This is a genomic window from Pseudomonas sp. LBUM1640 (assembly GCF_059716225.1).
The window spans coordinates 4,131,362-4,189,032 of the sequence record NZ_CP166816.1 but is presented as its reverse complement, the minus strand read 5'-3'; the positions used below and the strand labels follow the sequence as shown (position 1 = coordinate 4,189,032).

47 protein-coding genes (2 of these 47 running past the window's edge) are annotated in these 57,671 nt (G+C 60.9%); 21 read left to right on the top strand and 26 right to left on the bottom strand.

The genetic code is table 11. The features are described from left to right. From nuoM to ACA065_RS18320, 12 genes are all read right to left on the bottom strand, one after another. A protein-coding gene (gene nuoM / locus ACA065_RS18375; protein WP_053256845.1) for an NADH-quinone oxidoreductase subunit M crosses the window boundary here: on the bottom strand, positions 1–1,437 show its 5' portion. Its footprint begins 96 nt before the window's first position; only the first 1,437 of its 1,533 coding nucleotides appear in the window; its start codon is at positions 1,435–1,437; the stop codon falls past the left edge of the window. Between the two features lie 46 nt (positions 1,438–1,483). Then, positions 1,484–3,337 (bottom strand): NADH-quinone oxidoreductase subunit L, encoded by a 1,854-nt coding sequence (gene nuoL, locus ACA065_RS18370; RefSeq protein ID WP_497690917.1) that lies wholly within the window; start codon positions 3,335–3,337, stop codon positions 1,484–1,486. After that, positions 3,334–3,642 carry an NADH-quinone oxidoreductase subunit NuoK gene (gene nuoK, locus ACA065_RS18365; protein WP_017137520.1) on the bottom strand — a complete coding sequence of 103 codons (309 nt, stop codon included), beginning with the start codon at positions 3,640–3,642 and terminating at the stop codon, positions 3,334–3,336. Before nuoK ends, nuoL begins: the two co-directional genes overlap by 4 nt. 2 nt (positions 3,643–3,644) lie before the next feature. Further along, positions 3,645–4,148: an NADH-quinone oxidoreductase subunit J gene (gene nuoJ / locus ACA065_RS18360; RefSeq protein ID WP_003219561.1), complete on the bottom strand. Its 504-nt coding sequence runs from the start codon at positions 4,146–4,148 to the stop codon at positions 3,645–3,647. Between the two features lie 9 nt (positions 4,149–4,157). Beyond that, the gene (nuoI, locus tag ACA065_RS18355; RefSeq protein WP_003174725.1) at positions 4,158–4,706 is read right to left on the bottom strand and encodes an NADH-quinone oxidoreductase subunit NuoI; all 549 of its coding nucleotides are present in this window, start codon (positions 4,704–4,706) and stop codon (positions 4,158–4,160) included. A gap of 11 nt (positions 4,707–4,717) precedes the next feature. After that, positions 4,718–5,725 (bottom strand): NADH-quinone oxidoreductase subunit NuoH, encoded by a 1,008-nt coding sequence (nuoH, locus tag ACA065_RS18350; protein WP_083357964.1) that lies wholly within the window; start codon positions 5,723–5,725, stop codon positions 4,718–4,720. Further along, positions 5,722–8,436 carry an NADH-quinone oxidoreductase subunit NuoG gene (nuoG, locus tag ACA065_RS18345; protein WP_497690916.1) on the bottom strand — a complete coding sequence of 905 codons (2,715 nt, stop codon included), beginning with the start codon at positions 8,434–8,436 and terminating at the stop codon, positions 5,722–5,724. Before nuoG ends, nuoH begins: the two co-directional genes overlap by 4 nt. Before the next feature lie 135 nt (positions 8,437–8,571). Beyond that, positions 8,572–9,930: an NADH-quinone oxidoreductase subunit NuoF gene (nuoF, locus tag ACA065_RS18340; protein WP_424490021.1), complete on the bottom strand. Its 1,359-nt coding sequence runs from the start codon at positions 9,928–9,930 to the stop codon at positions 8,572–8,574. Then, on the bottom strand, positions 9,927–10,424 hold the full coding sequence (gene nuoE / locus ACA065_RS18335) for an NADH-quinone oxidoreductase subunit NuoE (RefSeq protein WP_003174721.1): 498 nt from the start codon (positions 10,422–10,424) through the stop codon (positions 9,927–9,929). The genes nuoF and nuoE overlap by 4 nt, the downstream gene beginning before the upstream one ends. 2 nt (positions 10,425–10,426) lie before the next feature. Then, on the bottom strand, positions 10,427–12,211 hold the full coding sequence (gene nuoC, locus ACA065_RS18330; protein ID WP_497690915.1) for an NADH-quinone oxidoreductase subunit C/D: 1,785 nt from the start codon (positions 12,209–12,211) through the stop codon (positions 10,427–10,429). Between the two features lie 72 nt (positions 12,212–12,283). Continuing rightward, the gene (locus ACA065_RS18325) at positions 12,284–12,958 is read right to left on the bottom strand and encodes a NuoB/complex I 20 kDa subunit family protein (RefSeq protein WP_003174719.1); all 675 of its coding nucleotides are present in this window, start codon (positions 12,956–12,958) and stop codon (positions 12,284–12,286) included. 10 nt (positions 12,959–12,968) lie between these two features. Then, positions 12,969–13,382 (bottom strand): NADH-quinone oxidoreductase subunit A, encoded by a 414-nt coding sequence (locus ACA065_RS18320; protein ID WP_003219575.1) that lies wholly within the window; start codon positions 13,380–13,382, stop codon positions 12,969–12,971. Between the two features lie 501 nt (positions 13,383–13,883). Here ACA065_RS18320 and lexA point away from each other — a divergent pair. The 6 genes from lexA to uvrA all read left to right on the top strand — a co-directional run bounded on the left by lexA (position 13,884) and on the right by uvrA (position 23,961). Continuing rightward, entirely contained in the window at positions 13,884–14,501 is a 618-nt protein-coding gene (lexA, locus tag ACA065_RS18315) for a transcriptional repressor LexA (RefSeq protein WP_094952635.1), read from the top strand. Beyond that, on the top strand, positions 14,501–15,115 hold the full coding sequence (gene imuA, locus ACA065_RS18310) for a translesion DNA synthesis-associated protein ImuA (protein WP_497690914.1): 615 nt from the start codon (positions 14,501–14,503) through the stop codon (positions 15,113–15,115). The genes lexA and imuA overlap by 1 nt, the downstream gene beginning before the upstream one ends. A gap of 7 nt (positions 15,116–15,122) precedes the next feature. Beyond that, positions 15,123–16,538, top strand: a complete 1,416-nt coding sequence (locus tag ACA065_RS18305) for a Y-family DNA polymerase (protein ID WP_497690913.1) — start codon at positions 15,123–15,125, stop codon at positions 16,536–16,538. Continuing rightward, positions 16,514–19,606 (top strand): error-prone DNA polymerase, encoded by a 3,093-nt coding sequence (locus ACA065_RS18300; protein ID WP_497690912.1) that lies wholly within the window; start codon positions 16,514–16,516, stop codon positions 19,604–19,606. Before ACA065_RS18305 ends, ACA065_RS18300 begins: the two co-directional genes overlap by 25 nt. A 126-nt stretch (positions 19,607–19,732) precedes the next feature. Beyond that, complete coding sequence (locus ACA065_RS18295; RefSeq protein WP_497690911.1) at positions 19,733–21,433, top strand: ATP-binding protein; 1,701 nt, start codon at positions 19,733–19,735, stop codon at positions 21,431–21,433. A gap of 8 nt (positions 21,434–21,441) precedes the next feature. Continuing rightward, positions 21,442–23,961: an excinuclease ABC subunit UvrA gene (uvrA, locus tag ACA065_RS18290; protein WP_497690910.1), complete on the top strand. Its 2,520-nt coding sequence runs from the start codon at positions 21,442–21,444 to the stop codon at positions 23,959–23,961. A gap of 1,708 nt (positions 23,962–25,669) precedes the next feature. Here uvrA and tkt read toward each other — a convergent pair. Then, positions 25,670–27,730 (bottom strand): transketolase, encoded by a 2,061-nt coding sequence (tkt, locus tag ACA065_RS18285; RefSeq protein WP_497690909.1) that lies wholly within the window; start codon positions 27,728–27,730, stop codon positions 25,670–25,672. A gap of 175 nt (positions 27,731–27,905) precedes the next feature. Between tkt and ACA065_RS18280 the strand changes: the two genes are divergently transcribed. Continuing rightward, complete coding sequence (locus tag ACA065_RS18280) at positions 27,906–28,130, top strand: HP1242/YdcH family protein (protein WP_497690908.1); 225 nt, start codon at positions 27,906–27,908, stop codon at positions 28,128–28,130. A 157-nt stretch (positions 28,131–28,287) separates the two neighbouring features. Here ACA065_RS18280 and hglS read toward each other — a convergent pair whose 3' ends face one another. Beyond that, positions 28,288–29,661, bottom strand: coding sequence for a 2-oxoadipate dioxygenase/decarboxylase HglS (hglS, locus tag ACA065_RS18275; RefSeq protein WP_497690907.1), 1,374 nt, complete (start codon positions 29,659–29,661; stop codon positions 28,288–28,290). Positions 29,662–29,950: 289 nt separating this feature from the next. Here hglS and ACA065_RS18270 point away from each other — a divergent pair, with 289 nt between their 5' ends. Next, complete coding sequence (locus ACA065_RS18270; protein ID WP_497690906.1) at positions 29,951–31,360, top strand: OprD family outer membrane porin; 1,410 nt, start codon at positions 29,951–29,953, stop codon at positions 31,358–31,360. 135 nt (positions 31,361–31,495) lie between these two features. After that, a complete protein-coding gene (locus ACA065_RS18265) occupies positions 31,496–34,132 on the top strand; it encodes an MGH1-like glycoside hydrolase domain-containing protein (RefSeq protein ID WP_497690905.1) in 2,637 nt (878 codons plus the stop codon). Between the two features lie 1,202 nt (positions 34,133–35,334). Here the strand turns inward: ACA065_RS18265 and ACA065_RS18260 are convergent. Next, positions 35,335–35,649: an SCP2 sterol-binding domain-containing protein gene (locus tag ACA065_RS18260; protein WP_214498926.1), complete on the bottom strand. Its 315-nt coding sequence runs from the start codon at positions 35,647–35,649 to the stop codon at positions 35,335–35,337. 56 nt (positions 35,650–35,705) lie between these two features. After that, a complete protein-coding gene (locus ACA065_RS18255; RefSeq protein WP_497690904.1) occupies positions 35,706–36,416 on the bottom strand; it encodes a histidine phosphatase family protein in 711 nt (236 codons plus the stop codon). Between the two features lie 195 nt (positions 36,417–36,611). Here ACA065_RS18255 and sohB point away from each other — a divergent pair, with 195 nt between their 5' ends. Beyond that, positions 36,612–37,637, top strand: coding sequence for a protease SohB (gene sohB, locus ACA065_RS18250; RefSeq protein WP_497690903.1), 1,026 nt, complete (start codon positions 36,612–36,614; stop codon positions 37,635–37,637). Positions 37,638–37,793: 156 nt separating this feature from the next. On the opposite strand, the gene ACA065_RS18245 is transcribed toward sohB, so the two are convergent. Next, complete coding sequence (locus tag ACA065_RS18245) at positions 37,794–39,329, bottom strand: MFS transporter (RefSeq protein WP_497690902.1); 1,536 nt, start codon at positions 39,327–39,329, stop codon at positions 37,794–37,796. Between the two features lie 150 nt (positions 39,330–39,479). On the opposite strand from ACA065_RS18245, the gene ACA065_RS18240 reads away from it, so the two are divergent. Beyond that, positions 39,480–40,361 (top strand): LysR family transcriptional regulator, encoded by an 882-nt coding sequence (locus tag ACA065_RS18240; RefSeq protein WP_497690901.1) that lies wholly within the window; start codon positions 39,480–39,482, stop codon positions 40,359–40,361. A 136-nt stretch (positions 40,362–40,497) separates the two neighbouring features. On the opposite strand, the gene dhaL is transcribed toward ACA065_RS18240, so the two are convergent. The 7 genes from dhaL to ACA065_RS18205 all read right to left on the bottom strand — a co-directional run bounded on the left by dhaL (position 40,498) and on the right by ACA065_RS18205 (position 47,795). Then, on the bottom strand, positions 40,498–41,142 hold the full coding sequence (dhaL, locus tag ACA065_RS18235; RefSeq protein WP_497690900.1) for a dihydroxyacetone kinase subunit DhaL: 645 nt from the start codon (positions 41,140–41,142) through the stop codon (positions 40,498–40,500). 3 nt (positions 41,143–41,145) lie between these two features. After that, positions 41,146–42,147, bottom strand: a complete 1,002-nt coding sequence (locus ACA065_RS18230) for a dihydroxyacetone kinase subunit DhaK (protein ID WP_497690899.1) — start codon at positions 42,145–42,147, stop codon at positions 41,146–41,148. Positions 42,148–42,240: 93 nt separating this feature from the next. Then, positions 42,241–43,356, bottom strand: coding sequence for an MDR/zinc-dependent alcohol dehydrogenase-like family protein (locus ACA065_RS18225; protein ID WP_497690898.1), 1,116 nt, complete (start codon positions 43,354–43,356; stop codon positions 42,241–42,243). 26 nt (positions 43,357–43,382) lie between these two features. Beyond that, positions 43,383–44,138, bottom strand: a complete 756-nt coding sequence (locus ACA065_RS18220) for an SDR family oxidoreductase (protein WP_497690897.1) — start codon at positions 44,136–44,138, stop codon at positions 43,383–43,385. 129 nt (positions 44,139–44,267) lie between these two features. Next, a complete protein-coding gene (locus ACA065_RS18215; protein WP_497690896.1) occupies positions 44,268–45,275 on the bottom strand; it encodes a substrate-binding domain-containing protein in 1,008 nt (335 codons plus the stop codon). Between the two features lie 58 nt (positions 45,276–45,333). Further along, positions 45,334–46,311 (bottom strand): ABC transporter permease, encoded by a 978-nt coding sequence (locus ACA065_RS18210; protein WP_497690895.1) that lies wholly within the window; start codon positions 46,309–46,311, stop codon positions 45,334–45,336. Beyond that, entirely contained in the window at positions 46,308–47,795 is a 1,488-nt protein-coding gene (locus ACA065_RS18205; protein ID WP_497690894.1) for a sugar ABC transporter ATP-binding protein, read from the bottom strand. Before ACA065_RS18205 ends, ACA065_RS18210 begins: the two co-directional genes overlap by 4 nt. A gap of 283 nt (positions 47,796–48,078) precedes the next feature. Between ACA065_RS18205 and rpiB the strand changes: the two genes are divergently transcribed. The 3 genes from rpiB to ACA065_RS18190 all read left to right on the top strand — a co-directional run bounded on the left by rpiB (position 48,079) and on the right by ACA065_RS18190 (position 51,536). After that, positions 48,079–48,540: a ribose 5-phosphate isomerase B gene (gene rpiB / locus ACA065_RS18200; protein WP_497690893.1), complete on the top strand. Its 462-nt coding sequence runs from the start codon at positions 48,079–48,081 to the stop codon at positions 48,538–48,540. A 63-nt stretch (positions 48,541–48,603) separates the two neighbouring features. Continuing rightward, positions 48,604–49,584 carry a sugar-binding transcriptional regulator gene (locus ACA065_RS18195; RefSeq protein WP_028616426.1) on the top strand — a complete coding sequence of 327 codons (981 nt, stop codon included), beginning with the start codon at positions 48,604–48,606 and terminating at the stop codon, positions 49,582–49,584. Between the two features lie 386 nt (positions 49,585–49,970). Beyond that, a complete protein-coding gene (locus ACA065_RS18190) occupies positions 49,971–51,536 on the top strand; it encodes a TerC family protein (protein ID WP_497690892.1) in 1,566 nt (521 codons plus the stop codon). Positions 51,537–51,550: 14 nt separating this feature from the next. On the opposite strand, the gene ACA065_RS18185 is transcribed toward ACA065_RS18190, so the two are convergent. Then, the gene (locus ACA065_RS18185) at positions 51,551–51,922 is read right to left on the bottom strand and encodes a thioredoxin family protein (protein WP_497690891.1); all 372 of its coding nucleotides are present in this window, start codon (positions 51,920–51,922) and stop codon (positions 51,551–51,553) included. 96 nt (positions 51,923–52,018) lie between these two features. Further along, positions 52,019–52,267: a hypothetical protein gene (locus ACA065_RS18180; RefSeq protein WP_497690890.1), complete on the bottom strand. Its 249-nt coding sequence runs from the start codon at positions 52,265–52,267 to the stop codon at positions 52,019–52,021. Between the two features lie 458 nt (positions 52,268–52,725). Here ACA065_RS18180 and ACA065_RS18175 point away from each other — a divergent pair, with 458 nt between their 5' ends. From ACA065_RS18175 to ACA065_RS18145, 7 genes are all read left to right on the top strand, one after another. After that, positions 52,726–53,574: a transporter substrate-binding protein gene (locus ACA065_RS18175; RefSeq protein ID WP_497690889.1), complete on the top strand. Its 849-nt coding sequence runs from the start codon at positions 52,726–52,728 to the stop codon at positions 53,572–53,574. A 52-nt stretch (positions 53,575–53,626) separates the two neighbouring features. Beyond that, positions 53,627–54,289, top strand: coding sequence for an amino acid ABC transporter permease (locus ACA065_RS18170; protein WP_497690888.1), 663 nt, complete (start codon positions 53,627–53,629; stop codon positions 54,287–54,289). Positions 54,290–54,300: 11 nt separating this feature from the next. Further along, positions 54,301–54,963 (top strand): amino acid ABC transporter permease, encoded by a 663-nt coding sequence (locus ACA065_RS18165; RefSeq protein WP_497690887.1) that lies wholly within the window; start codon positions 54,301–54,303, stop codon positions 54,961–54,963. Beyond that, positions 54,960–55,742, top strand: coding sequence for an amino acid ABC transporter ATP-binding protein (locus ACA065_RS18160; RefSeq protein ID WP_497690886.1), 783 nt, complete (start codon positions 54,960–54,962; stop codon positions 55,740–55,742). Before ACA065_RS18165 ends, ACA065_RS18160 begins: the two co-directional genes overlap by 4 nt. 14 nt (positions 55,743–55,756) lie before the next feature. Further along, on the top strand, positions 55,757–56,146 hold the full coding sequence (locus ACA065_RS18155) for a RidA family protein (RefSeq protein ID WP_122541444.1): 390 nt from the start codon (positions 55,757–55,759) through the stop codon (positions 56,144–56,146). A gap of 170 nt (positions 56,147–56,316) precedes the next feature. Continuing rightward, positions 56,317–57,081: an IclR family transcriptional regulator gene (locus tag ACA065_RS18150; RefSeq protein ID WP_221294494.1), complete on the top strand. Its 765-nt coding sequence runs from the start codon at positions 56,317–56,319 to the stop codon at positions 57,079–57,081. A gap of 8 nt (positions 57,082–57,089) precedes the next feature. Further along, positions 57,090–57,671 carry the beginning of an amino acid deaminase gene (locus tag ACA065_RS18145; protein ID WP_497690885.1) on the top strand. Its footprint extends 627 nt past the window's final position, so 582 of the gene's 1,209 nt are visible here — the first part of the coding sequence; its start codon is at positions 57,090–57,092; its stop codon lies beyond the right edge, outside the window.

The window sequence follows — 57,671 nt, the reverse complement described above, 5'->3', positions numbered from 1 at the left end:
CACGCCGATGTAGATCAGCAGTACCGCAAGGCCGAGCACCATGATCAGTTCGCGAGCATCCATCCCTTGCAGGACGGTGTCGGACTTGGCCGGGCCGAAGTAGGCGCGGTGGATCATGATCAGCGAGTAAACCGAACCAAACACCAGGCCGGAGGTAGCGATGGCGCTGATCCACGGTGTGTGCACGAACGAACCCATCAGGATCAGGAACTCGCCGATGAAGTTACCGGTGCCCGGCAAGCCCAGGGACGCGGCGGCAAAGAACAGGCTGATCGCCGGCAGGTAAGCGATGCGCGACCACACGCCACCCATTTCACGCATGTCACGGGTGTGCAGGCGCTCGTACAGCTGACCACTCAGGATAAAGAGTGCAGCGGCCGAAACACCGTGGGCCAACATCTGGATCACCGCGCCTTGCAACGCCAGTTGGCTGCCGGAGTAGATGCCGATCAGTACGAAGCCCATGTGGGAAACGGACGAGAAGGCGATCAGACGCTTGATGTCGGTTTGCGCGAACGCCAGGAACGCACCGTAGAAGATCCCGATCAGACCCAGGGTCATGGCGATCGGCGCGAACTCGGCCGAGGCATTCGGGAACAGCGGCAGGGCAAAACGCAGCAGGCCGTAAGCAGCGGTCTTCAGCAGGATACCGGCCAAGTCCACGGAGCCCGCGGTCGGCGCCTGGGCGTGAGCATCCGGTAACCAGGAGTGGAACGGCACCACCGGCAGCTTCACCGCGAACGCGATGAAGAAGCCCAGCATCAGGATGTACTCGGTGGTCAGCGACATCTTGGTTTTCAACAGGTCGGCGTAATTGAAGGTAATCACGCCCGTGCTGTTGAAGTTGACCAGTACCAGACCCAGGATCGCCACCAACATGATCAGGCCGGAAGCCTGAGTGAAGATGAAGAACTTGGTCGCCGCGTAGATCCGGGTTTTCTTGCCGTCCGAAGAACTGTGACCCCAGAGCGCGATGAGGAAGTACATCGGCACCAGCATCATTTCCCAGAAGAAGAAGAACATGAACAGGTCCAGCGCCAGGAACACGCCGACAACACCGCCCAAAATCCACATCAGGTTCAGGTGGAAGAAGCCCACGTGACGCTGAATTTCTTTCCAGGAGCAGAGTACCGAGAGGATACCCAGCAAGCCGGTCAGCAGGATCATCAACAGCGACAGGCCGTCGAGGGCCAGGTGCACGTTGATGCCGAAGCGCTGGATCCACACGTGCTTGAATTCAAGCGCGAAGGTTGGATCGACACCCGGTGCCGGAGCGAATGAATAGTCACCATGGGCCCACAGCCAGAGGCCGAGCGCGAGTTCCAGGGACATGGTCAGCAACGCAATCCAGCGGGGGAGGGTGGCGCCGAAGCGTTCACCCATCCAGCAGAGCAGGCCGCCGATAAAGGGGATCAGGATTAGCCAGGGCAGAATCATGACGGGCTCGTTTCCTTTCGCAAGTTCGCAAAGTACATAGACATAGTCAGACCGCTACCACCACGATGGCGCCGATCACCAGCACGGCACCGGCCGCCATGGAAGCTGCATACCAGCGCAGTTGACCCGTCTCGCTGCGGCTCAGGGCGGTGTGACCGGCCTTGGCGGCACGCGGGATCAAACCGATGGTCTGGTCGAGCGGGTCTTTGCGCAGTACATGGCTGATGGCTAGGTAAGGCTTGACGAACAGTTTGTCGTAGATCCAATCGAAGCCCCAGGCGGCGAACCACCAGGCCGAAAGGAAGCGGCCGATGCCACTGTTGGCAACCGCAGTCACGAAGCGACGCTTGCCGAGGAACAGCAGGGCCGCCAGCAGGATACCGGCCAGGGCGATGGCGCCCGAGGCGATTTCCAGGCTGTGCTTGGCAGCGCCGCCGGCATGGCCAGCGCTTTCCGGCAGTACACCGGCCAGAGGCGGGGTGATCATGGCACCGACAAACGTCGACAGGACGATCAGCACCGACAGTGGCAGCCAGTGGGAAATGCCGTGGCCTGCATGGGCTTCAGTCTTGGTTTCACCGTGGAAGGTGATGAAGATCAGGCGGAAGGTGTACAGCGAGGTCATGAATGCACCCACCAGGCCGGCGTACAGCAGGCCGTGGTTACCGCTGGCAAAGGCTTCCCAGAGGATTTCGTCTTTCGAGTAGAAACCTGCGGTCACCAGTGGCAGGGCCGACAAGGCCGCGCCGCCGACGATGAAGCTGGCGTAGGCCAACGGCAGTTTCTTCCACAGGCCGCCCATCTTGAAGATGTTCTGCTCGTGGTGGCAGGCAACGATCACCGCACCGGAAGCAAGGAACAGCAGGGCCTTGAAGAAGGCGTGGGTCATCAGGTGGAAGATCGCGCCGTCCCAGGCGCCAACGCCCAGGGCCAGGAACATGTAGCCGATCTGGCTCATGGTCGAGTAGGCGAGGATACGCTTGATGTCGGTTTGCACCAACGCGGCAAAACCGGCCAGTACCAGGGTCACGCCACCCACCAGGCCAACCAGATGCAGAATCTCCGGTGCCAGGGTGAACAGGCCGTGGGTACGCGCGATCAGGTAGACACCGGCAGTGACCATGGTTGCCGCGTGGATCAGCGCCGATACCGGCGTAGGGCCGGCCATCGCATCCGCCAGCCAGGTTTGCAGCGGCAGTTGCGCGGATTTACCCACGGCACCGCCCAGCAGCATCAGGGTCGCCAGGGTGATCCAGAAGTCACCGACCTGGAATTTCTGTGGTGCCAGCACCAGCAGTTCCTGGATGTTCAGCGTGCCCACTTGTTGGAACAGGATGAACAGGCCGATGGCCATGAACACGTCGCCGATGCGGGTAACGATGAATGCCTTGAGTGCCGCGTTACCGTTGTTGCGGTTGCTGTAATAGAAACCGATCAACAGGTACGAGCACAGGCCCACGCCTTCCCAGCCGAAGTACAGGAACAACAGGTTATCGCCCAATACCAGGAACAGCATGCTGGCGATAAACAGGTTGGTGTAAGCGAAGAAGCGCGAGTAACCGGCTTCACCGCGCATGTACCAGGACGCGAACAGGTGGATCAGGAAGCCCACACCCACCACCACGCCGAGCATGGTGATCGACAGGCCGTCGACATAGAGGGCGAAGTCAGGCTTGAAGCCGTCCACCGACATCCACTGCCACAGCACCAGGGTGTAGTGGCCGCCTTCTGGCGGCGCCACGTTGAATTGCCAAATGACGTAGGCGGCAACAATCGCCGACAGGCCAATGGAACCCACGCCGATCAAGGCCGAGAGGTTTTCTGACCAGCGTCCACGGGAGAACGACAGCAGCAGGAAACCGATCAGGGGAAATACGAAAGTCAGAAAGATCATGTTCATCCGCGCATCTCACTGGCAGCGTCGATATCAAGCGTGTGGAAGCGACGATACAGTTGCAGCAGGATCGCCAGGCCAATACTGGCTTCGGCGGCTGCCAGGCTGATCACCAGGATGAACATGACTTGTCCATCCGGCTGCGCCCATCGGCTACCTGCCACAACAAACGCCAGTGCTGCAGCGTTCATCATGATTTCCAGGCTCATCAACACGAACAGAATGTTACGGCGAACCATCAGGCCGACCAGGCCAAGGCAGAACAGGATGCCGGCGACCGCCAGACCATGCTCCAAAGGGATAGCAGGCATCGTCATTGCTCCTTGGCTTCGTTGCGGCCCAAGTGGAAGGCGGTGATGGCTGCAGCGAGCAGCAGCATCGAAGCCAGTTCGACCACCAGCAGGTACGGGCCGAACAGGCTGATGCCCACGGCTTTGGCGTCTACGGTGGTGTGGCCGATGGCCTGGCCGCTCTGGTGAGCGAACAGCACATAGAGCAGTTCACCCAGCAGCAGCGCTGCCAGGATGACCGGGCCGAGCCAGATGCCGGGCTTGAGCCAGACGCGTTCCTGGGCGACCGAAGCCGGCCCCAGGTTGAGCATCATCACCACAAACACGAACAGCACCATGATGGCGCCGGCGTAGGCGATCACTTCCAGTACACCGGCGAACGGTGCGCCGAGGCTGAAGAAGGTCATGGCCACGGCGATCAGTGAAATGATCAGGTAGAGCAGGGCGTGCACGGGGTTGGTGTTGGTGATCACGCGAAGCGTGGACACCACTGCAATACCCGACGCGAAATAGAAAGCGAATTCCATCTTTCTTCCTTAAGGCAGCAAGCTCTTCACGTTGATCGGCTCGGCTTCGTTTTGTGCGGCGCCCTTGGGCTTACCGGCAACGGCCATACCTGCAACACGATAGAAGTTGTAATCAGGGTTTTTACCGGGACCAGAGATCAGCAGATCTTCTTTCTCGTACACCAGGTCCTGACGTTTGAACTCGGCCATCTCGAAATCCGGTGTCAGCTGGATCGCGGTGGTCGGGCAAGCTTCCTCGCAGAGGCCGCAGAAAATGCAGCGCGAGAAGTTGATGCGGAAGAAGTCCGGGTACCAGCGACCGTCTTCGGTTTCAGCTTTCTGCAGGGAGATGCAACCCACCGGGCACGCCACGGCGCACAGGTTGCAGGCTACGCAACGCTCTTCGCCGTCGGGGTCGCGGGTCAGCACGATGCGGCCGCGATAGCGCGGCGGCAGGTACACCGCTTCTTCCGGGTATTGCAGGGTGTCGCGTTTGCGAAAGCCATGGCCGAAAACCATCACCAGGCTTCGCAACTGGGTACCAGTACCCTTAACGATGTCGCCAATATATTTGAACATGGGTCAAATCCTCACTGAACCGCGCCGGCTGGCGTGTTCAACAACACAACAGCAGCCGTCACCAGCAAATTGATCAGGGTCAGCGGCAGGCAGAATCTCCAGCTGAAATCCATCACCTGGTCATAGCGTGGGCGCGGAATAGAGGCGCGCAGCAGGATGAACAGCATGATGAAGAACGCCGTCTTCAAGAAGAACCAGAAGAACGCCAGTTGCGGCAGGATGTTGAACGGACCGTGCCAGCCGCCGAAGAACAGCGTGACCAGCAGGGCCGAGATCAAGATGATGCCGATGTACTCACCGACGAAGAACATGCCCCATTTCATGCCGGCGTATTCAATGTGGTAACCGTCGGCCAGTTCCTGTTCCGCTTCCGGTTGGTCGAACGGGTGACGGTGAGTCACGGCGACGCCAGCGATGAAGAACGTACAGAAGCCAAAGAACTGCGGAATGATGAACCACAGGTTCTGCGCCTGGTACTCGACGATGTCGCGCATGTTGAACGAGCCAACCTGCACCACGATGCCCATCAGCGCCAGGCCCATGAACACTTCGTAGGACACGGTCTGGGCCGAGGCCCGCAAGCTGCCCAGCAGGGCGAACTTGTTGTTACTGGCCCAACCGGCGAACAGCACCGCATAGACCGACAGACCGGCCATGGCGAAGAAGAACAGCAAGCCGATGTTCAGGTCCGCGACGCCCCAGGTCGGGGTGATCGGGATAACGGCGAAGGCGATCAGCAAGGCGCTCATGGCCACGACGGGTGCCAGGGTGAAGATCACCTTGTCGGCAAACGGCGGGGTCCAGTCTTCCTTGAAGAACATTTTGAGCATGTCGGCAGCAATCTGGAACATGCCGAATGGGCCAACGCGGTTCGGACCATAACGGTCCTGCCACCAACCCAGCAGACGACGTTCGACGAAGCTGAGCAAGGCGCCCGCGACGACCACGGCCAACAGGATCACGATGGCCTTGACGACCGAGATGATCACGTCGATCACTTCAGGGGTGAACCAGGTCATTGCGCTGCCTCCTGCAGACCGTCAACGGTTTGGCCAAAGATCGCCGGTGGAATACCGGCGAGGCCTTTAGGCAGTGCAACCAGGCCGGCACCCAACTCGTCGTTGATGCGCAGCGGCAGACGCAGGGTCTTGCCACCGACGTTCAAGCTGAGCAGGGCACCGTCGTTGACGCCCAGGCGGTCGGCTTCGGACTTGGCCACAGACACGTAGGCTTGTGGAATGCGCTCTTGAACCGGCGCGGCTTTGGAAGAGGTCTCTTCGCTGCCGAACAGGTGGAAGAACGGCACAACCTGCCAGGTGCCCTGGGCCGGGTTGAACGGACGCGGTACGGCGGCGAACCAGTTCAGCGAGTCACCGGTGCTTTCGATCAGGCGGGTGCCCGGGTCGCCAGCGCGGATGTGACCACCGACTTCGTCCTGGAATTTGTTCCAGGCTTGCGGCGAGTTCCAGCCCGGCGACCAGGCAAATGGCACCTGCTGACGCGGTTCGACCGAACCCGAGTAACCTTCCATGGAGAAGGCGAACGCGGTGTCGATGTCTTGCGGCGTACGTGGTTCATGCACGCTGATATCAGCACGCATGGCGGTACGGCCGGAGTAACGCAGCGGCTCACGGGCCAGTTTCATGCCCTTGATGCGGAACGAGGCAGACGGAGCAGCGTCGACAATACGTGCCAGTTGCGGCGCGCTGGCGGCGGCCGCTGCGGTGACGTGGTCGAGCTGGGTCCAGTCAATCGGCTGGTTCAGCAAGGTGGCGCGCAGGGCATGCAGCCAGCGCCAGCCTTCGTGAACCAGGATGCTGGCGTCCATGTACTTCGGATCGAACACCTGGAAGAAGCGCTGGGCGCGGCCTTCCTGGCTGACCAGCGTACCGTCGCCTTCGGCGAAGGTGGCGGCTGGCAGCACCAGGTCGGCACGCTCGCTGGTGGCGGTCTTCTGGTGGTCGGCAACGATCAGCACGTTGGCGGCGTCCAGCGCGGCGTCGACCTTGGCCGAATCCGTGCGGGTGTACAGGTCGTTTTCGAGTACCACGATGGCGTCGGCGTTGCCGTCAGTCACGGCTTGCAGCGCTGCATCCAGCGATTCGCCACCGAGCATGGCAAGGCCCAGGCTGTTGGCTTCCGGCACGACCAGGCTGATGGAGCCGTTCTTGTCGCGCAGCTTCAAGGCTTTGGCGATGTTGGCAGCGGCTTCGATCAGTGCTTTGGAACCCAGTGAGGTGCCGGCAATGATCAATGGGCGCTTGGCGGCCAGCAGGGCGTCGGCGATGCGTTGGGCGAGTTCGACGGCTTCTGTGTCCAGGCCTTCGACGGCAGGTGCGCTGGCGTCCAGGGCGTGAGCCACGGCGAAACCGATGCGCGCCAGGTCGTCAGGTGCGGCGTGGACGCATTCTTCGGCGATGTCGTCGAGCTTGGTTTCAGCCAGGCTTGCGATAAACAGCGGGTTCAGCGCGTGCTGGCCGATGTTTTTCACCGCGGCGTCGAGCCAAGGCTGTACGCGCATGGCGTCGGCCATGTCTTCGGCCTTGCCTTTGACCGACTGACGCAGCGACAGCGCGATACGCGCGGCGGTCTGGGTCAGGTCTTCACCGAGCACGAAAATGGCGTCGTGGTCTTCGATGTCGCGCATGTTCGGAACCGGCAGCGGGCTGTCGTTCAGCACTTGCAGGACCAGGCGGATGCGCTCCAATTCACCGGCTTCGATGCCGCAGTAGAAGTGCTCGGCGCCGACCAGCTCGCGCAACGCGTAGTTGCTTTCGAGGCTGGCGCGTGGCGAACCGATACCGACGATGTTGCGACCGCGCAGCAGGTCGGCGGCTTTATCCAGCGCGTCGTCCAGGCTCAGCTTGGCACCATCGGCCAACAGTGGCTGGCGCGGGCGGTCTTCGCGGTTGACGTAGCCGTAGCCGAAACGGCCACGGTCGCACAGGAAGTACTGGTTGACCGAACCGTTGAAGCGGTTTTCGATGCGACGCAGTTCGCCGTAGCGCTCGCCCGGGGAGATGTTGCAACCGCTGGAGCAGCCATGGCAGATGCTCGGCGAGAACTGCATGTCCCACTTACGGTTGTAGCGCTCGGAGTGGGTTTTGTCGGTGAACACACCGGTCGGGCAGACCTCGGTGAGGTTGCCGGAGAACTCGCTTTCGAGCACGCCGTCTTCAACGCGACCGAAATACACGTTGTCGTGGGCGCCGAATACGCCGAGGTCGGTGCCGCCGGCGTAGTCTTTATAGAAGCGCACGCAACGGTAGCAGGCGATGCAGCGGTTCATTTCGTGGGAAATGAACGGGCCGAGGTCCTGGTTCTGGTGGGTACGCTTGGTGAAGCGATAACGGCGCTCGTTGTGGCCGGTCATCACCGTCATGTCTTGCAAGTGGCAGTGACCGCCTTCCTCACAGACCGGGCAGTCGTGCGGGTGGTTGGTCATCAGCCATTCGACGACACTGGCGCGGAACGCCTTGGATTCTTCATCTTCGATGGAGATCCAGGTGTTGTCGGTGGCTGGCGTCATGCAGGACATGACGATACGACCACGGGTGTCGTTTTCGTCGGTGTACTGCTTGACCGCACACTGGCGACAGGCACCGACGCTACCAAGCGCGGGGTGCCAGCAGAAATAAGGGATGTCGAGGCCTAATGAGAGACATGCCTGTAACAGGTTGTCTGCCCCATCGACTTCGAGCGCTTTGCCGTCTACGTGGATAGTGGCCATGGTTCAAAGTTCTTCGTTGGCCCGTTGTCAGCGGGCGTGGCTAATGGAATCTTGTTATTCATGTGCATCTACACAGCCATCAAGGCGTCAGCACATGAGAAAGCGAAGGGCACGGACCCTTCGCCTTTTTAAGCGTTACGCACCAACCATGGTTGGTGTGACCACCTGATTCAGGTCACCGGCGCGCGCAGGTGCGATGCCAGCCTCGAATTCAGAGCGGAAGTATTTGATTGCGCTGCCCAATGGTTCCACGGCGCCCGGTGCGTGAGCACAGAAAGTCTTGCCTGGGCCGAGGAAGCCGACCAGACCCAGCAAGGTCTCGATGTCACCTGGCTGGCCTTCGCCGTTCTCGATCGCCATCAAGAGCTTCACGCTCCATGGCAAACCGTCACGGCATGGGGTGCAGAAACCGCAGGATTCGCGGGAGAAGAACTGCTCCATGTTGCGCAGCAGCGAGACCATGTTCACGGTGTTGTCGACGGCCATCGCCAAGCCAGTGCCCATACGGGTGCCGACCTTGCCGATGCCGCCGGCATACATTTGTGCGTCCAGGTGCTCAGGCAGCAGGAAGCCGGTGCCGGCGCCGCCCGGTTGCCAGGCCTTGAGGGTGTAGCCGTCGCGCATGCCGCCCGCGTAGTCCTCGAACAGCTCGCGAGCGGTTACGCCGAACGGCAGTTCCCACAGGCCAGGGTTCTTGACCTTGCCGGAGAAGCCCATGAGCTTGGTGCCCATGTCTTCGCTGCCTTCGCGGGCCAACGATTTGTACCAGTCCACGCCGTCGGCGATGATCGCCGGCACGTTGCACAGGGTCTCGACGTTGTTCACGCAGGTCGGCTTGCCCCACACGCCCACGGCGGCAGGAAAGGGCGGCTTGGAGCGCGGGTTGGCGCGGCGGCCTTCGAGGGAGTTGATCAGTGCGGTTTCTTCACCGCAGATGTAACGCCCGGCGCCGGTGTGCACGAACAGTTCGAAGTCAAAACCGGAACCCAAGATGTTCTTGCCCAACAGGCCGGCTGCCTTGGCTTCTTCCACGGCACGGGTGAGGTGCTTGGCGGCGGTGGTGTACTCGCCACGCAGGAAGATGTAGCCACGGTAGGTTTTCAGCGCGCGGGCGCTGATCAGCATGCCTTCGATCAGCAGATGGGGCAGTTGCTCCATCAGCATGCGGTCTTTCCAGGTGTTCGGCTCCATCTCGTCCGCGTTGCACAGCAGGTAGCGGATGTTGATGGATTCGTCTTTGGGCATCAGGCCCCACTTAACACCCGTGGGGAAGCCGGCGCCGCCGCGACCTTTAAGACCGGCGTCTTTCACGGTCTGGACGATGTCGTCCTGGGCCATGTCGGCGAAGGCTTTGCGCGCAGCCGCGTAGCCGTTCTTGGCCTGGTACTCGTCGAGCCATACCGCCTCGCCGTCGTCACGCAGGCGCCAGGTCAGCGGGTGAGTCTCAGGCGAACGCTTGATCAGGTTGGCCGGGCCGAAAGATGTAAGGGTCATGGGTAGCCCTCGAGCAATTGGGTCACGCCAGCTGGCTGCACGTCACCGAATGTGTCGTCGTCGATCATCAACGCCGGCGCCTTGTCGCAGTTGCCCAGGCAGCACACCGGCAGCAGCGTGAAGCGGCCGTCCGGGGTGGTTTGGCCAAGGCCAATGCCCAGCTTGTTCTGGATCTCGCTGACCACCGATTCGTGGCCACCGATGTAGCAGACCATGCTGTCGCACACGCGAATAATGTGGCGACCCACCGGCTGGCGGAAGATCTGGCTGTAGAAAGTGGCCACACCTTCAACGTCGCTGGCCGGGATGCCGAGGATCTCGCCGATGGCGTAGAGGGCGCCGTCCGGCACCCAGCCACGTTCCTTCTGGACGATCTTCAAGGCTTCGATCGACGCCGCGCGCGGGTCTTCGTAGTGATGCAGCTCGTGCTCGATGGCCGAGCGCTCGGTTTCACTCAAGGTGAAACGGTCTGTCTGGATAAGCGTGCTGTTCATGCTTAGCGGTCCACGTCGGCCATAACGAAATCGATACTACCCAGGTACGCAATCAAGTCCGCGACCATTTCACCTTTGATCACCGAAGGGATCTGCTGCAGGTGCGGGAAGCTTGGAGTACGAATCCGGGTGCGGTAGCTCATGGTGCCGCCATCGCTCGTCAGGTAATAACTGTTGATACCCTTGGTCGCTTCAATCATCTGGAAGGATTCGTTGGCCGGCATTACCGGGCCCCACGAAACTTGCAGGAAGTGCGTGATCAGGGTTTCGATGTGCTGCAGCGTGCGCTCTTTAGGCGGCGGCGTGGTCAGCGGGTGATCCGCCTTGTACGGGCCTGCCGGCATGTTGCGCATGCACTGCTCGATGATCTTCAGGCTCTGGCGCATTTCTTCGACGCGCACGATGCAACGGTCGTAGGCATCGCCGTTGGCCGCCAGCGGTACTTCGAATTCGAAGTTCTCGTAGCCGGAGTACGGGCGTGCTTTACGCAGGTCGAAATCGCAGCCGGTCGAACGCAGGCCAGCACCGGTGACGCCCCATTCCAGGGCCTCTTTGGTGTTGTAGGCAGCGACGCCGATGGTCCGGCCCTTGAGGATGCTGTTGTCGAGTGCGGCTTTCTGGTATTCGTCCAGACGCTTGGGCATCCAGTCGATGAACTCTTTGACCAGGCGCTCCCAGCCGTTCGGCAGGTCGTGCGCCACACCGCCGATGCGATACCAGGCCGGGTGCAGGCGAAAGCCGGTGATGGCTTCGATCACCTTGTAGGCGCGCTGACGGTCGGTGAAGGTGAAGAACACCGGGGTCATGGCGCCGACGTCCTGGATGTAAGTACCCAGGAACAGCAGGTGGCTGGTGATCCGGAAGAACTCGGCCATCATGATGCGGATGGTGTCGACGCGGTCCGGCACCTTGATGCCGGCCAGCTTCTCGACCGAGAGCACGTACGGCAGGTTGTTCATCACGCCGCCGAGGTAGTCGATACGGTCGGTGTACGGGATGAAGCTGTGCCACGACTGGCGCTCGGCCATCTTCTCGGCACCACGGTGGTGGTAGCCGACGTCCGGCACACAGTCGACGATTTCTTCGCCGTCCAGTTGCAGGATGATACGGAAGGCACCGTGCGCCGATGGGTGGTTCGGGCCCAGGTTGAGGAACATGTAGTCCTCATTGGTGCCGGAGCGTTTCATGCCCCAGTCTTCCGGACGGAAGCGCGCAGCCTCTTCTTCAAGCTGCTGCTTGGCGAGGGTCAGGCTGAACGGGTCGAATTCGGTGGCGCGGGCAGGGTAGTCCTTGCGCAGCGGGTGACCTTCCCAGGTCGGCGGCATCATGATGCGCGTCAGGTGCGGGTGGCCCGGGAAGTCGATACCGAACATGTCCCAGACTTCGCGCTCGTACCAGCTGGCGTTCGGCCAGATACCGGTCACGGTCGGCACGCTCAGGTCGCTTTCCGGCAGCGCGACCTTGATCATCACGTCGCTGTTACGTTCGATCGACAGCAGGTGATAGAACACGGTGAAATCGGCGCCGCTCGGCAGCCCCTGGCGCTTGGTGCGCAGACGCTCGTCCACGCCATGCAGGTCATACAGCATGACGTACGGCTTGGGCAGGTTGCGCAGGAAGGTCAGGACTTCGACGAGCTTGGCGCGCGCCACCCACAACACCGGCATGCCGGTGCGTGTGGCCTGGGCGGTGAAGGCGTCAGGGCCAAAACGGTTATTGAGTTCGACAACCACATCCTGGTCGTCTGCCTTATAAGGCGGGATGCGTAGAGCACTGCCTGTAGTCATGGTTTTTTATCGCTTTCGGTCAACGTAAAGAATGAAGCCAGGTTTTCGTTCTATAAAAGAAGCGGGGCTGGATCAGACTTCGTCGGGGCTGCGCAGGTTGGTGACTGCGATTCGCTGTTCGCGGCGCTGTTCCTTTTGTGACGGCATCTCGGCGCGATAAACGCCTTGATCACCGACAACCCAGGACAGTGGGCGACGCTCCTTGCCAATCGATTCCTGCAGCAGCATCAAGCCTTGCAGAAATGCTTCAGGGCGGGGCGGGCAGCCAGGCACGTAGACGTCCACGGGCAGGAACTTGTCCACCCCTTGAACGACGGAGTAGATGTCGTACATGCCACCGGAGTTGGCGCACGAACCCATGGAGATAACCCACTTAGGCTCGAGCATTTGCTCGTAGAGACGCTGAATGATCGGCGCCATCTTGATAAAGCAGGTTCCGGCGATAACCATGAAATCCGCCTGGCGCGGTGATGCCCGGATAACTTCGGCGCCAAAGCGCGCGATGTCGTGGGGCGCCGTGAAGGCGGTGGTCATTTCCACGTAGCAGCACGAAAGACCGAAGTTGTACGGCCACAGGGAGTTTTTACGTCCCCAGTTGACCGCGCCACTCAGCACGTCTTCCAGCTTGCCCATGTAGATGTTTTTGTGGACTTGGTCTTCTAACGGGTCGGAAACGGTTTCGCGTTCGCCGATTGGGTACTGCTCGTTAGGAGCATCCGGGTCGATCCTGGTGAGATTGTATTGCATCGCCAAAGCCTCATTGTTTCAGCTTCGCTTGCCGCTTGCGACGAGCTTCCGGAGCCCAATCAAGGGCGCCCACTCGAAATAGGTAGACAAGGCCTGCCAACAGAATTGCTATGAAAACGAGGGCTTCGACGAATCCGGTCCAGCCGCTTTCGCGGACGGACACAGACCAGGCAAAGAGAAAGAGGGCTTCGATATCGAAGATCACGAACAGCATCGCGACCAGATAGAATTTGGCTGAGAGCCGCAAGCGGGCGCCACCTGTAGGCAGCATGCCGGACTCGAACGGTTCATTTTTGCTGCGGCCCCAGGCTTTTGACCCGAGGAGGCTGGAGACACCAAGCATGAAGGCGCAAAGGCCGACAACACCGAGGAGGAAAATGGCAAAGCCCCAGTTGTGGGCCATGAGTCCTGTCGCTTCGGTCATGCTGGAAATCCTTAACAGAGAGCAAAGGTCTCTGAGCTCGAAAAAGTAACGATGCAGTGACGATATGTCGCACTGCAATCAATCGCGGTGATTTTATGGCTAAACACCGGGCAAGTAAAATTCCGATAGCGAAATTATTCGATGGAATAAGCACATAGTGCACCTTCTTGGGGCTGCAGCCCTTGCGGGACGGGCATTAGCGGGCTTTTTATCAAATATGTTTTGTTTAATCAGTAACGAAGTTTTCATGCGCTAAATGATAATGAATATTGTTTGCGTGGGTGTTAAGCGGGTAAAGGCGGTGTCGCGGGGGAAGTTGCTGTTACTTGTTAGATTGCCGCTAGTTGCTTGAAGGGATCTTTTAATCGATTTGATCCAGGCAAATACCGCTCTGGATCAATGTTTTGCTCAAAACCGAGTGGCGGGGCAGAGGATTGTGCTCAATCGCCCTCTCAGCCCCCGACTGATGGCTATTGTCAGAAAATTCCCACAAGAGTACAAATGTACTCCATGACAACCCTGACTCCCCGCCGCACCGCCATCCTGACCTTTATCCGCGACCGCATCGCGCAGCAAGGCCAACCGCCCAGCCTCGCCGAGATCGCCGAGGCGTTCGGCTTTGCCTCGCGCAGTGTCGCCCGCAAACATGTAGTGGCCCTCACCGAAGCGGGCTTTATAGAGGTCAACCCCAACCAGGCGCGCGGTATTCGCCTGCTCAACCAACCAGCCCGCCCCGAATGGCTGGACGTGCCCGTGCTCGGCCGCGTTGCGGCTGGCTTGCCCATCGGCGCCGACGCCGAAGTGCACAACCGCCTGCAGCTCGACCCCGCCACCTTCGCGAAAACCCCGGACTACCTGCTGCGGGTCCAGGGCGATTCGATGATCGAAGACGGCATCCTCGACGGCGACCTGGTCGGCGTACGCCGCAGTGCCGAAGCCTTGAACGGGCAGATTGTGGTGGCGCGCCTGGACGGCGAAGTCACCATCAAGCGCTTCGAGCGCCACGGCGAGCATGTACGCCTGTTGCCGCGCAACCCCGCGTATCAACCCATCGTGGTAGGGCCCGACCAGGACCTGGCCATCGAAGGGGTGTTCTGCGGCCTGGTGAGGCAAGGCTGATGGGCGCCGTCGTTGCCCTGGACGCGCTGTTCAATGGTGGCCGCGTCTGGAAAGGCCGGCCCGCCGCGCCACCGGCCAGCATGCACCCCACCGGGCTTGCGGCGCTGGACGCGGTGCTGCCCACGGGCGGCTGGCCGGAGTCGGCGCTGAGCGAAATCCTGATGGCCAGGGAAGGTGTCGGCGAGCTGCAATTGGTATTGCCGACCCTGGCGCGGTTGTCGGCGGCGGGGGAGCGCATCGTACTGGTCGCGCCGCCTTATACGCCGTACCCGCACGCCTGGCAGAACGCCGGGGTGGACTTGCGCCAACTCTCGGTGATCCAGGCCGAGGCACGCGATACCTTGTGGGCGGTAGAACAATGCCTGCGTTCCGGCAGTTGCGGCGCGGTGCTGTGCTGGCCGCACAAGGCCGATGACCGTGCCTTGCGCCGCTTGCAGGTGGCGGCCGAAACCGGGCAGACCCTGGCGTTTGCCTGGCGCTCTTTAAATGAAGCGGTCAATGCCTCGCCCGCCGCCTTGCGCCTGGCAGTCGAGGCAAAGCCTGCGCAAGTGCGCGTGCTCAAGTGCCGTGGCGGGCTGGCCCATCCGGCGCCGATTGCGCTGGCGGGGCACTGAGGTTGCCATGCGCTGGGTGTGTATTGTGTTCCCGCAATTGGCGCTGGACGGGGTGCAGCGCCTGCACCCCGAGCCGGACCAACCCCTCGCACTGCTGGCCGGCACGCCGCAGCGCCGTGTGCTGCAAACCGTCAATGCGGCCGCCCGTGCCTTGGGCCTGCGCCCCGGGCAATCGCTGACGGCGGCGCATGCGCTGGCCAAGACTTTCGCCAGCGCCGAATACGACCCCGCGCAGATCGAGCGCTGGCAGCAGTTTCTTGCGGCCTGGGCCTACCGTTTCAGCTCCCAGGTCAGCCTGTATTACCCGCGTGCCTTGCTGTTCGAGATCGAATCAAGCCTGGGCCTGTTCGGGCCATGGCCGCAGTTCGAGGCGCGGTTGCGCAAGGAGTTGACCGAGCTGGGGTTTGGCCACCGTATCGTCGCCGCACCCAACCCGGCGGCGGCGCGCGTGCTGGCGAATATTTACGATGGCCTGGCCGTGGCCGATGACACGGCATTGATGCAAGCCCTGGCGCCACTGCCGATTGAGCGCGCCGGCCTTGACCCGCAAGCCGCCACCGCCTTGTCGCGCATGGGCTTGCGCAGCCTGGCCCAAGTGCAGGCGTTGCCCCGGCATACCCTGGCGCGCCGCTTTGACGCCAGCGTGCTTAAGCACCTGGATACGCTGACCGGGCAACGCCCGCTGGCCCTGGCGTTCTATCAGCCACCGGACCAGTTCGATGTGCGCATCGAGCTGAATTTCGACGTGCAATCCCACCAGGCGCTGTTGTTTCCGTTACGCCGCTTGACCGGTGACCTGTCCGCTTTCCTTTGCGGGCGCGACAGTGGCGTGCAGCGTTTCGACCTGCACCTGGAACACGCCCAGGCGCCCGACAGTGTGATCAAGGTCGGCCTGCTCAGCGCCGAGCGCGAACCGGCGATGCTGTTCGAGCTGGCCCGCGGCCGCCTCGAGCACGTGCAAGTCACCTCACCGGTACGCGGCTTTCGCCTGGTGGCCCAAGACCTGCCGGTATTCGTGCCGCAGCGCCAGGACCTGTTCGACGACCGCCCACAACAGACCTTGCCCTGGGAGCAACTGCGCGAACGCCTGCGCGCACGCCTTGGCGATGAGGCGGTGCAAGGCCTGCGCTTTCATGCCGACCACCGTCCCGAATGCGCCTGGCAAGCGGCCGCCGATAACCGTGCGTGCCCCACCTTGAACAAGGTGCAGCGCCCCGGCTGGTTGCTGCACGAACCGACCTTGCTGGCCGAACACGGCGTACAGATTCTGATGGGCCCGGAGCGCATCGAATCCGGCTGGTGGGATGGCGCGGATATCCGCCGCGACTATTACCTGATCCAAACCCGGGCCGGGCAGCAAGGCTGGGCCTATCGCAGCGTCGGGCAAAACGACGGGCTGTGGCTGCAAGGCTGGTTTGCATGAGCTACGCCGAGCTGCATTGCCTGTCCAATTTCAGTTTTCAGCGCGGCGCGTCCAGTGCGCTGGAATTGTTCGAGCGCGCCAAGCGCCAGGGCTATAGCGCCTTGGCGATCACCGACGAATGCACGTTGTCGGGCATCGTGCGTGCCTGGCAGGCGGCAAAGGCGGTGGATTTGCCGCTGATTATCGGCAGCGAGATGCGCATCGAGAACGGTCCCAAACTGGTGTTGCTGGTAGAAGACCTTACCGGCTACCAGCACCTGTGCCGCCTCATCACCGTGGCCCGACGCCGCGCCGAAAAAGGCCGCTATCGCCTGCTGCAAGAAGACTTCGACCAACCGTTGCCCGGTCTGCTGGCGCTGTGGGTAGCCGAAGACAGCGACACCCAAGCCTCGATCCAATGGCTGCGCCGCACGTTTGCCGAACGCCTGTGGCTGGCGGTGCACCTGCATTGCGGCCAGGATGATGCGCGTTATCTGGCGCAACGCCTGGCCCTGGCCGCCAGCCTGAACATTCCTGCGGTGGCCTGCGCTGATGTGCATATGCATGCGCGCGGCCGCCGCGCCCTGCAAGACACCATGACCGCCATCCGCCATCACGTCACGGTGGCCGACGCCGGCACGCGCCTGCACCCCAATGGCGAGCGGCACCTGCGCAGCCTCGACGCACTGGCCGCGCTGTACCCGCAAGCCTTGCTCGACGAAACCCTGGCCATCGCGCGGCGCTGCACCTTCGACTTGAGTCAGTTGCGTTACCACTACCCGCGCGAACTGGTGCCCGAAGGCCAGGATGCGAAATCCTGGTTGCGCCAGCTCACCGAAGAAGGCATCGCCCAGCGCTGGCCGCAGGGTGTCGACGCCAAGACCTTGCAGCAGATCAACCATGAACTGGCGCTGATCAGTGAACTGGGCTACGAAAGTTATTTCCTCACGGTGCACGACATCGTGCGCTTCGCTCGCAGCCGTTCGATCCTGTGCCAGGGGCGCGGCTCGGCGGCCAACTCGGCGGTGTGTTTTGCCTTGGGCATCACCGAGATCGACCCGAGCCTGACGAGCATGCTGTTCGAGCGCTTCCTGTCCAAGGAGCGCAACGAACCGCCGGATATCGACGTCGACTTCGAACACGAACGCCGCGAAGAAGTGCTGCAGTACGTGTTCCAACGCTACGGCCGCACCCGCGCGGCCTTGACGGCGGTGGTCAGCAGCTATCACGCGGCCGGCGCGGTGCGCGATGTGGCCAAGGCCCTCGGCTTGCCGCCGGACCAGATCAACGCCTTGGCTGAATGCTGCGGGCGCTGGAGTGAAGATGCGCCGCCGTTAGAGCGCTTGCGCGAAGGCGGCTTTGACCCGCAAAGCCCGATCCTGCGTCGCGTGCTCACACTCACCCAGCAATTGATCGGCTTTCCCCGGCACTTGTCCCAGCACCCGGGCGGCTTTGTGATTTCCGAATACCCGCTGGACACCTTGGTGCCGGTGGAAAACGCGGCGATGGCCGAGCGCACCATTATCCAGTGGGACAAGGACGACCTCGACGCCGTCGGCCTGCTCAAGGTGGATATTCTCGCCTTGGGCATGCTCAGCGCGATCCGCCGCTGCTTCGATTTACTGCGCCGTCACCGCCACCTGGACTTGACCCTGGCGACCATCCCCAAGGAAGACGCCGCGACTTACGCGATGATCAGCAAAGCTGACACCGTCGGCGTGTTCCAGATCGAGTCGCGGGCACAGATGTCGATGCTGCCCAGGCTCAAGCCGCAAACCTTCTATGACCTGGTGATCGAGGTTGCCATCGTGCGGCCCGGGCCGATCCAGGGCGGCATGGTGCATCCGTACCTGCGCAGGCGTAATAAAGAAGAGCCGACGACTTATCCGTCACCGCAACTGCAGGCGGTGCTGGAACGCACCTTGGGCGTGCCGCTGTTTCAGGAACAGGTCATGCAGATCGCCATGGTCGCCGCCGACTACGGCCCCGGCGAGGCGGACCAGTTGCGCCGCTCCATGGCCGCCTGGAAGCGCCACGGCGGGCTTGAACCGCATCAGGAACGCCTGCGCACCGGCATGCTTAAAAACGGCTACAGCGAGGCATTTGCCGCGCAGATCTTCGAGCAGATCAAAGGCTTTGGCAGCTATGGTTTCCCCGAGTCCCACGCGGCCAGTTTTGCCTTGCTCACCTATGCCAGTTGCTGGCTCAAATGCCATGAGCCGGCGGCCTTTGCTTGTGCGCTGATCAACAGCTGGCCCATGGGCTTCTACAGCCCGGACCAGATCCTGCAAGACGCGCGACGTCATCGCTTGCAGATTCGCCCGGTGGATGTGCTGGCCAGTGATTGGGATTGCAGCCTGGAACCCATCGACGGCCAGCAACCGGCGATTCGCATGGGCTTGCGCATGATCGCGGGGTTTCGCGAAGACGATGGGCGGCGCATCGAGGCGGCCCGCCAGCGCCGCGCATTCAGCGACATTGCCGACCTCGACGAACGCGCCGGGCTGGATGCGCGCGCCCAGGCACTGTTGGCGGACTCGGGCGCCTTGCGCGCCTTGACGGGCAACCGGCACAAGGCGCGTTGGGAAGTGGCGGGCGTGCATAAACAGCTTGGCTTGTTCGCTGGCCTGCCCAGCCCTGACGAAGCGGCGGTGGAGCTGCCGGCCCCCACGGTGGGCGAGGACCTGCACGCCGACTACGCCACGCTCGGCACCACCCTCGGCCCGCATCCGTTGGCACTGTTGCGCGATGAATTGCGCAAGCGCCGCTGCCGCAGCTCCCTTGAGCTGATGGCGGTAGAGCATGGGCGCAATGTCAGTGTCGCCGGTCTGGTCACCGGCCGGCAACGCCCGGGCACCGCCAGTGGGGTGACCTTTGTCACTCTGGAAGACGAGTTCGGTAACCTCAATGTGGTGGTCTGGCGTGATCTGGCCGAACGTCAGCGCCAGGCGTTGGTCGGTTCGCGACTATTGAAAGTCGATGGGCGTTGGGAAGCGGTAGGCGAGGTGCGCCATTTGATTGCCGGGCGCCTGACCGACCTGACGCCGCTGCTGGAGGGGATTAATGTGCGCAGCCGGGATTTTCACTGAGGGGAGTTGCTCAGGTCTCCACGGATGAGCTATATGCAATGAAACGATTTATTGCTGCAAGGCTCCAAGTTTTTATCAGTGGGACTGCGCCACGACTCCATCCTTCTCTTCGCCACGAGCCAATTGATGCACTTTTTATCCAACACCCATGGCTGCGAAGGCTGGGGCGGTGAAATGGCCCAGCGGATCCGCGCCTTCGATTGGTCGGCCACCGACCTCGGCCCGATCAACGCCTGGCCCGCCAGCCTGGTCAGCGCCGTGCAAATGCTGTTGGCATCACCCATGCCGATGGTGATGCTGTGGGGGCAAACGGGGTACATGATCTATAACGACAGCTATTCGGTGTTTGCCGGTGGGCGGCATCCGTATCTGCTGGGTACACCCGTGGAGCAGGGCTGGCCGGAAGTGGCCGAGTTCAACCGGCATGTGCTCGACACCTGCCTGGCCGGCGGCACCTTGTCGTATAACAACAAGGCGCTGGTGCTGCTGCGCAATGGCCAGCCGGAAGATGTCTGGATGAACCTCTACTACAGCCCCGTCGCCGGGGATAATCAACAACCGGCCGGCGTCCTGGCGATTGTGGTGGAAACCACCGCCCATGTGCACTCCGAACGCGTGCGCCAGGAATTGACTCATAACCTGGAACAACGCGTGGCCGCCGAAGTGCAGGCGCGTTCCGCCGCCGAAGCCCAATTGCGCCAATCACAAAAGCTCGAAGCCATCGGCGGGCTGACCGGTGGCGTGGCCCATGACTTCAATAACCTGCTGCAAGTGATCGCCGGCAACCTGCACTTGTTGGCCCGGCATGAACCGGAAAATGCCCAGGTACAGCGGAGGGTCGCGGCCGCTATTGCGGCAGTGGAGCGCGGCGCCAAACTGTCGTCGCAACTGCTGGCGTTTGCTCGCCGCCAACCCTTGTCGCCGGCCGTCTATAACCCCCAGCGCATCTACGCAGGGTTGGGCGAGCTGCTGCAGCGTGCGCTGGGTGAAACCATCCATATCGATGTGCAATTGCCCCAGGACTCCTGGTGCATCAACGTCGACCGCAACCAGCTGGAAAACGCACTGCTCAACCTGGCGATCAATGCCCGCGATGCCATGCAGGGCGAGGGCGTGATTCGGATTACCGGTGAGAACATCATCCTCAACCCCGACGACTGCGCAGGTAAAAGTATCCTGCCGGGCGAGTACGTACGCCTGGCCGTTACGGATATCGGTGTAGGCATGCCGGCGGCGATCCTGGCGCGGGTGTTCGAGCCGTTCTTCACCACCAAGCGCGAGGGCCATGGCACCGGTCTTGGCCTGAGCATGGTGTTTGGTTTTGTGCGCCAAAGCGGTGGCCATGTCGAGGTGTGGAGCGAGGAAGGCAAAGGCACGGTGGTGCAGATGTACTTTCCGCGCAGCCTTGGCGAGGAGTACCCGGACAGCCACGCTGAGCCCGAGCCGCAAGCGGGTGGCCAGGAGACGATCCTGGTGGTGGAGGACAACGCTGATGTACGGGTGACGGTGGTGGAGCTGCTCGAGCAGTCGGGCTACACCGTCCTCACCGCCGAAGACGGCGACCGCGCGATGCAAGCGTTGCAGAGCGGCGTGCAGCCGGACCTGATTTTTACCGACGTGGTGATGCCCGGTCGGGTCAAAAGTACTGACTTGGCCGACTGGGCCCGCGCCCAGGTGCCGCCAGTGGCGGTGTTGTTTACCTCTGGCCACACCCGCGACATTCTCTCCAGCAATCACCTGCTGAGCCCCGACATTCATCTGCTGAGCAAGCCCTACAGCCCCGAAGCCCTGACACAAAGGGTGCGCAGCGTGCTCACTGTTCGATAAGGTTTTCCATGACTTCACAGCGCAACTTTCCGCCGATCACCGGCCAGCACTCAGGCTTTGTACGGGTGCGCGGCGCCCGCGAACATAACTTGCGCAACGTCGATGTGGACATTCCTCGGGATGCCCTGGTGGTATTCACCGGCGTCTCGGGTTCCGGTAAGTCGTCCTTGGCGTTTTCCACCGTGTATGCCGAGGCCCAGCGCCGCTATTTCGAATCGGTGGCGCCGTATGCGCGGCGCCTGATCGACCAGGTCGGCGTGCCGGATGTGGACGCCATCGAAGGCCTGCCACCGGCCGTGGCCCTGCAACAGCAGCGCGGCACGCCGAGTGCGCGTTCTTCGGTGGGCAGCGTTACCACGTTGTCGAGCCTGATCCGTATGTTGTACTCCCGCGCCGGCAGTTACCCGTCGGGGCAGGCAATGCTGTACGCCGAGGATTTTTCGCCGAACCTGCCTCAGGGCGCGTGCCCGCAATGCCATGGCCTGGGCCGGGTGTACGAAGTGACCGAGGCGCTGATGGTGCCCGACCCCAGCCTGACCATCCGCCAGCGTGCGGTGGCGTCCTGGCCGTTGGCGTGGCAAGGGCAGAACCTGCGCGACATCCTGGTGACGCTTGGGTATGACGTGGATATCCCCTGGCGCGAGCTGCCGAAAAAACAGCGCGACTGGATCCTGTTCACCGAAGAAACCCCGACCGTGCCGGTGTACGCCGGTTTCACCCCGCAGCAGACCCGTGACGCCCTGAAACGCAAGCTCGAACCGAGCTACCAGGGCACGTTCAGCGGCGCGCGGCGCTATATCCTGCACACCTTCACCCACACCCAAAGCGCACTGATGAAAAAGCGCGTCGCGCAGTTCATGCAGGGCAGCGCCTGCCCGTTATGCGACGGCAAACGGCTGACCAAAGCGGCGCTGTCGGTGAAGTTTGCCGGGGTGGATATTGGTGAGTTGTCGCAACTGTCGCTGTCGCAACTGGCCGAGCTGCTGCGGCCGGTCGCGGCGGGGCAGGACAAAATGAAACTGTCGGTAGAAAAGCGTCTTGCCGCCCAACGCATCGCCCAGGATTTGCTTGAGCGGGTCAGCACCTTGACCGAGTTGGGCCTGGGCTATTTGTCCCTGGAGCGCAGCACGCCGACGTTGTCGTCCGGGGAGCTGCAGCGCCTGCGGCTGGCCACGCAATTGGGCTCGCAATTGTTCGGCGTCATCTATGTACTGGATGAACCCTCGGCAGGCCTGCACCCGGCAGATGGCGAAGCCTTGTTCACCGCGCTCGAGCGTTTGAAAGGCGCGGGCAATTCGCTGTTTGTGGTGGAGCACGACCTGGAAACCATGCGCCGCGCCGACTGGCTGATCGACGTGGGGCCGGCTGCCGGTGAGCATGGCGGGCAAGTGCTGTACAGCGGCCCGCCTGCCGGGTTGGCGCAGGTCGAGGCCTCGCAGACGCGTGAATATTTGTTCGCCGAGCGGCGCCCTGCGAACCCGTCGCGCCGTGAGCCTTCCGGCTGGCTGAAACTCGAAGGCGTAACGCGTAATAACCTCAAGGACCTGAGCGTGGATTTCCCGTTGGGCTGCTTCACGGCGGTGACCGGAATTTCCGGCTCGGGCAAGTCCAGCCTGGTCAGCCAGGCATTGCTGGAACTGGTGGGCATGGGCCTTGGGCGCGTGGTCGAACGTGACGAGGAACCCAGCCTGGAAGACGACACCCCGCAAACCAGCGGTGGGCGTATCAGTGCCGGGCTGGAACACATCCGCCGTCTGGTGCAGGTGGACCAGAAACCCATCGGCCGTACGCCGCGCTCCAACCTTGCGACCTACACCGGGCTGTTCGACAACGTGCGCAAGCTGTTCGCCGCCACGCCGGCCGCGAAGAAGCGCGACTATGACGCCGGGCAGTTTTCCTTCAATGTCGCCAAAGGCCGCTGCAGCAATTGCGAAGGCGAGGGGTTTGTCAGCGTTGAGCTGCTATTTATGCCCAGCGTGTATGCGCCATGCCCGACGTGCCACGGGGCGCGCTACAACCCTGACACCCTGGCGATCAAATGGCAGGGCTTGAACATTGCCCAGGTGTTGGGGCTGACGGTGGAACAGGCGGTGGAGGTGTTTGCCGAACAGCCTGGCGTGTCGCGCTCATTGCAGGTGCTGCGCGATATCGGCTTGGGGTATTTGCGCCTGGGCCAGCCGGCGACGGAGCTGTCGGGCGGTGAAGCGCAACGCATCAAGTTGGCGACCGAGCTGCAACGTAATGCGCGCGGCGCCACCTTGTATGTGCTGGATGAGCCGACGACCGGGTTGCATCCACGCGATGTGGACCGCTTGCTCAGCCAGCTCAATCATCTGGTGGAGGCGGGGCACACGGTGGTGGTTGTGGAGCACGAGATGCGCGTGGTGGCGCAGAGTGACTGGGTGATTGATATCGGGCCGGGGGCTGGGGATTTGGGCGGGAAAGTGGTTGCCAGTGGCACGCCGCAGAAGGTGGCTAAGAGCAAAACCAGCCGGACTGCGGCGTTTCTTGCCCGAGAGTTGGCCTGATCGTCGCTGCCTATCGACTGTGGGAGCTGGCTTGCCTGTGACGGGGTTAGGTAGATTGAGTACATATCCGTTGCTGCGGTAACGGCTTCGTATGGTTCCGCTCTTACAGCGGGTCACTTTTGGCAAACGCCCCAAAAGTAACCAAAAGGTCTTTGCCCCACCACTCGGTGCCTCGCTTAGGCTCGGCATGCCCGCACTCCGGCTTGAATCCGTGGGCCGCCGCGATGGGCCATCCTTGGCCCAGCGCGGCTAACCCGGCGTCCTGCCGGGTTACCCACGGATTCAAGCCTGCGTTCGGCCATCGTGGTTAACGGGGCCTGTCAGATCAAGATCAAAAGCAAGAGCACGGCGGCCTAGTAGCCGACCTGAGTGGTTGAAGCAAAAGCAGGGCAACAGCACAGCAAAAACAGATCAGAAGCAGAGCTGCTTTTCTGTGGGAGCTGGCTTGCCTGCGATGCAGACACCTCGGTACATCAGGCATAGCCAGGTGATGCCTTCGCAGGCAAGCCAGCTCCCACCTTTGACCGAGTACACACATCTACCTGATGTACTGAGCTCAAAATGTGGGAGCGGGCTTGCTCGCGAATGCGGTGGGCCATTCACCAGATACATCAACTGACACACCGCCATGAAGCAGAAGCAGGGCAACAGCACAGTAAAAACAGATCAGAAGCAGAGCTGCTTTTCTGTGGGAGCTGGCTTGCCTGCGATGCAGACACCTCGGTACATCAGGCATAACCAGTTGATGCCTTCGCAGGCAAGCCAGCTCCCACCTTTGACCGAGTACACACATCTACCTGATGTACTGAGCTCAAAATGTGGGAGCGGGCTTGCTCGCGAATGCGGTGGGCCATTCACCAGATACATCAACTGACACACCGCCATGAAGCAGAAGCAGGGCAACAGCACAGTAAAAACAGATCAGAAGCAGAGCTGCTTTTCTGTGGGAGCTGGCTTGCCTGCGATGCAGACACCTCGGTACATCAGGCATAACCAGTTGATGCCTTCGCAGGCAAGCCAGCTCCCACCTTTGACCGAGTACACACATCTACCTGATGTACTGAGCTCAAAATGTGGGAGCGGGCTTGCTCGCGAATGCGGTGTGTCAGTTACAAATGAGCTGACTGACACACCGCCATCGGGAGCAAGTCGAACCGTCGCACCGCCCCTCCCACATTTAACCCAGTTCAGCTTCCAAGATCAGGTCGGCCGTCAGGCCGCCTCTGCTTTTGCTTTTGATTCAACCACTCAGGTCGGCTACTAGGCCGCCGTGCTGTAGATTTTGATCTTGATTTTGATCTTAGGCGCCCCGTTAAACCACGCTGGCCGAACGCAGGCTTTGGAGCGGGGGTAAACCGGCAGGACGCCGGTTTAGCCGCGCTGGGCCAAGGATGGCCCATCGCGGCGGCCCCCGCTCCAAAGCCTGCGTGAGGGCACACCGAGCCGGAGGCGAGGTGCCGAGTGGTGGGGCAAGAGCCTTTTGGTTACTTTTGGGCTCTTTTCAAAAGTGACCCGCCGTAAGGGCGGAACCAATACAAGCCATCACAAAAATAACGGATATGTACCCAGCGCCCCCCACGACACCCGCAAAATTCAATTCGTAAAAAAGCTGTGTAGATACCTATGCTGCGATGACGATACATCAGTCAACACAGTAGTGGCTGACAGGCCGCTATCGCAGGCAAGCCAACCCCCACAGTTTTGATCACTATTGAGTCAGTTGAATCTGCTCCTTCGCCAGCCTCACCACATTCTCAGCCGTGAACCCAAACTTCTCCTGCAACTTCGGCAACGGCGCCGACGCGCCAAAGCTGTTCATCACCACCTTGGCCCCAGTCTGCCCGACATAACGGTCCCAACCCAGTGGGCCGGCTTGTTCCACCACGACCCGCGCCTTCACGTTGGGTGGCAACACGCTGTCGCGGTAGGCCTGGTCCTGTTCTTCAAACAGCTCCCAGCTCGGCATCGACACCACCTGCGCCGAAATCCCTTCGCCTTTCAACTGTTCATAAGCCGCCACCGCCAGGCTGACTTCACTGCCCGTCGCCAACAGCAGAACCTTAGGGTTTTCGCCGCCCGTCAACACGTAAGCGCCCTTGGCTGCGCCGGACGCTGCGGCATATTTCGTACGATCCAGCGTCGGCAATGCCTGGCGCGACAACACCACGCAACTCGGCCGATGCGTTTGCGCCAGTGCAACCTTCCACAGTTCCAGCGTTTCGTTGGCATCACCCGGCCGCAGGGTCAGCAGCCCCGGCGTCGCGCGCAGTTGCGTCAGGTGCTCGACAGGTTGATGCGTCGGCCCGTCCTCACCCACGCCAATCGAGTCATGGGTAAACACAAACACCACTGGCAACTCCATGATCGCCGCCAGCCGAATCGGTGGCTTCATATAGTCGCTGAACACCAGAAACGTCGAGGTGTAGGGCCGCAGGTACGACAGCGCCATGCCGTTGGCAATCGCGCCCATCGCATGCTCGCGGATGCCGAAGTGCAGGTTGCGTCCGCTGTAGTCGTCAGCACTGAAACGCCCTGCGCCGTCGAAAGTGAGATTGGTCTTGGTCGACGGCGACAAGTCCGCCGAACCGCCCAGCAACCAGGGGATATGCTGGGCAAAGGCATTCAGCACCTCGCCACCCGCTGCACGGCTGGCCACGCCCTTGGCGTCGGTGTCGAAGTGGGGCAACTCATTTTGCCAATGCTCGGGCATTTCGCCTGCACGCATGCGGCGCAACTCATCCGCCAGTTCCGGCTCGTACTGTTCGAGCTGCGACAGGTGGCGCGTCCATTCGTCATACAGCGGTTGGCTGCGTTCCAGCAGCGCATCACGCAGCACGGTGCGGGCCTCATCGGGCACCAGGAAGCTGGAGTCCTCGGGCCAGCCATATGCGGCCTTGGTCAGGCGGATTTCATCTGCGCCCAACGGCTCGCCATGGGCGGCGGCGGTGTTGTGTTTGTGCGGTGAGCCATAGCCGATCACGCTGTCGACCACAATCAAAGTTGGCGCGCCGGTATTGGCCTTGAACGTTTCCAGAGCGGTGCTCAAGGCCTGTAAGTCATTGGCATCGGTGACGTGCAAGGTGTGCCAGCCGTAGGCCTGGAAACGCTTGATCACATCCTCACTGAAGGCCAGCTCAGTGTGGCCCTCGATGCTGATGGTGTTGTTGTCGTAGATCCAGCACAGGTTATCCAGCTTCAAGTGCCCGGCCATCGATGCCGCTTCGCTGCTGATGCCCTCCATCATGTCGCCGTCACCGCACAGGGTGTAGACGTTGTAGTCGAACAGCACCTTGTTGTCGCGGTTGAACCGCTGGCCCAGCCAACGCTCAGCCATGGCCATGCCCACACTGTTGGCGCAGCCCTGGCCCAACGGGCCGGTGGTGGTTTCAACGCCGGTGGTCATGCGGTACTCAGGGTGGCCCGGGGTCTTGGAGCTGATCTGCCGGAACTGCTTGATATCGTCCAGGCTGATCGCCGCCTGGCCGGAGCGTTTGCCGTGGGCATCAATCTCCACCACGCCGGCCAAGTGCAGCAGCGAGTACAGCAGCATCGATGCATGCCCCACCGACAACACAAAGCGGTCACGGTTAGGCCAATCGGGATGCTGGGGGTGGTAACGCAGGAACCGGCTCCACAGCGTGTAGCCCACCGGCGCCAGGCCCATGGGCGTGCCTGGGTGGCCGGAATTGGCCTTCTGCACGGCATCCATGGCCAGGGTGCGAATGGTGTTGATGCATTGGGTGTCGACAGCAGTGGCAGCGTGAGTCATGAAACCGTTCTCCCTCGGGTGGCGATCTACTGTGGAGGGCAGGGCGCGGCAAAGGTTTGATCCCATCGCCCGCCTGGCGACGAACGGGGATGCATTGACCTCGGACATGACAACACCCCTTGGAATGGGCTAGCTTCAAGAGCGTAGGCCATTGATCAACTTGCGGAGGTACTCCATGCCAGTGAAACACGACCTGCTTCAGGACCTGGGTCTGAGTAAGGAAAAAGTCGACGAGTGCCGGGCGAAGAATCCACACCTGAACGCCCTGTTTGAGAAATACAAAACCGTCGATGAATTGGTGGTGACTGCTGAAAAGGCAGCTGGCAGCGATGAGGAGCTGAGAAAGCTGAAGGAGAAGCGCCTGTTGGTTAAAGACGAGATTGTGCAGCACTTGGGCTAAATGAACGTCCGCGCTCCTACAGGGCGCGGACACATTTGTTCAGAATTGTCTGAGGGACAGGGCGCTTTTCACTGTTTAAGATGCGCCCCGTCCACCCGGCTCTGGGGACTGTTGCGGCGCAAGGATTGCGCTGGTGAGCCGGGCGGGCACTCTCATTTCATGCCAGCAGCGCCTGACATTCATCTATAGAGCGCTGCTGCGTTTCGCCATACAGTTTCAGCTCATCAATCGTCCGGCGGCCCAGAGCCTTTTCGAACTCCGCCTGATTCGAATTGGCCGCATAGTGACTCTGCGCGGCATCCCCCAGGTTCGATTGAAATATCCCCGCCGCACTCACCGGCAGAAAATCCTCATACACCAACGGCTCCACAGCCACATGGCCGGCAGCAATCAGCGCGCCCAACGTACGCGGCTGATCGGCGTGGCCGCGTGCCGCCAGGCCTTGCTCGGTAGCGAAGTAACGGAAATACGCGAGCTCCTGTTCACGCATCTGTGTGTGGTTATCGGGGAAAGCCTCGAAGTGCTGTTCCATCAATTGCACATAACGCGCGGCGTTGGCCTCATTCGGAAAAGCGCCCAGTTCGTCGCGCGCGGCGTTCAGCAGTTGGTCGTAGAGGGCGCGGCCTTTAGGCGTCAGCGCGACACCACGTTGTTCGATCTCGCCGAAGCGCGCGCTGTGGCTGCCTTTTGCATCAATGAAGGCGATGGGCTCGTCGAGGGCCTTGAAGCTGGTCTGGCGCAGCAGGATCGGGCACAGACGGCGCGGCGGTCCTTCGATCACCGCTTTAGGAGTGATGCCCTTACCGGGCATGGCCGCCTGCACCTGATCGATGTCCAGGGTGCGCGGGGTCAGGTGGTTGATGTGCGGGCCTTTGAACGCGACCACGTCGGCGATCAGGCGGTGCTGGTCGCTCAGTTGCTGGTATTGCTGGCCTGTGACGGTAGCGGTGTGGTGCCAGCGGAAGGTCTCCAAGGCTTGGCGGACGAATTCGCCGGCGTCCTGGGTATTGAGGCCGCCGTCGCGTTCGGCTTGTTCGATCAGCGCCAGCGCGCCTGGGGTGAAGATCTTGCGCTTGGCCAGGGCGCTGTCGGCGAAGGCGCGCAGTTCGAGGTTTTCGATCAATTCCAGGCGCAGCAGCGAGGTAAACACCCGGAACGGGCTGGATTGCAGTGAGCGTTCATGCACGGCGCGAAAGGCGGTGGAATGCACCGGCACGCCAGCCGGGGTCAAGTCGTAGTAGCCCACGGGTTGCATGCCCATCACCGCAAACAAGCGGCTGATGGTTGCCAGCTCAAAGGCGGTGCCCAGGCGGATGGCGCCGTGGCGTTCCATGTCCAGTCGATCGATTTCACCCGTGCGTCGCAACTGCTGGGCCAGGCTCGATTCACTGGCCAACACCTGGGCGTTGGTCTCGGCCACCAGCTCAATCAGCGCGCCGTAAAGTGGGACTTCATCTCGGTACATGTCGGACATGGCCTTGGAAAAGTCTTTGCGAATCTCGTCGGGGCTGACGTATGCGGCGCTTGGCATAGAAAAATTCCTGAACACTGTGGAGAGGGTGTGGCCTTTCTCTGGATTTTGTTGGGCTGTCGACAGTCTGGCAAACGAAGAATCCTCAGGACTTCATTCTGCAAATGAATGAAATGACGAAAATATGACAAAAACCCACGGCTGAGAAATTTCATTTTCGAGCCGCCTTTCCTAACAAATTCTTCACGAGGTGCGCCCCGGTCCTCATGAAACAATCGTCACGTTTGTAGGGATGAAAACGCCGTTTTGCACACAACGCACATAAAAATATGTTTAGGGGCCGTTACACATGAAAATTTCTACACTGGCGTTATCCATCACCGCGGCATTGCTCGCGCAACAAGCCTGCGCTGATGATTTTGGGCTCGGCTCTCTGGGCACGGGCACAGGTCACAGTGGCTTTGTTGAAGACAGCCATGCTGCGATCAGTTCGCGGACCATGTACTACAGCGCGGACAACCGCTCGGGGACCAACAACGATCTGCGCGAAGCCGCCACATTGCTGCGCTTCGACTACAAATCCGGCTACACCCAAGGCACCCTTGGCGTCGGTTTCGACGTCATGGCGTTCGGCGCCCTGCGCCTGGACGGTGGCGATGGCCACACCGCAGGCCCGGGCCTGGCGGGTAACGGCAACAGCTTCTTCCCGACCAAAAACAACGGCACCGAACCTGCCGACAGTTTCGGTCGCGCAGCCGGCAACGTGAAGTTCCGTATTTCCCAGACTGAGTTGCACCTCGGCGGTGGTTTGGCCCCGGTGCTGCCTATCCTGGTCTCCAACGACAGCCGTGTGGCGCCGCAGACCTTTGACGGCGGCATCCTTACCTCCAATGACATCCCAAACGTGACCTTCACCGGCGGTGAGCTGAACAAGGCCGAAGGCCGTGCCTCCAGCAACTCGACAGGCTTGAGCGTGGCCGGCGCCACCCGCGACAGTGACAGCTTCAAGTTCGGTGGTGTGGACTACAAACCTTTTGGCTCGTCTGACAATGCCATTGCTAAAAACCTGACGCTGCAGTACTACTACGCCGACCTGGAAGACTTCTACAAACAGAACTATTTCGGCCTGGTCCACGTGCTGCCGTTGGGCAATGACCAATCGTTCAAGACCGACCTGCGCTACTTCGACAGCACCAGCGACGGTAAAAACGGCTCGGCCGGCTATGCCTTCAACAACAACGGCGGCTACGCCAAGCACGCTGGCGAAGTCGACAACAAAACCTACAGCGCCGCGTTCACCTACCAGTTGGGCGGCAGCAGCTTGATGCTCGGCCACATCGGCGTGAGCGACGATGGCGGCTTTGTCTGGGTCAACCAGGGCAGCCTCGCCGACCCACAACAACAAGGCGCAGGCGGCAGCGACTTCTACCTGTTCACCGACGCCGTGGTGGGCCAGTTCTCCCGTGCGGGCGAGCAGGTCAATTTTGGTCAGTACTCGTATGACTTCAAGGCCTATGTACCTGGCCTGAAAGCGTCCGTGGCTTACCTGGACGGTACGGACATCAAGTCCAAGGTGGCTGGCGGTCCTGACCAGAAAGAAAACGAAACCGACTTCCGCCTGGATTACGTCGTACAGGCAGGCCCGCTCAAAGGCTTTGGCACCACCTTCCGCACAGGTACTTACCACGGCCACAACACCGGTACTGCGGATCAGGATCAAACTCGCCTGATCTTCAACTACACCTACGCGATCTTCTAAGAACGCGTGGTAAAAACAGCAGGTCGCGTACGCCGCGGCCTGCTGTTTTTTTTTGCGCGTTGATTGGTCTTCATGTGCATCCTGGCGTGGATGGGTTTTACACTGCCCCTCACTGTGTCAGTGATGGAGGAACCGATGACGGCCACGCCCGCAAACCACATCCTTGAAACGATTGAAGGCCAGCGCCTGGCAACGCCAGAGGCCGAGCGTTGGCGCGAGTGGGGCCCGTACCTGAGTGAACGCCAATGGGGCACGGTGCGTGAAGACTACAGCGCCGACGGCGATGCCTGGGCGTACTTCCCGCATGAACACGCGCGCAGTCGCGCCTACCGTTGGGGCGAAGATGGCCTGGCCGGTTTCAGCGACAAGGCGCAACGCTGGTGCCTGGGCCTGGCGCTGTGGAACGAGCGCGACCCGATCATCAAGGAGCGCCTGTTCGGCCTGAACAACGCCGAGGGCAACCACGGTGAAGACGTCAAGGAACTGTACTTTTTCGTCGATGGCGTACCGAGCCATGCCTACATGCGCATGCTCTACAAATACCCGCATGCCGCCTTTCCCTACGCCGACCTGACCACTGAAAACGCCCGTCGTGGGCTTGAGGATGCCGAGTACGAGATCCTCGACACCGGCGTGTTCGAAGACAACCGCTATTGCGACGTCAGCGTCGAATACGCCAAGCACCAGCCCGACGATATTTTCATGCGGGTTACCGTGCATAACCGCTCGGACCAGCCGACGCGCCTGCAGGTTCTGCCCCAAGTGTGGGCGCGCAATGACTGGAGCTGGACCGCTGACGCACCCAAGCCGCAACTGCGCCTGGACGGCGCGCACGTGCTGGCCCGTCATCATGAGCTTTCCGACCGCCACCTCAGCGCCTGGGGGCAGGACGGTGTGGAATGGTTGTTCTGCGAAAACGAGAGCAATTTGCCCCGGCTGGATGGGCAGCCGGCGCCAGGGCCGTTCAAGGACGGCATCAACGATTATGTGGTGGGCGGCGTGCAATCGGCGATTCGTCGCGACGCGGGCACCAAGGTCGCCGCGCGCTTCATCCTCGAGCTCTCGGGCCTGGAAAGCAAAACCCTGTACCTGCGGTTTGCGCCCACGGATGCGCCCGAGGTCAATGCACGCAAGCTGTTTGAACAGCGCCGGGAGGAGGCCGATGGGTTCTACGCGGCGCTGCAACACGGCATTGCCGACGCAGACGCACGCAATGTGCAGCGCCAGGCCCTGGCCGGGTTGTTGTGGTCCAAACAGCTCTATTACTTTGATGTAAACCAATGGCTCGATGGCGACCCGGCCCAGCCCGCGCCGCCGCCCGAGCGCCTGCATATCCGCAATACCCATTGGCGGCACCTGTCCAACTTCGACATCCTCTCCATGCCCGACACCTGGGAGTACCCGTGGTATGCCTCCTGGGACCAGGGCTTTCAAGCGGTGGCAATTGCGCTGATTGATCCGGGGTATGCCAAGCAGCAGTTGTTACTGTTGGTGAAGGACCGCTTCATGCACCCCAACGGCCAGTTGCCGGCGTATGAATGGCGTTTCGACGACGCCAACCCGCCTGTGCACGCCTGGGCCAGTTGGCGGGTGTATCAGCAAGACAAGGCGCTGACCGGTGTCGGCGACATGGATTTTCTCGAGCGGATTTTCCATAAGTTGCTGTTGAATTTTTCCTGGTGGGTCAACCGCAAGGATGCCGAGGGCCGCAACCTGTTCCAGGGCGGCTTTCTGGGCTTGGACAATATCGCCTTGTTCGACCGCTCGGCCACCTTGCCGCCGGGCTACCAGCTGGATCAGGCCGACGGCACGGCGTGGGTTGCGGCCTATGCGCTGGACCTGATGCGAATCGGGCTGGAGCTGGCCAAGCGCAATGTCGTCTACGTCGACATTGCGGTGAAGTTTTTCGAACACTTCCTGTATATCGCTGGCGCCATCAACCGCGTCGACGACAGCGCCGAAGGCCTGTGGGATGAGCAGGACCTGTTCTTCTACGATGTGCTGCACCGCCCCGACGGCCAGAACGAGCCGGTGCGCCTGCGCTCTATCGTCGGCCTGATGCCGTTGTTTGCGGTGCTGGTGCTGGAGCAGCGCGAGCATGAAGGCCTGGAAGGCTTGCGTGAACGGTTGCTAGGTTTCATGCATCACCGGCCGGACCTGGCCAAGTTGGTGTCACGCTGGAACGAACCGGGGCAGGGCAATCGCCTGTTGCTGGCGCTGTTGCGTGGCGAGCGAACCAAGGATCTGCTGCGGCGCATGCTCGATGACAATGAGTTCCTGTCAGCCTTTGGCGTGCGCTCCTTGTCCAAGGCGTTTGCCGAACAGCCGCTGGCGCTGAAGATGAATGGCGACACGCTGTGCGCGCGTTATCAGCCGGGCGAGTCCGACTCGCGCTTGTACGGCGGCAACTCCAATTGGCGCGGGCCGTTGTGGATGCCGGTGAACTATATGTTGATCGAATCGCTGCATGAGTTTCATCGGTATTACGCGGATAACTTCTCGGTGGAGTACCCGACGGGCAGTGGTTATCTGGCGTCCTTGGAGGAGGTTGCTGACGGACTGAGCCTGCGACTGACACGCTTGTTTCTGAGGGATGAAGACGGTCTGCGGCCGTCGATGGCGGGGTATGCGCAGCTGGAGGCGGACCCGGCCAGCCGTGATCTAGTGTTGTTCCATGAGTATTTTCATGGCGAGACCGGGCGTGGGCTAGGCGCATCTCATCAGACCGGGTGGAGTGCGTTGGTGGCGTTGTTGCTGCAGCCGAAAACCTGAGCAACACCATCGACCGGCTTTTCTGTGGGAGCTGGCTTGCCTGCGATGCAGACACCTCGGTACATCAGGCATACCCAGGTGATGCTTTCGCAGGCAAGCCAGCTCCCACCTTTGACCGAGTACACACATCTACCTGATGTACTGAGCTCCAAATGTGGGAGCACGGCGGCCTAGTAGCCGACCTGAGTGGTTGAAGCAAAAGCAGGGCAACAGCACAGCAAAAACAGATCAGAAGCAGAGCTGCTTTTCTGTGGGAGCTGGCTTGCCTGCGATGCAGACACCTCGGTACATCAGGCATACCCAGGTGATGCTTTCGCAGGCAAGCCAGCTCCCACCTTTGACCGAGTACACACATCTACCTGATGTACTGAGCTCAAAATGTGGGAGAAGCAGGGCAACAGCACAGCAAAAACAGATCAGAAGCAGAGCTGCTTTTCTGTGGGAGCTGGCTTGCCTGCGATGCAGACACCTCGGTACATCAGGTACACCGAGTTGATGCCTTCGCAGGCAAGCCAGCTCCCACCTTTGACCGAGTACACACATCTACCTGATGCACTGCGATCCAAAATGTGGGAGCGGGCTTGCTCGCGAATGCGGTGGGCCAGTTACAAATGAGCTGACTGACACACCGCCATCGAGAGCAAGCCCCCTCCCACATTTAACCGAGGTCGGCTGTCAGGCCGCCTCTGCTTTTGCTTTCGATTCAACCACTCAGGTCGGCTACTAGGCCGCCGTGCTGTAGATCTTGATCTTGATTTTGATCTTAGGCGCCCCGTTAAACCACGCTGGCCGAACGCAGGTATTACGGAGCGGGTAAACCGGCAGGACGCCGGTTTAGCCGCGACGGGGCAGGGACGGCCCGTCGCGGCGGCCCGCGGAGTAATGCCGGAGAGAGGGCACACCGAGCCGGAGGCGAGGTGCCGAGTGGTGGGGCAAGAGCCCTTTTGGTTACTTTTGGGGCTCTTTTCCAAAAGTGACCCGCTGTAAGAGCGGAACCAATAGAGGCCATCACCCAAATAACGGATATGTACCCAGCGCCCCCCACGACAACCACAGCACTCAACCCATAAAAAAAGATGTGTAGATACCGATGGCCATCGCAGGCAAGCCATCTCCCACATTGGAACTCCATTGTTTACGATATGACAGGCAAAAAAATCCCGCCTGTAAAGGCGGGATTGGTATTCAAGGTCGCCCTTGAATCAAGCCGGGAACAGCTCGCTCAGCTTCATCGCCAGCATCATGTCGCCTTCGGTGCGCAGCTTGCCGCCCATGAAGGCCTGCATGCCGTCGGTGGAGCCGTCGACGATGCCTTTCATGGTGTCGCCGTCCATGACCAGGGTCACTTGGGCGTCCGGGTTTTCGCCTTCCAGCAGTTCGCAGGTTTTGTTCTTCACGACCAGCGAAAAGTTCTGGGTGTCGTCGATACGGAAACCGAACACCAGGTCCAGGCCGTCGGCAGCGGCTGGGTTGAATTTGGCTTTCATTGCTTCTACAGCTTTGGCTACGTCAGTCATGGTTTCGATCCTTTAAGGTAGAGTCCAGTGACCTTGGGGTCACGGTTGGCCGCAATTCATCTAAAAGTGATGAGCTGCGGCGCCTTCAACAGTTGCAAGTGGGTATGACTGTTGAAGGAAGCCAGTGCCACCTCGCGACCGCGGAATTTCAGCTGGTTGAGCGAGGTGTTGACAATTTGCCAGTTCAGTTCGAACGCCTGGGCGGCAGGCATCCGGGTAATCAGGTGGAGCAGGGCAGTGATGGTGCCGCCGGAGGTGAACACGGCGATCTTGTGCGAATTGTCGGCGGCTTCAAGAATCCGTTGCAGGCCGCCTTGTACGCGCTCGACAAACCCCAGCCAGCTTTCCAGCCCCGGTGGGTCATAAGTACCGGCCAGCCACCGCTCGATGATCAAGGCGAAGATGCGCTGGAACTCGCTGCGGTTCTGCGCGCCATTGCGCAGCACCTCCACGGCGTGGGGTTCGCTGGCGAGCAAGTCAGGGAGCAGGGCGCGGATGATGGCCTCGCCGTCGAACTCGTTGAAAGCCGGGTCGGTTTCCAAGGGCGGAACCGCGAGGCCCAGGGCGCTGTATTGATCGAACGTGGCCGTGGCGGTGTGCTGCTGGCGGCGCAAGTCGCCGGCGATGCAGCGGTCGAACGCAAGGCCCAGGTCGGCCAGGTGGCGGCCGAGTACTTGCGCCTGTTCCACGCCGAGGGGCGACAGGACGTCATAGTCGTCTGCACCGAAGGAGGCCTGGCCATGTCGAATCAGATAAATGCTGCCCACGTCCGTTTTCCCGGTACGTTGAAAGTCTGGCGAGGTTATGAGGATGCCTGCGAGCTGTCAATGAAAAAACATACGCTTGTTTTAAAAGTGCGTTAGAGCGCTTGGCTGCTGGCGGTTTGAGCACTGGTCGCCTGGCGATCGCGTCGGTATGCTTGGGCAATCCGCGCCTGGCGCCGTGCATTATTAAGGAGACACATGGATTTTTTGGCTGAATACGCGAGCTTTCTAGCGAAGACCGTCACCCTGGTGGTCGCTATTCTGGTGGTACTGATCAGCTTCGCGGCGCTGCGCAGCAAAGGCCGTCGCAAAGCCGCAGGCCAGTTGCAGGTCAGCAAGCTGAATGATTTCTACAAGGGCCTGCGTGAGCGCCTGGAGTCCAGCCTGCTCGACAAGGACCAGCTCAAGGCTTTGCGCAAGTCCGAAAGCAAAACCGAAAAGAAAAACAGCAAGAAGAAGCCTGAGGCCAAGCCACGGGTGTTCGTGCTGGATTTCGACGGCGACATCAAGGCCTCGGCCACCGAGAGCCTGCGCCATGAAATCACCGCGCTGCTGAGCCTGGCCACGCCCAAGGACGAAGTGGTGCTGCGCCTGGAAAGCGGCGGCGGCATGGTGCACAGCTACGGTTTGGCCTCTTCGCAACTGGCGCGTATTCGTCAGGCCGGCGTGCCGTTGACCGTGTGCATCGACAAGGTCGCGGCCAGCGGCGGCTATATGATGGCGTGCATTGGCGAGAAAATTATCAGCGCACCGTTTGCCATCCTCGGTTCGATTGGCGTGGTGGCGCAATTGCCTAACGTCAACCGCCTGCTGAAAAAGCACGACATCGACTTCGAAGTGCTGACCGCCGGTGAATACAAACGCACCCTCACCGTGTTTGGCGAAAACACCGAGAAGGGCCGCGAGAAGTTCCAGGAAGACCTGGACATTACTCATCAGTTGTTCAAGAACTTCGTCTCGCGTTACCGTCCACAGCTGGCAATCGATGACGTCGCGACCGGTGAAGTGTGGCTGGGTGTTGCGGCGCTCGACAAGCAACTGGTCGACGAGCTGCAAACCAGCGATGAATACCTGGCCACCAAGGCCAAGACCGCCGAGGTGTTCCACCTGCACTATGCCGAGCGTAAAAGCCTGCAGGAGCGAGTAGGTCTGGCGGCCAGCGGTTCGGTGGACCGTGTGCTGCTGACCTGGTGGAGCCGGTTGACCCAGCAGCGGTTCTGGTGAGCAATTCTGAATAGGCAGGTAATCCCCTGTGGGAGCGGGCTTGCTGTGGCGAGCAAGCTTGCTTGCGCTGGGGTGCGAAGCGCCCCTAAAAAGCCGGAGACTGCTGCGCAGTCAACGGGAGCAAGCGCCCTCGCCACAGCAAGCCCGCTCCCACATTTAGTTCTGAGTCAGCCTGGAAGACTGGTGTTGTACCGAGGGGATCGGTTTCCTCATTAAAGTCCCCACCACCAGCGCCCCCAGCAGCCCCAATAACCCCGCCACCCACAACACGCCGCTGAATCCACCCACAAAGGCCTGCCGTGCCAGCGGCTGCACCGCCGCCCGTGCCGTCTGCGGCAACAAGCCCATCGCTGCCGGCATATCACCGGCCACCACCCGCGATGCAATACCGGCCACCTGAGCCTGCCACTGCGTGTCGATAGTGGCGTGCAACAACTGCTCGCTATGGCTGCTCAGTAACGCCCCATACACGCCGATGGCCAACATGATCGCGCTGAAGCGCATCGTCGTACTCATGCCCGAGGCCATGCCCGCCCGGTCCCGTGGCACGCAAGCCATGATGTTTTTCTGCGTATCACCATTGAGCAGGCCTGCACCGGCCCCTGTCACGGCAATCGCCAGGGCGAAGGGCAGATAGCCGCCGGTATTCACCGCCCAGGCGCTTAACAGGTTGCCGCAGCCGACCAGCGTCAAACCGGCCGCCATCATCGTCGCCGGTGCGCAGCGCCCCGCCAGCCGCGCACCGATGCGTGGGCAGATCAGCATGGTCAGCGCAAACGGCAACATACCCAGGCCGGAGGCAATCGCAGAGAAACCCAGGCCGTTTTGCAGATAAAACGGCAGCAACGTCATCATCACTTGGGCGCACCCGGCGTAGGCAAACATGCCCAGCAAGGCGCCGATAAAACGTGGGTGGCCAAACAGTTGCAAGTCCACCATGGGCCGTTGCTGTACACGTTCGACGATGACAAACACACCCAGCAGCACCGCGCCGCCGATCAGGCGAGCATAGGTCAGCGGGTTATCCCAGCCGATGCGATTAGCCTCGATCAAGCCCCAGATCAGGCACAGCAGGCTTGCACTGAACGCCAGGCTGCCCCATGGATCAAGGCGCGCGGACTGGGCGTCGCGCGACTCTGCAATCGCACGCAACACCAGCGCCATCAAGCCCAGGCCCACCGGCAGGTTGAGGTAGAAAATCCAGCGCCAGCCCAGGTATTCGGTGATCAAGCCGCCAAGGGTGGGCGCGGCGGTCATTGCCACGCCCATGCACGCGCCCCAGAACGCCCAGGCTTTTGCGCGTTCCACTTCGTCGTGGAAGGTATGGCCGATGGAGGCGAGGGCGGACGTCAGCAATAAGGCCGCGCCGACACCTTTGACGGCGCGGGCGATGTCCAGCAGCAGTGCAGTGGGCGCCGCGCCGCAGCCCAAGGAGGCCAGGATGAAAATGCTCAAGCCCCAGATCAGCGTTTTCTTGCGGCCAAAACGGTCGGCGATGCTGCCGGCCGGCAACAATAACGCGGCGAACGCGAGCATATAGGCGCTGACCACCCACTCGATGTCGGCGAAGTTGGCGCCCAGGTCGCGCGCAATGCTCGGCAGGGTCACGGCGACGATATTGGTGTCGAGCACGATCAGCGAACAAACGCCGGAGGCGGTGAGCAGCGTCAGGCGTGGACTGACCCGGCTCATGGTTTAATTACCTTACAGGCAATACTGGAAAGGCGGTTGACGACCATCGCAAGGGCTCTCTAATGTGGATGTAACCTGAGCTTATTCCCAGCGGCTGCACCTTTTGTTAGCTGGCCTGAAGCACTTCATTACCTTTGAGCTAATCCTGCGATGGAAATCCGCCATTTCCGCTACTTCCTGGCCGTTGCCCGTCAGCGCAACTTCACCCGCGCCGCCGAGCAATTGGGCATTGCGCCGCCGACGTTGAGCCGGCAAATCCAGGACATGGAAGCCAGCCTGGGTACGCGCCTGTTTATCCGCCAACAACGCGAAGTCAGCCTGACCGAAGCCGGCGCTGCATTGCTGATTGAGGCTGAAGCCACCGTGCGCCAATTCGAATTCGCCCAGCGCAATGCCCAGCGCGCCGGGCGTGGCGAGATCGGCCATGTCGAATTGGGTTATGTGGCCTCGGCGGTGTACTCCGGTGTGTTGCAGCGGCAGATGCAGGCATTCAGCCAGGCATTTCCCGATGTGAGCGTGAATGTGCGCGAATGCCCGATGGCGACGTTGCCGAGTGCGGTGGCGGACGGGCGTTATGACATCGGCTATATCCGCTCACCCATGACCTTGCCCGACGGCGTGGACGCCGTGCGCCTGGACAGCGAAGGGTTTGTGTTGGCGCTGCCACAGGGTTCCTGGCTGCTGGGGCTCAAGGCCATTGGCTGCGAGCACCTGCAAAACGAGACGTTTATCCTGCCGGAACAAATCAGCGGCACGCTGCATGTTGCGGCTCAGGGCGGGTTTGCTCCGCGCCTGGGGCCGCAACCGGGTGGGCTGGTGGCGGTGGTGGCGCTGGTGTCGTTAGGGCAGGGCGTGGCGGTGGTGCCGGCGTCGATGGTCGGGCATGTGAGTCTGCCGGGTGTGGTCTATCGCCGTATTCAGGGCAGCGAGGCGTCGTCGTGGCTGTCGCTGCTTCACCGGCGCTTTGAGAAAGCGCCGGCGGTGGCGCGGTATATCCAGCAGGTCAAGCAGGTAGCTAAGTTGGAGGCTTGATCGCGGCGGGTTGGGTGCTTTGCGGGTTCACCGTGTTGCTGCCTTCGCGAGCAAGCCCACATTCGACCGCATTCCAAATGCTGGAACTCGATCAGATGTGGGAGCGGGCGTGCTCGCGAAGGGGCCATCTGCGGCGCTAAACCAACCTCGGTTGAACCGAATCCGCCAACCGAGTCAGTATCAGGCAGCACGACACCGCGCCCGCATCCAGCACGCCCAGTGAACGCTCACCCAGCCGACTCGCGCGGCCGATTTTTGCAATCAAATCCTTGGTCGAGTCGCGCCCTTGTGACGCAGCGGTTTTCATCGCTTCCAGCGCATCGTTGAAGGATGCGCCGCTCGCATGCGCGCGCTCAAAGGCTTCAACCGCCGGGATCAACGTATCCATCAAGCACTTGTCGCCCACGCCCGCCTCGGTGATGTCCTGCAACGAGGTCAAGCCGCCGCGCAGCAGATGGGCAAAGGTCGCGGCGTCGATGTCTTCACGGCCGCGCACTTCGTCGGCCATGCCGATAAACAGGCTGCCGTACAACGGCCCCATGGAGCCGCCGATGCCTTCCATCAGGCTCAGGGTCAGCTCGTCCAGGGCTTCGGCCAGGGTCAGTTGACGGCCTTCGATGGTGCGCCCGCAATGGGCGAAACCCTTGGCCATATTGATGCCGTGGTCGCCGTCGCCAATCGCGCCGTCGACTTCGCTGAGGTATTCCCGGTTGGCCACGATCACGCTGACCAGGTCGGCGACGATGGCGCTGCCGTCACGGGTGGAAAAATGTTGGCTCATGGTTCACTCCGCCTGAGTCATGCCGATGGAGCGGCAGGGTTGGTCGATCAGGGTTTTCAGCTCGGCGTCGAGGCCCAGCAGGGTCAGGGTCACGCCCATCATTTCCAGGGAGGTGAAGTAGTTGCCGACGTAGCAACGGTGAATCTTCAGCCCTTTGGCCTTGAGCTGGCGTTCCACCTCGGCGTAGAAAATGTACAGCTCCATGACCGGCGTGGCGCCCAGGCCGGAGACCAGTACCACCACGCTGTCGTCCTGGCTGAAATCACGGTCGGCGAGGATCGGCGCGAGCATGCGTTCGGCCATGGCGGCGGCGGGTTCGATGGCGATCACTTCAATGCCCGGTTCGCCGTGATGGCCGATGCCCAACTCCATCTGGCCATCCGGGATCTGGAAGTTCGGCTTACCCACCGCTGCAATGGTGCAGGGCGTGAGGCCGATGCCAATCGAGCGGCAGTGATCGACGGTTTTCTGTGCGACGCGAATCACCCCATCCAGGTCGTAATGCTGGGCGGCGGCGGCACCGCCGATCTTCCACATAAAGATCTCCCCGGCCACGCCGCGACGCTTGGCGATATCGGCTTTGGGCGCCGAAGCCACGTCGTCATTGGCGACCACGGTGCGGATGTGCATGTCTTTGCTGGCGGCCATTTTCATTGCCAGCTTCACGTTCATGTTGTCGCCGGCGTAGTTGCCATACAGGCAGGCCACGCCCGCGCCATGGTCGGCGGCGCGGAAGGCGTCGAAAAAGCTCTTGGCAGTGGGCGAAGAGAAAATTTCACCGACCGCCACGGCGTCCACCAGGCCTGGGCCTACGTAGCCAAGAAAGGCCGGCTCGTGGCCTGAGCCACCGCCGGTGACAATCCCCACATGGCCCTTGTTCGAGGGCTTGGCTTTGACGATAACCCGTGGGTTGGACTCGTATTGGCGCAGCTCGGGGTGCGCGACCAGAATACCGCGCAGCATGTCCTCGACCACTTGGTCCGGATCGTTGATGACTCGATTCATTACGCGGGTTCCTGTTCTTGTTCTAAAGGACGACCACTGTCTAATGTGGGAGCAGGCAAGCCAGCTCCCACAGGGTTATGTGTGGTGCTGGAGTCAGGGTTCCAATACCACTTTGAGCGACTTGTCCCCGCGCTCCATCACCGCAAACGCTTCCTTGAAGTCCGCCAGTGCAAACTTGTGGGTCACCACGTCGCGCATGTCGATCTTGCGGTTGCCGATAAAGTCGATGGCGCGCGGGTACATGTACGGGCCCAGGTGCGAGCCCAGAACGTCCAGCTCCTTGCGGTCGCCAATGATCGACCAATCTACCGTGGCCTCATCATTAAATACGCTGAATTCGACGAAGCGCCCCAGCTTGCGCAGCATTGCCAGGCCCTGGTTTACCGCCTTGTGGTGGCCGGTGGCTTCGATGTAGATGTCGCAGCCGTAGCCGTCGGTGATCGCGCGGATTTTTGCCATGACGTCGACTTCGGCCGGGTTCCACACTTCGTCGGCGCCCATGCGCAGGGCGAGGGCGGCGCGTTCGGGTTTCATGTCCAGCACGATCAGCTTTTTCGGATTGCGCAGGCGCACGGCGCCGATGATGCCCAGGCCCAGGGTGCCGGCACCGGCCACCACCACAACGTCGTCATGGTCGACATTCGCGCGCTCGGCGGCGTGCAGTGAGCAGGCCAGCGGTTCAATCAGGATGGCTTCGTCGGGGGCGATGGATTCCGGCACTTTGTGAATGATGCCTTCCTTGGTGAAGATCATGTACTGGGCCATGGCGCCCTGCACATTGTTCTGGAAGCCGTACAGGTCATGCTTCTGGCACATCCAGTATTGGCCGTGGTTGCAGAAGCGGCAGCCCCAGCACGGCACGATCTGCTCGGAGATCACCCGGTCGCCGACCGCCACGCCACGTTTTTCTGCGCCGGGGCCGAGGGCGACCACGCGGCAGACGAACTCATGCCCGGGAATCATCGGCGGTTTCACGTAGCGCGGCTGCTCGGCGTCGCCCCAGAACGACGGTGCGCCGCGATAGGTCTTGATGTCGCCCATGCAGATGCCGCACAGCTCAACTTTGGTGAGGATCTCGTCGGGGCCGGGTGTGGGCACGTCGACGGTTTCCAGGCGGTAGTCTTCCGGGCCATGGCAGACCACGGCCTGCATGGTTTTCGGGATGCTTGGGGCAAGTTGTTCAGGGGTGCGTTCGGTGACGGTGGACATGACAAAACCTCACGACAAAAGATGAATTACTGAATGCTGTAGCCGCCGTCGATCACCATGTTGGCGCCGGTGATCATTTGCGCGGCATCGCTGAGCAGGTACAGCGCCAGCCCGGCGATTTCTTCCGGCTGGGCGAAGCGGCCCGCCGGGATCTGCAATTTGGCTCGCTCGCCCACGTCGCCGGCCCAGGCTTTCTTGCCCAGCGCGGTCTCGACGATGGTCGGGGAGATGGCGTTGACGTTGATTTGCGGCGCCCATTCCATGGCCAGTACTTTGGTCATGCCGACGATGGCCGCTTTGCTCGCGCAGTAGGCGACGTGGCGGTCCAGGCCGATCACGGCTGCCTGGGAAGCTAGGTTGACGATGCGCCCGCCGCCGTTGGCGAGCATGTGTTTAGCGCAGGCTTGGGCCACGAAGAAGCTGGCTTTGAGGTTGATATCCAGGGTGCTGTCCCAGGCGCTTTCGCTGACGTCGACGGCCTTGTCGAGCAGGACGATGCCGGCGCTGTTGATCAGGTAATCCAGGCGCTGGAAGTGTTCGAACACCTGGTCGATGGTGTGTTGTACCTGGCCGATCTGGCTGAGGTCGACGGCGATGCCCAAATGCTTGGCGCCCAGGCTGGCGGCGACTTCAGCCACCGCCGGGTCACGGTCGAGCAAGGCTACGCGTGCGCCGCGTTCTGCCAGTAAAGTGGCGCAGGCCAGGCCGATTCCGGCGGCGCCGCCGGTGATCACCGCGCAACGGCCGGTGAGGTCGAAGGCTTGGTTCCAGAATCCAGACATGAATGACTCCTCTATCGATCGTTCCCACGCTCTGCGTGGGAATGCTGCCTGGGACGCTCTGCGTCCCGATGTTGGGTAACGCGGAGCGTCACGGGATGCATTCCCACGCGGAGCGTGGGAACGATCAAGTTACTTACCGCCGCTGACTTGTTTGTACAGCGCATCCGCGTTGGCGTTAGTCACCGGCACCCACGGCAGGATGTAGTTCTTGGCGGTGCCATCGCCCCATTTCACGTCCTTGGCATAGCGATCCCAGATCACCGATTGCGGCTTGTAGTCCTTGCCCGCCAGCGCGCGCAACGCCACGTCCAGCGCGCCTTGGGATTGAGCCTGAGCGTCTTGCAGGAAGGTGGTGACTTCGTCTTTTTTGGCCGCCTGGATCGCGTCCGGCATGCCGTCGATGGAAGTCACCGGCACGTCCTTGGAGGTCAGCCCGTGGGACTTCAGCGCCTGCACCGCACCGAGGGCCATGTCATCGTTCTGTGCGATCACGCCGTTGATGCCTTTGGGGTGCGCGTTCAGCCAGTCTTCGGTGAGCGTCAGGGCCTGGGCGCGGTCCCAGTTGGCGGTCTTTTTCTCGATGATCTTGATGTCCGGGTGTTTGCCCAGGACTTCCAGCTCGCCTTTTTCGCGGTCGATCTGCGCCGACTGGCCAATCGGCCCTTGGATGATCACCACATTGCCACGGCCGTTGAGCTTGTCGACCATGGCCTGGGCCTGCAAGCGGCCGCCTTCCACGTCATCGTTACCCACGTAAGGCACAGAGGCATCGGCTACTTTCGTATTGGAGGCGATGACCACTACGTCGTTGCTCATGGCTTGCTTGACCGTGCCGACACCGGCCTTGGTGTCGATGGGCACGAACAGGATGGCGTCGTAGTGCTGGGTCACCATGTTTTCGATCTGGTTGTTCTGGGTCAGGGCATCGTAGTTGCCGTCGAACACGGTCAGTTGCACGGTGCCGTCCTTGACTGCCGGGTGTTCCTTCAGTTCGCGGACCCAGTTCTGCATGAACTGGCCCTTGAGGCCGTAGACGGCGGCGCCGATTTTGTAAGTCTTGCCATCGGCGGCAAACGCAATACTGCTGGCGAGCAGGGAGAGGGCCGCGACAGCAGCCAAAGACATTCCAGATTTCATGGTGAGAACTCCGCTTATTGTTGTGGGTCGTTCAGTGCATTTTTTCGAGGAATAGCGACTAGCGTTTTTTCTTGCGCCACACGTCGATCAGTACGGCAAACACGATGATCAGGCCCTTGGCGACTTGCTGGTAATAAGAGGACACGCCGAGCAGGTTCAGGCCGTTGTTGATCACGCCGATCAACAGCGCACCAAACAGTGTGCCGACAATGCTGCCGGTGCCGCCCGACAGGCTGGTGCCGCCGATCACCACGGCGGCAATCGCGTCCAGCTCATAAGAAACCCCGGCCTGGGGCAGGGCAGAGGTGGTGCGGGCCGACAGCACCACGCCGGCCAAACCGGCGAGCAGGCCCGAGACCACGTACACCGAAAACATCACCTTGCGCACGCCGATGCCGGAGGTGCGCGCGCTCTTTTCATTGCCGCCCACCGCGTACACATAGCGCCCGTACGTGGTGTAGCGCAGCACCATCCAGAAGATCAGCGCGACCACCGCGAAGATCACAATCGGCACACCAATCGGGCCGATCTTGCCGATGCCCAGTGCCAGGTAAGCGTCGGGCAGGTCGGTGATCGGGCTGCCGTCGTTGAGGATAAAGGTCATGCCCCGCGCGATGCTGAGCATGCCAAGGGTGGCCACGAACGGCGGGATCGACAGGTTGGCGACCATAAAACCGTTGACCACGCCGAGCATCGCCCCGGCAAACATTCCGGCGCTGACCGCCGCCAGCAGGCCGTAGCCCTGGGTGGCGACCATGGCGCTGCACAGCCCGGCGAACGCCAGGATCGAGCCCACCGACAGGTCGATGCCCTTGGTCAGAATCACGTAGGTCATGCCCACGGCGAGGATGCCGTTGATGGACGTCTGGCGCAGGATGTCCATCCAGTTGCGCCAGGTCATGAAGTATTCGCTGGAAAACGCCATCACCACGCACAGCAGGATAAACACCAGCGGCAGGCCGAAGCGGTCGAGGGACAAACGCAGGCGATTGCGCGGCGCGGCAGTCAGGGGTGGGGCAATGGTTTTGGCATTCATGAGGCAAGACTCAACAAGGCTTCCTGGGAAAGGGCGGTGTCGGTGCTGATGGTCACCAGCCGGCCGCCTTTGAATACAGCGATGCGATCACTCAGGTGCAGCAATTCCGGGGCTTCTGACGACACCACGATGGCCGCGCCACCGGCGCGCACGAACTGGTCGAGCAAGTGGTAAATCTCTTGCTTGGCGCCTTCATCAATGCCGCGGGTGGGTTCATCGCAGAGCAGGCATACCGGCTCGGTCGACAAGCATTTGGCGAGCACCACTTTTTGTTGGTTGCCGCCGCTCATGGAGGCCACCGGCAGCTCCAGGGACGTAGTCTTGATCTGCAGGCGCTTGACCATGTCCTGGGCCAGTTGGGTTTCCTTGCGCGCATTGATCAGCGACCAGCTCGACAGGCGTTTGTAGGCCGACAGCGCAATGTTGGAAAGAATGCTGCCGGTGAGCACCAGGCCACTGTCTTTGCGGTCTTCGGTGACCAGCGACATACCGGCGTTGATCGTGGCTTTGGGCAGGCCGATGGGCATGGGCTTGCCTTGCAGGGTAACGCTGCCGGAATCCGCCACGGTCAGGCCGTAGATACAGTTGAGAAACTCGCTGCGCCCCGAGCCCATCAAGCCATAGATACCGAGGATTTCGCCCTGGCGCAGTTGCAGGCTGATGTCGTGGAACTCGCCGCTGCGGCTCAGGTTGTCGACTTGCAGGCAGGTGGTGGCGGCGCATTCGCGGCCGACCTTGTGGTCGATGCGCGTCAGTTCCTGGCCGACAATGCCGCGCACAAGGTGGTTGCGGTCGATATCGGCCATGCGCCCGCTTTCCACAAAGGCGCCGTCGCGAAAGATGCTGTAGTCATCGGCGATCTGCGCCAGTTCGCTCAAACGGTGCGACACGTACACGATGCCGGCGCCGCGGACGGTGAGGCGGCGGATCGCCTTGAACAGGGTTTCGGCCTCGCGCTCGCCGATGGCCGAGGTCGGTTCGTCCATGATCATCACCTGGCAGTCATGGCTGAAGGCCTTGGCGATTTCCACCAGTTGAACCTGCGCCACGCTGAGGCGGTGCATCGGGCTGGTGGCGTCGACGTCGAATTCCAGGCTTTCAAGCAGCTCGCGGGTGCGGCGGTTGAGGGTCTTGCTGTCGACGATGCAGCCGGCGCGGCGCGGTTCACGGCCCAGCCAGATATTTTCGGCGACGGTCATATAAGGGATGGGTTCCAGCTCCTGGGTGATCATCGCGATCCCGGCCGCCAAGGCTTCGCTTGGGCGGTTGAACTGTACGGCGGCGCCGTTGAGCAGGATGGTCCCGGCGTCACGCTGGGTGATGCCCATCAGGATGCTCAGGAACGTCGACTTGCCGGCGCCATTGCCGCCGCACAGCGCATGGACGCTGCCGGCCCGCAAAGAGAGGCGCCCGTCACGCAGGGCAGGCACCCCGGCGTAAGCCTTGGCGACGTGTTCAGCCTGGAGCAGTAATGGCGTGGCCATCGGCGTGTCCTCGTGCTGTGAATTCTTATTAGGTGCACAGTCGTGTTTCCCTGTGAGCATATGTGTATCAAATGAAATTCTGATCAGTCAATCTCTTTCACTTAAAAGAGATGGATCTCATCTTTGTGGCTGATAATGCCCTTTTGTGTGGCTTTGACTGTGGGGTCAGTTAAAACTAGCTTGACAGAAGCGGCCGAATGCACGCGAAATGACTGAGTGAAATTTCACTGAATGATCAAATGATCAGTCGTAATGTACGATCACGGCAGCGGAGCCAGACGCCATGAACACACCTTTCCCGGTGGCTATCGGATGCGATGAAGCGGGTTTTGAGCTCAAAGAGCTGTTGAAACGCCACATCGAGGCGCTGGGTTACCCGGTGACCGACTTCGGCACTCACTCCACGGCGCCAGTGCTTTACCCGGACATCGCCCTGGCCGTGGCCACGGCCATCAATGCCGGTCAGCAACGCCTGGGCGTGCTGGTGTGCGGCACCGGGATCGGCATGGCCATTTCGGCCAATAAAGTGCTGGGTATTCGCGCGGCGCAGGCCCATGACACCTATTCGGCGGAGCGTGCGCGCAAGAGCAACGATGCGCAGATCCTGTCCATCGGCGCGCGGGTGATTGGCGCGGAACTGGCCAAAAGCATCGTCAAGGCGTTCCTGGAGTCGGAGTTCGAGGCGGCGCGTTCCGGTGCCAAGGTGGCGCGCATCAATGCGATCGAGCGTGATGGGCATCAGTAGTGGACGGAACGGGGCAAGAGTCGGGAGAATGCGCCTTTGACGCCGAAACGGAAGCCCGTCCCCATGAGTGACAGTACCCAGCGCATCGCCAGCGATATCGATCAGATGACCGAAGTGGCGATGCTCTATTACCTTGAGAACGTCACTCAGGAAGCCATCGCCAAACGCTTCGACCTGTCACGCGCGAAAGTCAGCCGCCTGCTCAAACGTGCGCGCGATGAAGGAATTGTCGAGGTGCGCGTGTTGCAGCATCCGGCGATGAACAACGAACTTGAGCAGGCGTTGGTGCAGCGCTTCAAGCTCGACCGCGCGTTGATCGCCGTCGACCACAGCGACCCTGACACCCAGCGCTCGGCTGTGGCCAGCCTGGTGGCCAACTACCTGAACAAAACCTTGAGCGACGGCATGATCGTCGCCGTGGGCATGGGGCGTAACGTCGGCGCCGTGGCGGATAACGTGTTTTTGCCGGTGACGCGCAATTGCACGTTTGTCTGCGCCATCGGTGGTTCGCTCAAGGCTGGCGAATACATGAACCCGGACCACATTTGTCGGCGCCTGGCCCTGCGCTTTGGCGGCGAGAGTGAAAGCCTGTACGCCCCGGCGCTGGTGGCGAACCCGGAGTTGCGTGGGGTGCTGATCAACAACGACACGGTGCGCTCGACCCTGGATCGGGCGCGGCGCGCGGACATCGCGCTGATCGGCATTGGTGATATGAGCGAGAACAGCAATATGGTGCGCATGGGCTGGTTCTCGCCGCAGGAAATCGCCCAGGCGCGGTTGTCCGGTACGGTGGGCGACATGATGGGCTATGACTTTATCGACATACACGGGCAGCCGGCGGTCAACGCGATTCAAGGGCGGGTGATCGGGTTGACGGTGCAAGAGTTGTTTCGCATCCCGGATGTGGTGGCGATTGCCAGTGAGAACACCAAGGCGGCGGCGACGCTGGGGGCGTTGCGCTCGGGGGTGATTAATACACTGGCGACGACGGTGACTAACGCCCACACGATTTTGGCGCTGGATGATGCGACGCGTAAATCCTGACGCGACGCAGAGCAAAATGTGGGAGCGGGCTTGTGTGGGAGCTGGCTTGCCTGCGATAGCATCACCTGGGTTTTACGCAGAGACCGAGTTGTTTGCATCGCAGGCAAGCCAGCTCCCACATGGGTTTTGTGTGCGCTTGAAAGACAGATTTTGTAATAGTTTTGCGGTGTGGGAAATTTAGGTTTCGACTGTACGATTCAAGTCCTTTTCTTACCGCAGGACTTGCATGAACACCCTCTCGGAGCCTCCCAGTCGTCTTTCCCCAAGACATTCACTGTCGCCGTTCCCGCTCAAGCACCCCGTATTCCGACTGCTAACCTTGTCCCGGTCCACTGACCGCGTCTTGCCGTGTCCGGCATTCTGAAATCAATTACGAGACTCTATAAATGGAATGGTTAGCGGATCCAACGGCCTGGCTCGGCCTGTTGACCTTGATTGTGCTGGAACTGGTGCTGGGCATCGACAACCTGGTGTTTATCGCGATCCTGGCAGACAAGCTGCCGCCGGAGCAGCGCGACCGGGCGCGGTTGATCGGTTTGTCCTTGGCATTGCTGATGCGCCTGGGCTTGCTGGCGAGTATTTCCTGGATGGTGACCCTCACCCAGCCATTGTTCGAGGTGTTCGGCAAAGGCTTCTCTGGCCGTGACTTGATCATGTTGTTTGGTGGTGTGTTCCTGTTGTTCAAGGCCACCATGGAATTGCACGAGCGCCTTGAAGGCCACGTGGCCCAACGCGCGGGCAATGCCACTTACGCAATGTTCTGGCCGATTGTCGCGCAGATCGTGGTGCTCGATGCGGTGTTCTCCCTCGATGCGGTGGTCACTGCCGTGGGCATGGTCGATGAATTGGCGGTGATGATGATCGCGGTGATCGTCTCCATCGGTCTGATGATTGTCGCGAGCAAGCCGTTGACGCGTTTCGTCAACTCGCACCCCACCGTGATCATGTTGTGCCTGAGTTTCCTGATGATGATCGGCCTGGTGCTGACCGCCGAAGGCCTGGGTTTCCACGTACCCAAAGGCTACTTGTACGCGGCCATGGGTTTCTCGATTGTGGTGGAACTGTTCAACCAGCTTGCCCGTGCCCGTCGCAAGAAGTCGGCGCAAGGCACGTTGCCGGTGCGCCAACGCACCGCGCATGCGGTGATGCGTTTACTGGGCGGCCGCAGTCTGGCGGTCGAGGGCATGGATGACGACGTTGCTGACTTGATGGGTGAGCCGGGTGCCACCGAGGGCCCGCTGTTTGATCGACGCGAGCGCGTGATGATCAGCGGCGTGTTGCAATTGGCCGAGCGGCCGATCCGCACGCTGATGACGCCAAGGGCCAAGGTTGACTGTATTGATCTGGCGGACGATCGCGACACTATCCGCCTGAAACTGATGCATTCGTCTTACTCGCGGCTGCCGTTGATCCGCAATGGCGCTGTCGATGAGCCATTAGGCTTCGTGCACAAAAAGGAGTTGCTAAAGGAATACCTGGCCGGCAACGAGCCGAACCTTGAGCACCTGGCGCGCCGTGCGATCAACCTGCTCGAGAGCTTTTCGATCCTCAACGCCCTGGAGCAGATGCGTCAGGAATCTACCCACATTGCGTTTGTGATCAACGAATTCGGTGACTTCATGGGCGTGTTGAGCATGACCGACATTCTCGAATCCATCGCCGGTGAGCTGCCGGATGCCAGCGAAATCGAAGGGCCGGATATTGTCGAGGAAGGTCAAGGTTTTCGTGCCAATGGCGCTTTGAACCTTAACCAGATTCGCCAACGCACCGGCCTCAAGGTGATGGCGACCCAGGACTACCAGACCCTGGCAGGTTTAGTGATGAGCCTGCTGGATCGCCTGCCGATGGTTGGCGACAGCCTTGAGTATGAAGGCTGGCGCCTGACCGTGGCAGCGGTTGAGGAGCGCCGGGTGACGCAGGTGCTGTTGGTGCCTCTGGCGAGTGATACGTAAGCCGGGAAGCCGGCTTAAAAGTAGAAGGGAAGGGTGGGAAGTGGTGTGTCATTGACATAGTGGCTGAAAATACCCTTCAGGTAGTCTTTTTGGTCTTCAGGGGCACCGATTCCCATGAATCTTTTGACCTCCTCGGCATTTTGGTACACCACCAGCGTTGGTGTACCGATCTCTCCTAACTCTTTGATCTGCGGAGTTTCTCTCTTGTCCAGAATCATGCTTTTCACATGGCCGGTGTATTGGCTGGCAATATCTTCAAAGCGTTTGTTGGCGCCTTGGCACGCTGTGCAGTCCTTAGAAACAAACAGCACGAAAACCAACGGGTGTTGATTAACGATCTGTCGGTATTCGTTGGGGTGATTGATAACCGTGTTTGCAGCGCCCATGACAATCTCCTTGTGCACCCACCAAAATGGCTCTGTGGGGTACGCTAAATCGAGAGATCACCACCGTCTACTGTCAACCTTCACAGGTAGACACCTTCACGCATCCCCCGCACGCTCCACGCGTTCGCGGGCCTTGCGCGCCTGACTCGCGCATTTCTTGTATTCCTCGTTATCCCGCGACGCCTTCGCCTTGCGGTAACCCTGGTGGTTCTGGCTGGTGTAATCGGTGCTGTAAGCCTCTTTCAGCTTGGTTAATTCTTCCTTGCATTCGCGCCGATCATTACTGGCCGAGGCCGTACCGGCCACCCACCAACACATCACAACCACCAAAATTCTTACCTTCATCACGCCCGGCTCCTGCACACAGATATCCCCCAGCCTAGCCCAACCCAAAAAATCAGCCACACCTACACAATGCTCAAAAGCAACGGAAATCCCCTGTGGGAGCGGGCTTGCCCGCGAATGCGTCAGCTCGGCCACCATTGATGGCGACTGACCCACCGCTATCGCGGGCAAGCCCGCTCCCACAGGGGAACAATAACAGCACCGCTTCGGTGCACGGTAACGCCGCCGTGGTGCGCCACCTCACTCTGTCACCCCACTGTGTGGCCCTGAGTAGCAACAGGATTGCACCTACTGGCACAGCGCCTCATCCCCTCTGAATACTTATCCAATTGATTTAAAACGAATTTATTCCTTCCATATTTTTCTGTTACTGCGTGTGGCACACTTTCTGCTGTCTATTCCGTTGTTACATACTAAGTTCCGGTATAGCGGAATACACAACTCCTGGAGTGCTTGTCATGCATCACCGACCTTCCGTGTTTAAAGCGTGTGTTTTTCTCTTCGCCGCATCGGCTTCCCTCGCAAGCATCGTGCACGCGGCGGACAGCAAGCTCGATGATGTGCTCAAGCGTGGGCACCTCATCGTGGGTACAGGCAGTACCAATGCGCCGTGGCACTTCCAGGGAGCGGATGGCAAGTTGCAGGGTTTTGATATCGACATCGGCCGTATCGTGGCCAAAGGCTTGTTCAACGACCCGAGCAAGGTCGAATTTGTGGTGCAGTCCTCCGACGCGCGTATTCCCAACCTGCTGACCGATAAGGTCGACATGAGTTGCCAGTTCATCACCGTCACCGCCAGCCGTGCGCAGCAGGTTGCCTTTACCTTGCCGTACTACCGCGAAGGCGTAGGCCTGCTGTTACCGAACAACAGCAAATACAAAGAAATCGAAGACCTGCAAGCCGCTGGCGATGGCGTCACCGTGGCCGTGCTGCAAAACGTCTACGCCGAAGAGTTGGTGCACCAGGCTCTGCCCAAGGCCAAGGTCGACCAGTACGACAGCGTCGACCTGATGTACCAGGCCGTGAACTCCGGCCGCGCCGATGCCGCCGCCACCGACCAATCCTCGGTCAAGTACCTGATGGTGCAGAACCCAGGTCGCTACCGCAGCCCGACCTACGCCTGGAGCCCGCAAACCTACGCGTGCGCCGTCAAGCGTGGCGACCAGGACTGGCTGAACTTCGTCAACACCGCGCTGCATGAAGCCATGACCGGCGTGGAGTTCCCGACCTACAAAGCTTCGTTCAAGCAGTGGTTCGGTGTGGATTTGCCAGAGCCTGCGATCGGTTTCCCGGTTGAGTTCAAGTAAATCGTAAACCCTGGGGCGTCGCTGACGGCGCCCCAATCAGGTACTGCCGACCATGAACTATCAGTTGAACTTTGCCGCCGTGTGGCGTGATTTCCCCAGCTTGCTGGCGGGGCTCGGCCTGGGCCTTGAGCTGGCACTGCTGTCGATCGCGATTGGCTGCGTGATCGGCTTGATGATGGCGTTCGCCATGCTGTCCAGGCACCGTGCGTTGCGCATCTTCGCCTCGGTGTACGTGACGGTGATCCGCAATACGCCGATCCTCGTGCTGATCTTGTTGATCTACTTTGCATTGCCGTCACTGGGGATTCGTCTCGACAAAATCCCCTCGTTCATCATCACCCTGTCGCTGTACGCCGGTGCCTACCTGACCGAAGTGTTTCGTGCCGGCCTGTTGAACATTCCCAAAGGCTTGCGTGAAGCCGGCTTGGCGATTGGCCTGGGCGAATGGCGTATCCGCGCCTACATCACCGTGCCGGTAATGCTGCGCAATGTGTTGCCCGCGCTGTCGAACAACTTCATTTCGCTGTTCAAGGACACCTCCCTGGCCGCCGCCATCGCGGTGCCCGAGCTGACTTACTACGCCCGCAAGATCAACGTCGAAAGCTACCGGGTGATTGAAACCTGGATGGTCACGACCGCGCTCTACGTGGCTGCCTGTTACCTCATTGCCATGCTGCTCCGTTACCTGGAACAGCGTCTGGCGATCCGTCGTTAAGGAAGGTTTCCATGTACGAATCCCCAAGCTGGTTGCATGAGTTGTGGATCGCCCGGGATACCCTCTGGGCGGGCTTTCAGGCCAGCGTGTCTGTGTCGGCGCTGGCCATTATCTTCGGCACGCTGATCGGCATTGTCGCCGGGTTGATCCTGACCTACGGCAAATTCTGGATGCGCGCGCCGTTTCGTCTGTATGTCGACCTGATCCGTGGCACGCCCGTGTTTGTGCTGGTGTTGGCGTGTTTTTACATGCTGCCGGCGCTCGGTTGGCAGATCACTGCGTTTCAGGCCGGTGCCGTCGGGCTGACGTTGTTCTGCGGCTCCCACGTCTCGGAAATCGTGCGCGGTGCGTTGCAGGCAATTCCCCGTGGGCAACTGGAAGCGGGCAAGGCGATTGGCCTGACGTTTTACCAATCCCTGGGTTACGTGCTGTTGCCTCAAGCGTTGCGCCAGATCCTGCCGACCTGGGTCAACTCTTCCACGGAAATCGTCAAGGCCTCGACCTTGCTCTCGGTGATCGGCGTGGCTGAATTGCTGCTGAGCACTCAGCAAGTGATCGCACGTACCTTCATGACCCTGGAGTTCTACCTGTTCGCCGGGTTTCTGTTCTTTGTCATCAACTACGCCATCGAGTTATTCGGGCGCTACATTGAAAAGCGGGTGGCCTTGCCATGAATCAACCTCAAACCAACCCACCGCTGCTGAACATTCGCGGCCTGCGTAAACAGTACGGCCAGGTCGAAGTGCTCAAGGGCGTCGACCTGTCCATGCAGCGCGGCAACGTGGTCACATTGATCGGCTCCAGCGGCTCGGGCAAGACCACGCTGCTGCGTTGCGTCAACCTGCTGGAAGAATTCCAGGGCGGGCAGATCACCCTGGACGGCGAGTCCATCGGCTACAGCGAAATCGCCGGCAAGCGCGTGCGTCACCCCGAGCGCGTGATTGCCCAGCACCGCGCGATGACCGGCATGGCGTTCCAGCAATTCAACCTGTTCCCGCACCTTACCGCCTTGCAAAACGTGACCCTCGGCCTGCTCAAGGTCAAGAAGATGGGCAAGGACGAAGCCGTGGCCCTGGCCGAAAAATGGCTGGACCGCGTCGGCCTGCTGGAACGGCGCAATCACTTCCCCGGTCAGTTGTCCGGCGGCCAGCAACAGCGTGTGGCGATTGCCCGTGCGATTGCGATGAACCCAAGCCTGATGCTGTTCGACGAAGTCACCTCGGCCCTCGACCCGGAGTTGGTGGGCGAAGTCCTCAGCGTAATCAAGGGCCTGGCGGAAGAGGGCATGACCATGTTGCTGGTCACCCACGAAATGCGCTTTGCCTACGAAGTATCGGACAAGATCGTATTCATGAACCAGGGCCGCATCGAAGAGCAGGGCAGCGCGAAGGACATCTTCGAACGCCCGCAATCACCGCGCCTGGCGGAATTTTTAAAGAACATTCGTTTTTAATCAGGAGCAACTTTATGAGCATTACTCGTTACGGCACCGGCAGCACCGCCGGCGGTGGCCAGCCCCGTCCTTTCGCACGTGCGGTGGAAGCCGACGGCTGGCTCTACGTCTCGGGCCAAGTGCCAGCGGTGGACGGTGAAATCATCAATGGCGGCATCGTTGAGCAAACCCGCCAGACCCTGCGCAACGTGGTGGCGATCCTCGAAGAAGCCGGCTACGAACTCAAAGACGTCGTACGCGTGGGCGTATGGTTGGAAGACCCACGCGACTTCTGGAGTTTCAACAAGGTATTCGGCGAATACTTCACCCCGGAGCACGCCCCGGCGCGCGCCTGTGTGCAGGCCAACATGATGGTCGACTGCAAGGTCGAGATTGATTGCGTGGCCTACAAGAAAAAAGGCTAAATGCCCCCACTCTTGAGATCACCGTAGATCCAATGTGGGAGCTGGCTTGCTCGCGAATGCGGTGTGTCAGTGAATGCATCTGTAACTGATCCACCGCATTCGCGAGCAAGCCCGCTCCCACAGGGGATCTGTGTTGATAGCAACATCTTTTAACGGGACCACACACTGCCATGACCGAAGACACCATCAAACGCCGCGCCAAAGGCCTGGACCGTGCATTCGACATCCTCGATTTTCTCAAGGAAATCGGCCAGCCCCTGCGCCCGAATGATATTGCCAGCGGCATCGGCAGCCCCAAATCCACGGTCTACGAACTGGTCGCGTCTTTGCTGGAGCGGCGCATCCTCGAAACTGTGGGCAAGGACGGCCACGTCTACCTCGGCCGCCAGCTGTACTTCCTTGGCCAGGCGCACCTGCGCCATTTTGACCTGACCCGCGAGGCCGACCACGCCTTGCAGGAGATCGTCAGCCAAACCCACGAAACCGCGCAAATGTGCCTGCTCAACGGGCGCAAATACACGGTGGCGCTGATGCGCGAGGGCGAGCGGCATTTCCGCATCTCGTCGGACATCGGCGAAAACGCGCCGATCCCGTGGACCGCTTCCGGGCGCCTGCTGCTGGGGCACTTGAGCGATCAGCAAATCATCGACCTGATCGACTACGACGACTTCATCCTGCCGGACGGCCAGCGCTTGGCGCTGGAAACCTTCCTGGCGCAAATTCGCCAGGCCACACTCGACGGGTTTTTCTCCTTCGACAGCGTGGCCGACACCTTTACCCATTGCTTCGCCGCCCCGGTGCGGGACGCGCAAGGCATCAGCATTGCGACCTTGTGCATCGTCGCCCCACGGGCCGACGCGATTAAAAATTACAACGACTATCGCCGGGTGTTGATCGACAGCGCCAACAACCTGGCCCGTCGCATCAACGAATAGGAGTTTTTATGTCTGCCCTCAATGCCGTTGAAAAAGGCGCCGCCGCCGTTGGCGCCCACCTGGTCCGCGACGTCAGCCTGCCCGCCCTGGTGCTGCACCGCGACGCCCTGGAACACAACATTCGCTGGATGCAGGCATTTGTCAGCAACAGCGGCGCAGAACTCGCGCCCCACGGCAAAACCAGCATGATGCCGGCGTTGTTTCAGCGCCAGATCGAGGCGGGCGCCTGGGGCATCACCCTGGCCAACGCCGTGCAGACCCGCGCCGCCTATGCCGGTGGCATTCGCCGCGTGTTGATGGCCAACCAACTGGTTGGCGCGCCGAACATGGCGTTGATCGCTGACCTGCTGGCCGACAAGGATTTCGACTTCCACTGCATGGTCGATCACCCGGACAACGTCGCCGACCTGGGGCTGTTTTTCGCCGCCCGTGGCCTGCGCCTGAACGTGATGATCGAGTACGGCGTGGTCGGCGGCCGTTGCGGTTGCCGCAGCGAACAGCAAGTGCGCGAGCTGGCCAAGGCGATCAAAGCCCAACCCGCCCTGGCCCTCACCGGCATTGAAGGCTACGAAGGCGTGATCCATGGCGAG

What these genes read in the sequence shown, in the direction of transcription:
- nuoL (WP_497690917.1), bottom strand. Translation starts at nt 3,337, where the DNA reads ATGAACATGATCTTTCTGACTTTCGTATTTCCCCTGATCGGTTTCCTG.
- nuoK (WP_017137520.1), bottom strand. Translation starts at nt 3,642, where the DNA reads ATGCCTGCTATCCCTTTGGAGCATGGTCTGGCGGTCGCCGGCATCCTG.
- nuoJ (WP_003219561.1), bottom strand. Translation starts at nt 4,148, where the DNA reads ATGGAATTCGCTTTCTATTTCGCGTCGGGTATTGCAGTGGTGTCCACG.
- nuoI (WP_003174725.1), bottom strand. Translation starts at nt 4,706, where the DNA reads ATGTTCAAATATATTGGCGACATCGTTAAGGGTACTGGTACCCAGTTG.
- nuoH (WP_083357964.1), bottom strand. Translation starts at nt 5,725, where the DNA reads ATGACCTGGTTCACCCCTGAAGTGATCGACGTGATCATCTCGGTCGTC.
- nuoG (WP_497690916.1), bottom strand. Translation starts at nt 8,436, where the DNA reads ATGGCCACTATCCACGTAGACGGCAAAGCGCTCGAAGTCGATGGGGCA.
- nuoF (WP_424490021.1), bottom strand. Translation starts at nt 9,930, where the DNA reads ATGACCCTTACATCTTTCGGCCCGGCCAACCTGATCAAGCGTTCGCCT.
- nuoE (WP_003174721.1), bottom strand. Translation starts at nt 10,424, where the DNA reads ATGAACAGCACGCTTATCCAGACAGACCGTTTCACCTTGAGTGAAACC.
- nuoC (WP_497690915.1), bottom strand. Translation starts at nt 12,211, where the DNA reads ATGACTACAGGCAGTGCTCTACGCATCCCGCCTTATAAGGCAGACGAC.
- ACA065_RS18325 (WP_003174719.1), bottom strand. Translation starts at nt 12,958, where the DNA reads ATGCAATACAATCTCACCAGGATCGACCCGGATGCTCCTAACGAGCAG.
- ACA065_RS18320 (WP_003219575.1), bottom strand. Translation starts at nt 13,382, where the DNA reads ATGACCGAAGCGACAGGACTCATGGCCCACAACTGGGGCTTTGCCATT.
- lexA (WP_094952635.1), top strand. Translation starts at nt 13,884, where the DNA reads ATGTACTCCATGACAACCCTGACTCCCCGCCGCACCGCCATCCTGACC.
- imuA (WP_497690914.1), top strand. Translation starts at nt 14,501, where the DNA reads ATGGGCGCCGTCGTTGCCCTGGACGCGCTGTTCAATGGTGGCCGCGTC.
- ACA065_RS18305 (WP_497690913.1), top strand. Translation starts at nt 15,123, where the DNA reads ATGCGCTGGGTGTGTATTGTGTTCCCGCAATTGGCGCTGGACGGGGTG.
- ACA065_RS18295 (WP_497690911.1), top strand. Translation starts at nt 19,733, where the DNA reads ATGCACTTTTTATCCAACACCCATGGCTGCGAAGGCTGGGGCGGTGAA.
- uvrA (WP_497690910.1), top strand. Translation starts at nt 21,442, where the DNA reads ATGACTTCACAGCGCAACTTTCCGCCGATCACCGGCCAGCACTCAGGC.
- tkt (WP_497690909.1), bottom strand. Translation starts at nt 27,730, where the DNA reads ATGACTCACGCTGCCACTGCTGTCGACACCCAATGCATCAACACCATT.
- ACA065_RS18280 (WP_497690908.1), top strand. Translation starts at nt 27,906, where the DNA reads ATGCCAGTGAAACACGACCTGCTTCAGGACCTGGGTCTGAGTAAGGAA.
- hglS (WP_497690907.1), bottom strand. Translation starts at nt 29,661, where the DNA reads ATGCCAAGCGCCGCATACGTCAGCCCCGACGAGATTCGCAAAGACTTT.
- ACA065_RS18270 (WP_497690906.1), top strand. Translation starts at nt 29,951, where the DNA reads ATGAAAATTTCTACACTGGCGTTATCCATCACCGCGGCATTGCTCGCG.
- ACA065_RS18265 (WP_497690905.1), top strand. Translation starts at nt 31,496, where the DNA reads ATGACGGCCACGCCCGCAAACCACATCCTTGAAACGATTGAAGGCCAG.
- ACA065_RS18260 (WP_214498926.1), bottom strand. Translation starts at nt 35,649, where the DNA reads ATGACTGACGTAGCCAAAGCTGTAGAAGCAATGAAAGCCAAATTCAAC.
- sohB (WP_497690903.1), top strand. Translation starts at nt 36,612, where the DNA reads ATGGATTTTTTGGCTGAATACGCGAGCTTTCTAGCGAAGACCGTCACC.
- ACA065_RS18245 (WP_497690902.1), bottom strand. Translation starts at nt 39,329, where the DNA reads ATGAGCCGGGTCAGTCCACGCCTGACGCTGCTCACCGCCTCCGGCGTT.
- ACA065_RS18240 (WP_497690901.1), top strand. Translation starts at nt 39,480, where the DNA reads ATGGAAATCCGCCATTTCCGCTACTTCCTGGCCGTTGCCCGTCAGCGC.
- dhaL (WP_497690900.1), bottom strand. Translation starts at nt 41,142, where the DNA reads ATGAGCCAACATTTTTCCACCCGTGACGGCAGCGCCATCGTCGCCGAC.
- ACA065_RS18230 (WP_497690899.1), bottom strand. Translation starts at nt 42,147, where the DNA reads ATGAATCGAGTCATCAACGATCCGGACCAAGTGGTCGAGGACATGCTG.
- ACA065_RS18225 (WP_497690898.1), bottom strand. Translation starts at nt 43,356, where the DNA reads ATGTCCACCGTCACCGAACGCACCCCTGAACAACTTGCCCCAAGCATC.
- ACA065_RS18220 (WP_497690897.1), bottom strand. Translation starts at nt 44,138, where the DNA reads ATGTCTGGATTCTGGAACCAAGCCTTCGACCTCACCGGCCGTTGCGCG.
- ACA065_RS18215 (WP_497690896.1), bottom strand. Translation starts at nt 45,275, where the DNA reads ATGAAATCTGGAATGTCTTTGGCTGCTGTCGCGGCCCTCTCCCTGCTC.
- ACA065_RS18210 (WP_497690895.1), bottom strand. Translation starts at nt 46,311, where the DNA reads ATGAATGCCAAAACCATTGCCCCACCCCTGACTGCCGCGCCGCGCAAT.
- ACA065_RS18205 (WP_497690894.1), bottom strand. Translation starts at nt 47,795, where the DNA reads ATGGCCACGCCATTACTGCTCCAGGCTGAACACGTCGCCAAGGCTTAC.
- rpiB (WP_497690893.1), top strand. Translation starts at nt 48,079, where the DNA reads ATGAACACACCTTTCCCGGTGGCTATCGGATGCGATGAAGCGGGTTTT.
- ACA065_RS18195 (WP_028616426.1), top strand. Translation starts at nt 48,604, where the DNA reads ATGAGTGACAGTACCCAGCGCATCGCCAGCGATATCGATCAGATGACC.
- ACA065_RS18190 (WP_497690892.1), top strand. Translation starts at nt 49,971, where the DNA reads ATGGAATGGTTAGCGGATCCAACGGCCTGGCTCGGCCTGTTGACCTTG.
- ACA065_RS18185 (WP_497690891.1), bottom strand. Translation starts at nt 51,922, where the DNA reads ATGGGCGCTGCAAACACGGTTATCAATCACCCCAACGAATACCGACAG.
- ACA065_RS18180 (WP_497690890.1), bottom strand. Translation starts at nt 52,267, where the DNA reads ATGAAGGTAAGAATTTTGGTGGTTGTGATGTGTTGGTGGGTGGCCGGT.
- ACA065_RS18175 (WP_497690889.1), top strand. Translation starts at nt 52,726, where the DNA reads ATGCATCACCGACCTTCCGTGTTTAAAGCGTGTGTTTTTCTCTTCGCC.
- ACA065_RS18170 (WP_497690888.1), top strand. Translation starts at nt 53,627, where the DNA reads ATGAACTATCAGTTGAACTTTGCCGCCGTGTGGCGTGATTTCCCCAGC.
- ACA065_RS18165 (WP_497690887.1), top strand. Translation starts at nt 54,301, where the DNA reads ATGTACGAATCCCCAAGCTGGTTGCATGAGTTGTGGATCGCCCGGGAT.
- ACA065_RS18160 (WP_497690886.1), top strand. Translation starts at nt 54,960, where the DNA reads ATGAATCAACCTCAAACCAACCCACCGCTGCTGAACATTCGCGGCCTG.
- ACA065_RS18155 (WP_122541444.1), top strand. Translation starts at nt 55,757, where the DNA reads ATGAGCATTACTCGTTACGGCACCGGCAGCACCGCCGGCGGTGGCCAG.
- ACA065_RS18150 (WP_221294494.1), top strand. Translation starts at nt 56,317, where the DNA reads ATGACCGAAGACACCATCAAACGCCGCGCCAAAGGCCTGGACCGTGCA.